A 56,921-nucleotide genomic window follows, 5' to 3' on the forward strand; every position below is an offset into this window, starting at 1 on the left:
TTCGCTGATACCCATTGGCTGCACACCGTTGGAGACCATTACCTCCGGCACGCCGGATAAATGCTGGTAGAAACGGGCAAACCACAGCTCGAGGTTAAGCCCGTTCGAGAGAATAAGCTGTGCGCCTTGCGCCCGCTTGATATCGCCCGGCGTGGGTTGATATTCATGAATTTCTGCCCCAGGTTTGGTGATGGAACTGACGTCCGCGGCGTCACCTGCCACGTTACTCGCCATATCCGCAATCACCGTAAAGGTGGTTATCACTTTGAACTTTTCTTGCGCCCAGGCAGGTGACAACGTCAGCGCCGTTAACGCGCCAGCAAGGAGAAATGACTTCAGATGGGGCAGCTGCGGCATAGTATCCCTCACAACAAAGTGGTTAATTTATCAACGAATATAGCCTTTGCTATGTTATATAGCACAAGGCATAAATAAATGAAAATAATTCTTATTTGCGTAGGGTGCTAAGGAATTGGTGGGGGATAATGCATTTCACGCCGACAGAATTGCCGGCGTGTCGGTGATGAATAACCTGATGATTATGACTTCTGGAACTCAGTGACGGTTTCCCATGCAACCTGTTGTAACGCTTTGGCGGTGGCAGGGGTCATGTCCGTATCGACCGGAAGTGCGCCGCCGACCGGAGACTGGTTATACAAGGTAGCGAAAAATACGCAGGCTGCGAGATACGTTCCAGAAATCGAAGGGTGTACACCATCATGATAATACAGGTTTATTTCCGGATGGGTTTTGCGCGCTTTCTCGAAAGCCAGACCTACCGGAGCGACATACCCCCCTGTTTTTTGCGCAATGGAGATATAAGCATCCGCCAGTTTTTGGCTATCTTCGGGTTTAGCTTTCTTCGCCCAGGTCATGAAATAGACGACTTTTGCACCGGCTTTATGTGCCATTTCGGCCATTTGGGTTGCCGAGTCAACGAAGTTTTGTCGGGTACTTTCTTTCTTTGAGATCGTTTCTGTGGAGTTCCCCTGCAATACCACCACATCCCATTTCTGTAGCGTGTTCTGGTAGCGCATATTCTCAATTTGCCAGCCTAAATGACCGCTGGAAATCGTTATCCCCCGATACTTATAGCCTTTGGCATGGTCCGGCAGTAAAGACTGCGTCAAATCCCGTAATCGGGTGTTGATATTATTGTTATAGAACGTGAATGAGTTACCATAAAGCGCGACGATTTTATTCTCGCCATCCATTTTGGCATGAGCGGAAGGCGCTAATAACGTATCCGCATGAGCGCAGACACTGCTCAGTGCAAGGGCCATTGCAGCGGTAAGCAAAGTTATCTTTTTCATTGGTTATCTCTTAGAAATCATAACGGAGTCCAACGATGAGCGCATCATCATTGGTTTTTTTGTTCTTACTGGCGAATTCTTTATCGTAAGTAAATGATAACCACGTATCCTCAGCCAATGTTAATTGCGCTTCAGCACGCCAGTCTTCTTTTTCAGCGATATCTTTACCATCTTCATTTAAAAAACTGTATCCAGTGAGAACCTTGACGGTGCCAAAGTTGTAGGAAATAAGTGAGTCCATTCCTTTATAATTATTATCACTTTTGTTATCGCGGGAAATAGATGTGCGTAACGCGGTTACCGCAACTTCATAGGCTTTATAGTTGAGTTGTAACCCTCCCATAATTTGATCGTTTTGATTACGTCCATCGGTGGTCACAACACCATCCTGTCGCTTATAACGACTGGCCGCAATCGCCGGTGTAATTCTAAAATCGCCAAATTTGAAAGACTTACGATAGCTGGCCATCGCGCCATAATCGAGGGCTTCGTTATCGCTGTTGCCATTACCGGAGACCCATGCCAGCTGAATTTCGTTACCAGCAAATTTGGCGTTCCACTGTACGGTGCCGTCCTGGCGGTTGAACTGGTACGAATCATCAATGGTTGTAATGCCATAGCTGTAGATATTGGGCGTAAAGTTTTTGTATTTATCGGTCATTTTCATAACCTGGTACAACGGGTTTTTGGTTCTCCCGGTGATCAATTCACCCCATGTTTTATTCGACAGACCGACATAGGAATAGCGGGCTTCCATATCGCTTTCACCGGTATTGTTATCATTTTTTTCGGTACGCACCTGCCATTCCAGGCGACCCACGATTTTGGTATCTGGCAGCAGATCCAGATCTCGGGTGAGATAAATACCTACACGTCCACCCAAATCGCTTCGGCTTTCACTGCCGGCAAATGAATTCTGACCACTCGCAATTTTACCCTCAACACGTCCATAGATATCCAGAGTATTTCCATCTTTATTATAGACGTTTAAGGCGAACGCCGAGGAACTCATACCCATTAGTAATATTAGTGAATAATTTTTTAGCTTCATGTCATCCCTCAAAACAGCATTAATTTCCTGACCATAAAAAGAAAGTTCACAGCGGGATAATTGTTTGTGAAAAAGGAAGGACAGCGGTATGGGAAACATTTTTTCTCGTAATGAAATGTGATTATTCACGCATAAATATATCTGATTGCGCTATTGCATTAATGGTTCTTATATTTAATGAACGTTTTTATTGAAATGTTGTGACTGTTTAAACTGTAATGCAGGAATTACTGTGAAGTACATCCCATTTCTAACGGGAGCAAAAACTGAAAATGGGAATAGTGCATTCTCATAGCCGGTTTTGGGGTGGGAATACTATTTTCCCCTGTAATTTGCAGAACAGATCCCGCAAAATTGATTAATCACATTTTCGATTATAACGCATCATTGGCCGGAGAGGCGCTGTATGTTCGGTAAGCAAACAACGGTATTTGATTCTGATCTTTATTCATCATTGTTCACCCACGAGCGGATGCGGGAAATATGGTCTGACGACAATCTGCTGCGTTGTTGGCTGCGATTTGAGGTCACTGTTGCACGCATTCAAAGTGAGTTAGGGATTATCCCCGAGCAGGCGGCATCTGAAATTGCGCATGCCTGCCAGGAAATACAAATAGACTGGCCTACTCTGGCAAAGGAAACACAAACGGTTGGTATGGCAATAAAACCGCTAATCGATCAGATCTCCGCCTTCGGTACGCCGTTGGTAGGCCAGTTTCTGCATTGGGGATGCACCACTCAAGACCTGCTGGATTCAGGTATGGCGATGAGATTGCAGCAAACGCTGCAATTGCTGCGCGAGCAATTGCTTGATGTAGGTGAAGTTATAACAGCAATGGCAATACGACACACCCGCACGGTAATGGTCGCGCGCACCAATTCGGTAGATGCCTCCGCCACAACATGGGGGCTCCATGTGTGCAGTTATCTGACAGAGATTAACCGCCACCTGGCAAGACTCCAGCAGTTGTATCCACGCGCGGTGACCGGACTCTTTGGTGGTGCGGTAGGCAATCTGGCTTCCGTGGGCGAGCAGGGTATGGAAACCCGTGAACGACTGATGCTGGCGCTGGGTCTTAACGTGCCCTGCGGTATTAATAATGCCAGTCAGGATGCGGTCGTTGAAGTTGTGCAGTTTTTTGCGCTTGTCCATGGCACGCTGTGTCGACTGGCTAACGATGTCGAAACCATGGGGCGCACGCCGATCGCTGAAGTGTTTGAAGGCGAAGGCGGTGGAGGATCAAGCACAATGCCGCACAAAGTCAATCCGCGCGCCAGTAACATGATACAAACGCTGGCCAGAATGGGCTGGATGTATGCTTCCGGCGCGCCGGCCATGTTGGATCAACAGGATGTGCGAGCCGCTTCTATGAGGGTTCTGAACTGGACGATCCTTCCGGAGGCATCGAATGCCTTATCGACCAGCCTGACACGTGCAAAAAATCTGCTTTCGCATCTCGTTATTAATGAAGAGAAGATGCGCGCTAATTTTGACTGCTCGAAACACTTTATTATGTCGGAATCGCTGACGATGAAACTTGCCGCCAAAATTGGCAGAGAGTCAGCCTATAACTTATTGAAAAAACTTCTGAAGAATGCAACTGGTGAGCAGAACTTCATGGAGGTTGTGCTGGCCAGCCCGGAAATCTGCGCATCACTGTCTGTGGCGGAAATTACCGCCGCCTGCGAGCCGCTATCATATATCGGGGCTAATGATGCGCTAATTGCTGAAACGATAGCTGAATTCGAACGCGTAAAAACGGTAGAGATTGCCTGATTTGCCATGCTGCCGGGAGGAGGCACTCTCCTGGCGGCGCTAAGTGTTGTGGGCTGATGCCGAAAAAGTTTCAAAAAAGACGAATAATTCCTCCAGTTGGGCAAAATTCCCCTCGTTATCGCCTTTCTCATAAGCCAGATGCAAAATGAGTTCGATAAAAAAGAAGCCGAGTATACGGCTTTGAAAAATGGACTGTACGTCGCTGGGAAGAACAAACTGCAGATCGCAGAATTTACCGTAAGGGTTCGCTTCTGAGTTGGTAACCAGTACCACGACGGCATTCTTTTTTCTGAACCACTTTGCAATATTGAGGGCAACCCGATTGAATCGATAGTAGGAGAAGACAATCAGTACGTCCTTCTCCTCAATATTGATAAGACATTTGGGAAGTTCGCTGATGTCTGTCGGTAACAGTGTTATATCGCTGCGAAAGTATTTTAGCAGGGTACAAAAATGTGTCGCCATGGCATGAGAAGATGAAGGGCCGACAACATAAATATGACGTTGATTGTTCAGTACCAGATCGATAAAAGCATTCAGGCTTTCAATATCGATATTATTTTTAAATTGATTAAATAATTCTGATACTTTACATGTGAAATCAGTAACGATACTTTCTGTGGTAATGCTGGGGTTGTTACGTAGTTTGGTGTTTTTCTCAAAAGGCGCAGAAATTTTATTTTTTGACAACGTAATGTCTAATGCTTTGCGGAAAGCTGCATAACCTGTAAAGCCAATTTTATTTAAGAACCGGCCAATGGTCGCTTTGCTTACCATCGCATTTTGTGAAAGATCCACAATGCCATGATAGGGGAGTTCATTAAAGTGTTTATTAATGTACTCATTAAGTCGGCACTCAGATTCAGTTAGATCACCCATATTAAGAGTGAGTGAGTTATACTCATCCAGACTTAATGTGTTTTTCTTGTACATGGATAACACCCGATGGCTGTTGTATATCAACGTTGTTATAGGATAATACGCTTTCGACGTCAATCATAGAATGAATATGTTGGACACCCACATCCAGTCTTTTCTTGGGAAGGCGGACGCATTCAGATGAGTTGCGATCTTACTCACAAAAAGGGGTGGGAAAACACCTTTCCCGTATTTTACAACCACACAACCCATTACAATTAAAACTCAATGTTTGAGTATGTAATACGATAATTTTATGTACATATTATAGCTGCTTATATATAGGGGTGATTCTTTACTATCCTACATAAGTTATGATGATGTGACAGGTAACCCTACCCGATTTATATGGCATAGGAATTGTTATTATGACGGCGTTTATTATAGCAATAGTGATAACAGTTATTGCTGCATGGTTAATTGTGAAAAATTATCAGCCGCAAACTGTTTTATTACTCGCTGGACTGGCATTATTGACCATTACCGTACTGTTTTATCCAGAAAACAGTATTCTGTATGATAAAGCAAAATCCACGGGGTCAACCTGGCTGGATATCTTTAGCTTTGCAAAAGAATCGCTTACCACACAAATTGCAGGTATTGGTCTTATCATTATGGCTGCGGGTGGATTCGCCAGCTATATGGATCATATTAAAGCGTCGAATGCGATGGTCAATATGTGTATTCGGCCGCTGCAGGTGATTAAAGCGCCTTACTTAATCCTTGCGTTGGGGTATATCTGTGCGCAGCTTCTGCATGTGGCAATTTCAAGTGCGGCAGGCCTGGCGATGCTGCTGCTGGTGACATTCTTCCCGGTCCTGGTTCGCCTTGGGGTGAGTAAAGCCTCCGCGGCCGCGATGATTGGTTTGTGCGCGTTTATGGACTTAGGACCTGCGGTAGGTACGGCCAATCTGGCGGCGAAGCATGCCGGTATGGAAAGTGCTATCTACTTTGCCCATTATCAGATGCCGGTAGCGGTGGTGGTGATGCTGGCTGTGGCGGTGGTGATTTACTTTACCGCGAAGTATTTCGACAAAAAAGATGGCTTCGTACCCGGCGCGCAAAGCGTGGTTGAGGCTGAAGAAGAAGGGCGTAAAGTTCCTGCTATTTACGCGCTGTTGCCGGTTCTGCCGGTGGTACTGGTGTTGGTCTTTAGCCCGCTGGTGATCAAATCTATCAAAATCGATGTGGTGACTGCGATGATTCTTGGCGCAGTTGTCGCCTTTTTCTTCGAGCTGGCGACCACGCGTGATTTCAAAAGCTGCTGTAAAGGGATACAGGTCTTTTTCAAAGGCATGGGCAGTATGTTTACCAGCATCGTTTCTTTGCTGGTATGTGCGGATATTTATGCTCAGGGACTGCAGAAAATTGGTGCTGTAGATTATCTGTTGCAGTCCGTACAAAACGCCGGTCTGGGCTTTACCAGCATGACGCTGGTGATGACCGCCCTGGTGGGGATCACCGCTGTGCTGACCGGATCTGGCGTTGCAGCCTTTTTCTCTTTCTCCGGACTGGCTCCTTCAATTGCGGCAAAATTTGGTGAAAGCGCCGTCAATATGATCCTCCCTATGCAGCTGATGGCGGGTATGGGGCGCTCGATGTCTCCAGTGGCTGGCATCATTATTGCGGTGAGTAAAGCGGGTGAATGTTCACCATTTATGATTGTCAGAAGAACCCTGCTTCCTGCGCTTGCAGGTATCGCAGCGATGCTGATAGCCAACTATGTCCTGATTTGAATACCGAGAGCCTGGTAACACAGGCTCTTATTTTTTATCTGGTTGCAATTTATGGATGACAACGTGACAAACGATGTTTTATACGTCCCGTTTACGGGAAAGTTACTGCTTGAGTCTCCGTTATTAAACAAGGGCAGCAGCTTCACGCAGCAAGAAAGGCATGACTTTAACCTTGGCGGTTTACTGCCATGCGCCATTGAAAATATTGATGAACAAGCCGAGCGAGCTTATCAACAGTATATCGAAGCAGAATCCCATAACGCACGGCATATTTATCTGCGTAATATTCAGGATACCAACGAAACGTTATTTTATTACCTGCTGAAAAAGTATCTGCCAGAGATGCTGCCAATTGTTTATACCCCAGTGGTTGGGGCCGCCTGTGAAAAATTCTCCTGGATATATCGTCGTGCGCGTGGCGTCTTTATTTCCTGGCCCGATCGCGAACGTATTGACGATATATTGCATGATATTCCACGTCACGATATCAAGGTCATCGTCGTCACCGATGGCGAGCGTATTCTGGGATTGGGCGACCAGGGTGTTGGCGGTATGGGAATTCCTATCGGAAAACTTTCGCTCTATACCGTGTGTGGCGGGGTTAATCCGGCCAATACGTTACCCATTCTACTGGATGTCGGCACGAACAATACGCGACTGCTGGACGATCCGCGCTATATCGGCTGGCGTCATCCGCGCGTAACCGGTGAAGATTACTTCGCGTTTATTGGAATGTTTATTGCTGCCGTAAAACGGCGCTGGCCTAATGTTCTACTGCAGTTTGAAGATTTCGCCCAGCATACGGCCGTGCCTTTGCTTGAACGTTATCGCGATGAACTGTGCTGTTTTAATGATGATATCCAGGGCACGGCATCGGTGGCTCTGGCAACCATACTCGCAGCCTGCCGTGGCAGCGGCCGGGACTTTCATCAGCAATCCATCGTGATTGTTGGGGCGGGGGCTGCGGGATGTGGGATCGCCCGGCATATTGTTGCTTGTCGTATGTCAGAAGGCATGGGGCAGGCCGAAGCCCGACGGACCATTTTTATGGTCGACCGCGACGGTCTGGTAATGACCAGCAATAATGCCTTAGCTGATTTCCAGCAACCGCTGGCGCAGTCACCCGAGGAAATTTCTGACTGGCAGTATGAGGGGCTGGCGCCGTCACTTCTGGAAGTGATCCGTAATGCCAAACCCGCGGTAATGTTGGGGGTTTCGGGTCAGGCTGGATTGTTCTCGCAGGAGGTGATTCGCACGATGTACCAATACTGCGATCGCCCTGTCGTGATGCCATTGTCGAATCCCACCTCAAAAATGGAAGCACGGCCAGAAGATATTCTTCACTGGACCGAGGGACAGGCCATTATCGCAACCGGTAGCCCATGCGAGCCGGTAGAGATGTATGGACGTGTCATTCCTGTTTCACAGTGTAATAACGTGTATGTTTTCCCGGCGATCGGTCTGGGGGCTATTGCCAGCGGCGCGACGCGGATAACAGAGGCTATGTTGATGGCGGCAAGCCGTGCGCTGGCGGAAGCTTCTCCGCTGGTGCATGACGGTGAAGGCGCGCTGTTACCAGAGATTGGCACAATATGCGATGTGACTCGCAATATTGCGTTTGAGGTCGGCAAGGCGGCGCAGCAGTCAGGTGTGGCGGAAAAAATGAGCGACGATGCCTTGTTGCGGAGCATTAAAGATAACTTTTGGCTACCGCACTACCGTCCTTATAAACGCAGGGCAATTTAACTATTCTCCCAGGGAATTGTTCGCAGGTCATGGTTGCCTTCACTATTAAGGTGTATTATTTATGCAACTTAATAGGGGAGGCACCATGTCCGGCAAACGTATTGCACGAGAAAAAATGACGATCCAGAGAATGATCTCGCTGTACGAGAGCCAGTGTCCGCAGGCTGTAGACGAGCCGGGACATTACGATGCATTGTTTGCCTATGCGCAAAAGCGCCTCGATAAATGCGTATTTGGTGAGGAAAAACCGGCCTGCAAACAGTGCCCGGTACACTGTTATCAACCCGCCAAACGTGAAGAGATGAAGCAGATTATGCGTTGGGCTGGGCCAAGAATGCTCTGGCGTCATCCGATCCTGACCGTACGTCATCTGATTGATGACAAACGTCCCGTCCCGGAATTGCCCGAGAAGTACCAGCGGAAGAAGTAAGTAACAATTCTATGCCGGATGGCGGCTTTGCTTATCCGGCCTACAAATACACCTGTGGGTAGACCCGATAAGCAAAGCGCTATCGGGTGAACCGTTAAACCAGCGCATCCTTATCAATACCCAGGCGCTTCATGCGTGACAGTAACGTCGTGCGCTTCAGCCCCAGTCGTTGCGCCGCGCCTTTGGGACCGGCAACAACGCCGTTAGTCTCTTTCAGCACGCGCATGATCAGCTGGTATTCATCTTCACCATCTTGTGCGACTTCGGTCGCCACCGGCGGCGTGGAAGGCGACAAAGCGACGACATCCGGCAGAGACAGTTGCAGTACATTGCCTCTTGTGAGCAGTACTGCGCGTTCTACCACATTTTCCAGTTCACGCACGTTACCCGGCCATTCCATACTGCTCAGCGTACGCAGTGCTTCGGCGGGTATACTGTCGATATTGCGCCCCATCCGGCGGGCAATTTTAAAGGTGAAGGCTTTTACCAGCAGCGGAATATCTTCCGGGCGTTCACGCAGCGGCGGCAGATGGATCGGGAAGACGTTCAGCCGATAGTACAGATCGTTGCGAAACTCGCGATCGGCGACCATCTTTTTCAGATCGCGGTTGGTGGCGGCGATCAAACGGACATCGGTCTGGATCAGCTTATTGCTGCCCAGACGCTCAAACTCCTGTTCCTGTAAAACGCGCAATAGCTTCGGCTGAAGCTCAAGCGGCATATCGCCCACTTCATCAAGGAACAGTGAGCTTTTGTCCGCCAGTTCGAAACGCCCAATACGTTGCGTGCTGGCCCCGGTAAACGCGCCGCGCTCATGACCAAACAGATCGCTCTCCAGCAATCCGGCAGGCATTGCCGCGCAGTTCATTTTTACCATCCGGCGGGCGTTACGGCCACTCAGGTTATGAATTGCTCTGGCGATCAGCTCCTTGCCTGTTCCGGTCTCGCCGAGAATCAATACGGTGCTGTCGCTTTGCGCCACCATCTCGACCTGTTTGAGCACACTGTACATTGCTTCGCTGCGGCCAATGATTTCGCCGAACTCACTGTCAACGTTGTTGAGCTGCTCGGTCAGCGCCAGGTTTTCATCGACCAGACGTTCTTTCAGACGGTGAATTTCCTGGTAGGCGAGGGCGTTATCCACGGCAATCGCCACGCGTTCGGCAATCTGGCGCAACAGTTTGAGGTTGGCGGTGGTGAAGACTTTCTCTTCGCACTGCGCCAGCTTTAGTACGCCAAGCATGTTATTACCGGACATTAACGGCAGCAGGCACAGAGTTTGTAGCTGGTTGCCCCAGGTCTCGAACAGCATCCGTTCATAAGGAGCAAGGGCGTCGCGTTCGCTCAGGTTAATCAGCAGCATCTCTTTGCTTTTGAAGACCCGCTCAGAGAGCGTGCCTGCTTCGTCCACTTCGCTCTGTTCATGCGCCGGGTGATGTTCATCCAGATAGTGGGTGGAGTAGATGCTCAGCTTATTTTTGCGACTGCTGCGTAACACGATGCTGATAGCATCGATGTCGAAATAATGGTGGATCTCTTTAGCGACTTCGCTGACCAGTTCGTCTATGTCCAGTCGGGAAAGCACCGCATTGGTGATGGCGACCAGAATGCGAAAGTTGTCACGCTCACGGCACAGCAGATCGTAATCGACGTTATTGCTGACTCTGCTTTGAATTTGTTCAGCCACGACACCGACAATCTGGGTGAAGGTCTGCAGCCGATTGTACTCTTTTTCGCTCCATGGCCGGTCTTCATTGCGAATGAATTCGCAACCGCCAAAGATGCGCCCATCCGCCGCCAGCGGCAGCAGACAGTAGTGACCAAATTCAGAATATAATCCGCCGGATGCCAGCTGCGGCCAGGTTTCCGTGAACTCATGATAGTTGCAGTGCAGCGCGTCGGGGCGCGACAGAATACGGCGTACCGGCCCATGCGCCAGCACCGTTTCGTCTTCATAATCGATAGGTTTACTATTTTCGCGCGTCGCAAAATAACGCGCACGTTGCGTTTGTGCCTGCCATAAGACAATAGCCGCGCAGTCGGCCAGTCCGGAACGCTTGGCCAGCTGTGTAAGCGCCTCGCTGAGAGACTGAAGATCGGGCTGCTGTAATAATGTACGAGTAATATCGAACAGTCCTTGCTGTCCGAGGTCACTCATCGGTGTATACGACATATTGCTTTTCCAGGGAAAGCACCGCAAAACGGTGCGAAAACGGTAAATGAATTATAGGTATAAGTCGTAAATTATTGCCGGATGGCTGACCGCAAACTCGCTGGTCACGCAATCCGTAGGCCTGATAAGCAAAGCGCCATCAGGCGATAATGCAGCGTTAATGCCGGATAGTGACGCAAATGCGTCTTCTCCGGCCTACAGTATGCTGCCAACTGGCTGCTAGCATATACGAGGTAATGGTTCAGCGTGTGGTAAATCGAGGGTTCGTTTCACGCCATACAGTCCGGCAAGACGTACGCCTTTACGTTCAACCACTTCACCAATCATTGCCGCATCGCGTCCTAACGGATGCGCGTGCAGCGCGGCAAGCACGCTTTCAGCAGCCTGACGCTCAACGGCAATCACCAGTTTGCCTTCGTTGGCAAAGTTGAGCGCATCGAGGCCCAACAGCTCGCAAACGCCACGCACCGCAGGCTTCACAGGCAGGGCCGCTTCAGACAGCTCAATACCAAATCCGCATGATGCGGCAAACTCATGCGTCACCGCATTCACGCCGCCACGCGTGGCGTCACGCAGCGCCTTCACGCCGGGTATATCACGTATCGTCTGAATGAGCGGCGTTAACACCGCACAGTCGCTGACCAGTTCGCCATCAAGACCCAATTGCTCGCGCAGATTAAGAATGGTTGCGCCATGATCGCCAAGCGTACCGCTAACCAGCAATACATCGCCAGGGCCGAGAGTTTGCGCGCCCCAGTGAATGTTGGCGGGGATCGCCCCCATACCGGCGGTGTTGATAAACAACTTATCTGCGGCGCCACGCTGCACGACTTTGGTATCACCGGTCACGATGGCGATGCCCGCTTCGCGTGCGGTTGCCGCCATGCTGGTGACGACGGTTTTCAGCGTCTCCATCGGCAGACCTTCTTCAAGGATAAACCCGCAGGAGAGATAACGCGGAATAGCGCCGCTGACGGCGACATCGTTCGCCGTACCGCAGATAGCCAGCTTGCCGATATTGCCGCCGGGGAAGAACAACGGGTCGATAACGTAGCTGTCGGTAGAGAACGCCAGGCGGTCGCCCTCTGCAACCAGTTGCGCCAGCTCCAGACGCGCCTGATCTTCCTGTTCCGCCAGCCAAGGATTAGCAAAAGCTTCCATAAACAGACTGTTGATCAACTGCTGCATAGCCTGACCGCCGCTACCGTGGGCGAGTTGTACGCTGTTCATGCTTCACACTCCTGCTGACGATACTGATACCAGGCGGCACATGCGCCTTCTGAGGAGACCATCAGTGCGCCAAACGCGGTCTCCGGGTTACAGGTTTTGCCAAATAATGGACACTGATGCGGTTTACATCTGCCGGTCAACACCTCTCCACAACGCGCGCGTGGATCGTCATATACCTGCTGTGGCGCTGGCTGAAAATGCGCTTCGGCATCAAAACGTTGATAGTCCGGCGTCAGGTGAACGCCAGACGATTCGATCACGCCCAGACCACGCCATTCGCTGTCGCCGTTGACGCAAAATACCTCAGCGATGGCCTGTTGCGCTAAGGTGTTACCGGCATCCGGTACTACGCGGCGGTACTGGTTTTCGACCTGACTATGGGCGGCGATTTTCTGTTCAACCAGCATCACCACGCCTTGCAGCAGGTCGAGCGGCTCAAAGCCGGCGACCACTAACGGGCGATGGAAATCTGAGGCAATGAAATTATAGGCGTCGGTGCCAATCACCATGCTGACATGCCCCGGTGCTAAAAAGGCATCGATGCCGTTGTCCGGCTGTTCCAGCAGGCTGCGCAGCGTGGGGATAAGCGTAATGTGCTGACAGAAAAAGTAAAAGTTCTGCACATCGCGTTGTTTGGCCTGCTGCAGGGTAATGGCGGTGGTTGGCATTGTGGTTTCAAAACCCAGGCCAAAGAACACAACCTTACGTGTCGGGTTTTCCTGTGCCAGCTTCAGCGCATCCATCGGTGAATAGACGATGCGGATATCCGCGCCGCGCGCTTTGGCCTGTAGTAGTGAGCCTTGTTTTCCCGGCACGCGCATGGCGTCGCCAAAGGTGCAGAAAATCACTTCCGGATGGCTGGCGATTTCAACACAGCTGTCGATCCTGCCCATCGGCAGAACGCAAACCGGGCAGCCAGGACCGTGAATGAACTCCACGTTTTCGGGCAGCAACTGGTCGAGCCCGAATTTGAAAATAGCGTGGGTATGACCACCACAAACTTCCATGATGCGCAGCGGTCGTTCGGCGGTGTAGGGGAGGAGAGCGGCACGTTCACGCAGGTGCTCTATCAACTGCATCACCTGTTCTGGTGCGCGGTATTCGTCAACAAAACGCATTTATTTTTCCTCGCCGTACAGCAACGCGCCGACATCCGGCTCAACGTCAAACATGTTTTGCAGTGCGTCGAGCGTGTCGCGCGCTTCTGCTTCATTAATGATGCTCATCGCAAAGCCGACGTGGACCAGTACCCACTGACCCAGACGCGGCTGACCATTTTCATCACAGCTACCGACCAGCGTCAGGTCGACGTCGCGCTGAATACCGCAAACGTCGACTTTGGCCTGGTTGCCATCAATGGTGCGGATTTGACCCGGAACACCTATGCACATCGCTGTGTCTCCAGCCAGGAGAGCCATTGGTCCATCCCTTCGCCGCTGGTGGCGGAAATCAGGATGATCTCAATGTCCGGGTTCACTTCCCGGGCGCTGGCGATGCACTTTTCAACATCAAAATTGAGGTACGGCAGCAGATCCACTTTATTGAGCAGCATCAGCGATGCGGCGGCAAACATATGCGGATATTTTAGCGGCTTATCTTCGCCTTCGGTGACGGACAGCACCGCCACTTTATGACGTTCGCCGAGGTCGAAGCTGGCTGGGCAGACCAGGTTACCGACGTTTTCAATAAACAGAATGCCGTTGTCATCAAGCGGCAAACGCGGCGCGGCGTCAGCAATCATTTGCGCGTCAAGGTGGCAACCTTTACCAGTGTTGACCTGGATGGCTGGGGTGCCGGTGGCGCGAATACGGGCGGCATCGTTGACCGTCTGTTGGTCGCCTTCAATCACGGCGCACGGTACGCTGTCTTTCAGCTTGATCAGCGTTTCGGTCAGCAGCGTCGTTTTACCAGAGCCCGGGCTTGATACGAGGTTTAATACCAGATGCTGACGAGCGGCAAAACGGGCGCGGTTACGTTCGGCCAGACGGTTATTTTTGTCCAGCACGTCAATTTCGACTTCCAGCATACGGCGCTGGCTCATGCCTGGCGCATGGGTACCCGCCTCGCCATGACCGTAGTGAAGGTCGCCTTCTGCGGTCTGGCTCGGTGCGAAATTAGAGGTTTTCACACCGGTAATATTCAGCGCCGGGCGAGCCGCCGGGGCAAATGGCGCGCTGCGAAACGCCGAGTGGGGATTATGCTCATCACCCTCTATATAAAGGTTGCCTTCAGCGCAACCACATGTCGTACACATCGCTCACTCCTGATCTCTATCTTGCGGTAAATCTGTTGCCGGATGGCGGCTTCGCCTTATCCGGCCTACAACTCAGGCTATTCCTGTAGGCCGGATAAGACGCTTAAGCGTCGCCATCCGGCGCAGAATTACTGTCTATTTCAATTCGTCGAATCTGTAGACCGTCATCGGCCACAATTCTCAGCGTATCGCTGTTGCATTGCGGGCACCGAAGCACGCGTTGCGTCAGTAACGTGACATATTGCTGACAAGATTCGCACCAACATTCCGCTTCTTGTTCTTCGAGGTGGAGTTTACAACCTTCTGCAAGGGTCCCACGGCATACCAGATCAAAACAAAAGGCGAGAGCGCTGGTTTCTACGCAAGAAAATGCGCCAATTTTGAGCCAGACCCCAGTTACTCGCTTTGCTCCGTGTTGCGTGGCCTGTTGTTCAATCAATTCCAGTGCCCGTTGGCAGAGGGTTATTTCGTGCATACCGCCTCCTGTGAAGTTGTCGTATTAAAAGCAATAAACATGCCAGGTTGAATTTTTTCATTCGTGACAATGACGACGATGACGAAATGACACATCGTCACCCGCCTTTGATTTCTTATGTTTATGAAAATAAAGAAAATTAATTTTGGCATGAAATGTGCTTAAGGCTGTTCATCTCTGCTAAACGGGTAACCTGACATGACTATTTGGGAAATAAGCGAAAAAGCCGATTACATCGCTGAACGGCATCGTCGCCTACAGGACCAGTGGCGTATTTACTGCAACTCGCTGGTTCAGGGGATCACCTTGTCGAAAGCGCGTTTGCATCATGCGATGAGCTGTGCGCCGGACAAAGATCTGTGCTTTGTCCTTTTTGAACACTTCGTTATCTATGTCACGCTGGCGGATGGCTTTAACAGTCACACCATCGAGTATTACGTCGAAACGAAAGAGGGTGATGATAAACAACTGATTGCACAGGCACAGTTGACCATCGACGGTAAAGTTGATGAGCGTATCAGCAACCGCGATCGCGATCAGGTGCTGGAGCACTATCTCGAAAAAATCGCCAGCGTCTATGACAGCCTGTATACGGCGGTTGAAAACAATATGCCGGTGAATTTAAGCCAGCTGGTTGAGGGACATAGCCCGGCTTAAGCCTCGGGTGCTGCCCACGTTTGTCATGATGCGGCTTTACTTCTGCGTCACGACAGTTTAGGGAATGGGCATGTCGAAAATGTCGAAATGACATTTGCCTGACATGTTTTCGTCAAAAATGACTATCACCTGAGGAATGCCTGGTGAATCGTTTTGTAATTGCTGACTCCACTCTTTGTATCGGCTGCCACACCTGTGAAGCCGCCTGCTCAGAGACACATCGCCAGCATGGCCTGCAGTCAATGCCGCGCCTGAAAGTGATGTTAAATGAAAAAGAATCCGCGCCGCAGCTTTGCCACCAGTGTGAAGATGCGCCATGCGCTACCGTTTGTCCGGTTAATGCGATTAATCGCGTTGATGGTGCCGTACAGCTGAATGAAAGCCTGTGCGTAAGCTGCAAACTGTGCGGGATCGCCTGTCCGTTCGGTGCTATTGAGTTTTCCGGTAGCCGTCCGCTGCATATCCCGGCAAACGCCAATACATCAAAAGCGCCTCCGGCTCCGCCAGCTCCAGCTCGCGTAAGCACGCTGCTGGACTGGGTTCCGGGCGTTCGTGCCATCGCGGTGAAATGCGATCTGTGTAGTTTTGACGAGCAAGGTCCGGCCTGCGTACGCATGTGCCCGACCAAAGCCCTGCATCTGGTGAGCAACATGGATATCGCCCGCGCCAGCAAACGTAAACGTGAGCTGACTTTCAATACCGACTTCGGCGATCTCACCTTGTTTCAGCAGGCTCAAAGTGGAGATGCAAAATGAGCGCAATTTCACTGATTAACAGCGGCGTGGCCTGGTTTACAGCGGCTGCTGTTCTGGCATTTCTGTTTTCATTTCATAAACCACTGAGCGGCTGGATTGCAGGGGTTGGCGGTGCGGTTGGCAGTTTGTGTACGGCTGGCGCGGGTTTTATGGTGCTGACCAACGCGCTGGCGGTAAGCGGTGTGATGCCGTTTATTGGTCACAGCCTGCAAATTACCCCGTTGAACGCTATCTGGCTGATTACCCTGGGCCTGTGTGGTCTGTTTGTCAGCCTGTACAACATTGACTGGCATCGCCATCCACAGGTGAAAGCCAACGGCCTGCTGGTGAATCTGCTGATGGCCGCAGCGGTATGTGCGGTAGTTGCCAGCAACCTCGGTACGCTGGTGGTGATGGCGGAAATCATGGCACTGTGCGCGGTGTTCCTGACCGGTTGCAGTAAAGAGGGCAAACTGTGGTTTGCGCTGGGGCGCATCGGTACGCTGCTGTTGGCGATTGCCTGCTACCTGGTGTGGCAGCGCTACGGTACGCTGGAACTGCGTCTGCTCGATCTGCGCACCCAGGAGCTGCCGCTTGGGTCTGACATCTGGCTGCTGGGCGTGGCGGGTTTTGGCCTGCTGGCCGGGATTATCCCCCTGCACGGTTGGGTGCCACAGGCACATGCCAACGCCAGCGCGCCGGCTGCGGCACTGTTTTCTACCGTGGTCATGAAGGTCGGTCTGCTGGGTATTCTTTCCTTGTCCCTGCTGGGCGGTAACGCGCCGCTGTGGTGGGGCATTACGCTGTTGGTGCTGGGCATGATCACCGCATTTGTCGGCGGTCTGTATGCGTTAATGGAACATAACATCCAGCGTCTGCTGGCGTACCACACGCTGGAAAATATCGGCATTATTCTGCTGGGTCTGGGCGCTGGCGTAACCGGGATTGCGCTGAATCAACCGGCGCTGATTGCGTTGGGTTTGACCGGTGGTCTGTATCATCTGGTCAACCACAGCCTGTTCAAAAGCGTTCTGTTCCTCGGTGCTGGCAGCATCTGGTTCCGTACCGGTCATCGTGATATCGAGAAGTTGGGTGGTATCGGTAAACGTATGCCGGTTATCTCTCTGGCGATGCTGGTTGGCCTGATGGCGATGGCCGCACTGCCGCCGCTGAACGGTTTTGCCGGTGAGTGGGTCATCTATCAGTCCTTCTTTAAACTGGGTAACAGCGGCGCGTTTGTCGGTCGTCTGTTAGGGCCGTTGCTGGCGGTAGGACTGGCGATTACTGGCGCGCTGGCGGTGATGTGTATGGCGAAAGTGTATGGCGTTACGTTCCTTGGCGCGCCGCGCACGAAGGAAGCTGAAAATGCCTGCTGCGCGCCAATCCTGATGGGCGTGAGCGTGGTTGCGCTGGCTATCTGCTGCGTGATTGGCGGCGTTGCTGCGCCGTGGCTGCTGCCGATGATTTCCTCTGCCGTTCCATTGCCGCTGGAAACGGCGAACACCACCGTTTCTCAGCCGATGATCACGCTGCTGCTGATCGCGTGTCCGCTGCTGCCGTTCATCATCATGGCAATTTTCAAAGGCAACCGTCTGCCGTCGCGTTCACGCGGTGCGGCATGGGTGTGTGGTTACGATCACGAGCAGTCAATGGTTATTACCGCACACGGTTTTGCCATGCCGGTGAAAGAAGCCTTTGCCCCGGTACTCAAACTGCGTAAATGGCTGAACCCGGTATCACTGGTTCCGGGCTGGCAGAATGCGGCCGCCCCGGTACTGTTTCGTCGCCTGGCGTTGATTGAGCTGGCGGTGCTGGTGGTGATTGTGGTTTCACGAGGAGCCTGAAAATGAGTGTTTTATATCCGTTAATTCAGGCGCTGGTGCTGTTTGCCGTTGCGCCGCTGCTGTCCGGTGTGACCCGCGTGGCGCGTGCGCGTTTGCACAATCGCCGCGGTCCGGGCGTTTTGCAGGAATACCGCGACATTATCAAACTGCTGGGCCGTCAGAGCATTGCGCCTGCGGATTCCAGCTGGGTTTTCCGCCTGACGCCGTTTGTGATGGTGGGCGTGATGCTGACTATTGCCACCGCGTTACCGGTCGTGACTGTTGGTTCACCGCTGCCGCAATTGGGCGATCTGATCACCTTAATTTACCTGTTCGCCATCGCCCGTTTCTTTTTCTCTATCGCGGGTCTGGATACCGGTAGTCCGTTTACCGCTATTGGCGCCAGCCGTGAAGCGATGCTCGGCGTGCTGGTTGAACCTATCCTGCTGCTGGGTCTGTGGGTAGCGGCGCAGGTTGCGGGTTCAACGCATATCAGCAATATCGCCGATACCGTTTATCACTGGCCTGCTGCGCGCAGCATCCCGCTGATTCTGGCGCTGTGCGCCTGTGCTTTCGCCACCTTTATCGAAATGGGCAAACTGCCGTTCGATCTGGCGGAAGCAGAGCAGGAGTTGCAGGAAGGTCCATTGACCGAATACAGCGGCAGCGGTTTTGCGGTGCTGAAGTGGGGCATTAGCCTCAAACAATTGGTCGTTCTGCAAATGTTCGTCGGCGTGTTCCTGCCGTGGGGACAGATGGAAACCTTCACCGCGGGTGGGTTGCTGCTGGCGCTGGTGATTGCCGTCGTCAAGCTGGTCCTCGGCGTGCTGGTCATCGCCTTGTTCGAAAACAGCATGGCGCGTCTGCGTTTTTGCGCCACTTCACGCGTGACCTGGGCCGGTTTTGGGTTTGCGTTTTTAGCGTTCGTCTCCTTGCTGGTGGCGTGATTTAAGAGAGTTTGAGCATGTCTGAAGAAAAATTAGGTCAACACTATCTCGCCGCTCTGCACCAGGCCTTTCCGGGCGTGGTGCTGGATGAAGCCTGGCAGACTAAAGATCAGCTGACTATCACCGTCAAGGTGAACTACTTGCCGGAAGTGGTTGAGTTCCTGTACTACAAACAGGGCGGCTGGTTGTCCGTGCTGTTTGGTAACGACGAACGTCAGCTGTGCGGCCATTACGCCGTTTATTACGTGATGTCGATGGAGCAGGGCACCAAGTGCTGGATCACCGTCCGCGTTGAAGTGGATGCCAATAAGCTGGAATTCCCATCCGTGACGCCACGCGTTCCGGCTGCCGTCTGGGGCGAGCGTGAAGTGCGCGACATGTACGGTTTGATCCCGGTCGGTTTGCCGGATGAACGTCGTCTGGTGCTGCCGGATGATTGGCCGGACGAGCTGTATCCGCTGCGTAAAGACAGTATGGATTATCGTCAGCGCCCGGCGCCGACCACCGATGCTGAAACCTACGAGTTCATCAATGAACTGGGCGACAAGAAAAATAACGTGGTGCCGATTGGCCCGCTGCACGTGACCTCCGATGAACCCGGTCACTTCCGTCTGTTTGTTGACGGCGAGAACATCATCGACGCCGACTATCGTCTGTTCTATGTCCACCGCGGCATGGAGAAACTGGCGGAAACCCGTATGGGTTACAACGAAGTGACGTTCCTGTCGGACCGCGTGTGCGGCATCTGCGGTTTTGCCCACAGCACCGCCTATACCACCTCCGTAGAGAATGCGATGGGTATCGTGGTGCCGGAACGCGCGCAGATGATCCGCGCCATTCTGCTGGAAGTGGAACGCTTGCACTCGCATCTGCTGAACCTCGGCCTGGCCTGTCACTTCACCGGTTTTGACTCCGGCTTTATGCAGTTCTTCCGCGTGCGTGAAACGTCGATGAAGATGGCGGAGATCCTCACCGGGGCGCGTAAAACTTACGGTATGAACCTGATCGGCGGTATCCGTCGTGACCTGCTGAAAGACGATATGATCCAGACCCGTCAACTGGCGCAGCAGATGCGTCGTGAGGTGCAGGAACTAGTCGATATGCTGCTCAGCACGCCGAACATGGAACAGCGTACCGTGGGTATTGGCCGTCTGGATCCGGAGATCGCCCGCGACTTTAGTAACGTCGGTCCGATGGTTCGCGCCAGCGGTCACGCGCGTGATACCCGTGCCGATCACCCGTTTGTCGGTTATGGCCTGCTGCCGATGGAAGTGCACAGCGAGCAGGGTTGCGATGTTATTTCTCGTCTTAAAGTCCGTATCAATGAAGTCTATACCGCACTGAACATGATCGACTTTGGTCTGGACAACCTGCCGGGCGGCCCGCTGGCGGTGGAAGGCTTTACCTATATTCCTCACCGCTTCGCGCTGGGCTTTGCCGAAGCGCCGCGCGGGGATGACATCCACTGGAGCATGACCGGCGATAACCAGAAACTGTATCGCTGGCGCTGCCGTGCGGCAACCTACGCCAACTGGCCAACGCTGCGTTACATGCTGCGTGGCAACACTGTTTCCGATGCCCCGCTGATTATCGGTAGCCTCGATCCTTGCTACTCCTGTACCGACCGTATGACCGTGGTCGATGTGCGTAAGAAGAAGAGCAAAGTCGTGCCGTACAAAGAACTTGAGCGCTACAGCATCGAGCGTAAAAACTCGCCGCTGAAATAAGGAATCGCCATGTTTACCTTTATCAAAAAAGTCATCAAAACTGGGGCGCCGACGTCGTCGTATCCGCTGGAGCCGATTGCGGTCGATAAAAACTTCCGCGGCAAACCAGAGCACAATCCGCAGCAGTGCATTGGCTGCGCGGCCTGCGTTAATGCGTGTCCGTCTAACGCGCTGACGGTCGAAACCGATCTGGCTACCAATGAGCTGGCCTGGCAGTTCAACCTCGGTCGCTGCATCTTCTGCGCCCGCTGCGAAGAAGTTTGCCCGACGGCGGCGATCAAGCTGTCGCAGGAATATGAGCTGGCGGTATGGAAGAAAGAAGATTTCCTGCAGCAGTCTCGTTTTTCGCTGTGTAACTGCCGCGTCTGTAACCGCCCGTTCGCGGTACAAAAAGAGATTGATTACGCCATTGCGCTGCTCAAGCACAACGGTGACAGCCGCGCGGAAAACCACCGTGAAAGCTTTGAGACCTGCCCGGATTGTAAGCGCCAGAAATGTCTGGTGCCGTCTGACCGTATTGAACTGACTCGCCATATGAAAGAGGCCAGCTGATGAGCAATTTATTAGGCCCACGTGACGCCAACGGTATTCCGGTACCGATGACGGTGGATGAATCCATTGCCAGCATGAAAGCATCGCTGCTGAAAAGCATCAAGCGTTCAGCATATGTTTATCGTGTGGACTGCGGCGGCTGCAACGGCTGCGAAATCGAAATTTTCGCCACGCTCTCTCCGCTGTTTGATGCCGAACGCTTTGGTATCAAAGTGGTACCGTCGCCGCGTCATGCGGATATCCTGCTGTTTACCGGCGCGGTAACCCGCGCGATGCGTTCTCCGGCGCTGCGCGCCTGGCAGTCTGCGCCGGATCCGAAAATTTGTATCTCTTACGGCGCCTGCGGTAACAGCGGCGGTATCTTCCACGACTTATACTGCGTATGGGGCGGCACGGATAAAATCGTACCGGTGGACGTGTATATTCCTGGCTGTCCGCCGACGCCTGCGGCAACGCTGTACGGTTTTGCGATGGCGCTGGGTCTGCTGGAACAGAAAATTCATGCGCGTGCGCCAGGTGAACTGGACGAACAGCCCGCTGAAATTCTGCATCCGGATATGGTTCAACCGCTGCGTGTGAAGGTGGACCGTGAAGCTCGCCGTTTGGCGGGTTATCGCTACGGTCGCCAGATTGCTGATGACTATATGACGCAGTTAGGGCAGGGTGAACATCAGGTGGCGCGCTGGCTGGAAGCGGAAAACGATCCGCGTCTGACCGAAATCGTCACGCATCTTAACCATGTAGTCGAAGAGGCGCGTATCCGATGAGTGAAACGGTGGTGTTCAGTCAACTGAGCCGTAAGTTTATTGATGAGAACGATGCGACGCCCGCAGAGGCGCAGCAGGTTGTCTATTACAGCCTGGCGATTGGTCACCACCTTGGGATCATCGATTGCCTGGAAGCGGCGTTAACCTGTCCGTGGGATGAATATCTGGCATGGATTGCCACGCTTGCCGAAGGAAGCGAAGCCCGCCGGAAAATGGAAGGCGTGCCGAAGTATGGCGAGATCGTCATCGATTTCAACCATGTGCAAATGCTGGCTCGCGCGTTTGATGATGCGCGCGCCGTGCAGACTCCTCAGCAGCAGGAGTGGAGCAAGCTGATGCTCAGCATGCTGCATGATATTCACCAGGAAAGCGCCATCTATCTGATGGTGAGGAGACACCGTGACTGACGTTTTACTTTGTGTCGGCAACAGCATGATGGGCGATGACGGCGCGGGTCCGCTACTGGCGGAAATGTGCGCTGCCAGTCCTCAGGGCAACTGGGTTGTCATCGACGGCGGCAGCGCGCCGGAAAACGATATCGTCGCGATCCGTGAATTGCGCCCGCAGCGTCTGTTGATTGTGGATGCCACCGACATGGGGTTAAACCCTGGTGAAATCCGCATTATCGACCCTGATGATATTGCCGAAATGTTCATGATGACCACCCACAACATGCCGCTGAACTATCTGGTCGATCAGCTAAAAGAGGATGTTGGCGAGGTGATCTTCCTCGGCATTCAGCCGGATATTGTCGGTTTTTATTACCCGATGACGCAGCCAATCAAAGATGCGGTCGAGACAGTCTATCAACGATTAGCCGGGTGGGAAGGCCACGGTGGATTTTCCGAGTTAGAAGCGCCAGAAGACTAACCTTACCAGCGCCGGATGCCCGTGGCATCCGGCCTGTTTTGAGCCTCACACTCTCTGTTCTTCCGTTGCCTGCTCAATAATTAATTTCCCCTGCATCACCGAAACATTCACTGCCGTCCCGGTAGGGAATCCCGCTTGTTCCAGCCAGTCGCCGTTCAGCGTTAGCGAGGCATGCCGACTGATACGGAGCGTGAAACCCGTGTTACGATCTTCATGGCGTTTTCTGACATAACCCACTTTCAAACGACGTACGGGTTTGCTGATAGCCACTGCTGTTGTGCCATTTTCATCAGACATGAACGCTTCCTTGTGGTGAACGGATAAGAGCAAAAACTACTGAATAAAATGCCAGTAAAAATGCGCAAGGGCAAACCGGAAACTGGAAGGAAGATTCCACATTTTGAATGCAATTCATGAAATGAAAATAAGCGATTCAGCCGGAGGATTACAGACTCCTCCGGCTGAGCGATTACGCCAGATCGGCCCCGTTACTGGCGATCACTTTTTTGTACCACCAGAATGATTTTTTGCGGGTACGCGCCAGCGTGCCTTGGCCCGCATCGTCCCGGTCCACATACACAAAACCATAACGCTTGCTCATCTCGCCGGTTGAGGCGGAAACCAGATCGATACAGCCCCAGGTGGTGTAACCCATTAGCTGCACACCATCCTCAATGGCATCAGCCATGGCGCGGATGTGTTCGCGTAGATAGCGAATGCGATAGTCGTCATTGATCTCGCCGTTGGCATCGATTTCATCTTTCGCCCCCAGTCCGTTTTCCACCAGAAACAGCGGCTTCTGATAACGGTCATACATCATATTCATGGTGATGCGCAGGCCAAGCGGATCGATACCCCAGCCCCATTCGCTGGCGGCAATGTACGGATTACGCAGTGATTTCACTACGTTGGCAGCGCTGGTGTTGCCAGTGTTCATGTCAGCGGAGGCGCAGCGTGATGCGTAATAGCTAAACGAGACGAAATCGACGGTGTTCTTCAGGATGTCGTCATCTTCCGCGGCTTTTTCTATCGCTACGCCTTTTTCGCGAAACACGCGGGCAGAGTAAGCCGGGTAGGCCCCGCGCGCCTGCACATCAATAAAGAACAGGTTTTCGCGGTCTTTTTCCAGCGCGGTCCACACATCTTCCGGCTTACACGAATAAGGATAAAAATTACCGCCAGCCAGCATACAACCGACCTGGTTTTGCGGATTAATTTCATGGGCTATTTTAGTCGCCAGGGCGCTGGCTATCAGTTCGTGGTGAGCGGACTGATATTTCACCTGGTCCTGATTTTCACCTTCTTCAAATACCAGCCCGGCGCCTGAAAAGGGGCTGTGCAGCATAATGTTGATTTCGTTGAACGTCAGCCAGTACTTCACCAGACCGTCAAAGGCCTCGAAGCAGGTACGGGCGTAGCGGGTAAAGAACTCCACCATTTTGCGGTTACGCCAGGAGCCGTACTCGGTGACAAGATGCATAGGCACATCGAAGTGACACAGCGTGACTAATGGCTCAATACCGTATTTTTTACACTCGGCAAACACGGCCCGATAAAACGCGATTCCGTCTTCATTCGGTGCTATCTCGTCGCCGTTGGGGTAGAGGCGGCTCCAGGCAATGGAAGTACGAAAAACCGTAAACCCCATTTCCGCCATCAGCGCGATATCTTCTTTATAGCGATGATAAAAGTCGATCGCCTGATGGCTGGGATAAAATTCGTCATCCCGCAGCGCAAAGCGCTTCTCCTGACCCAGTTTGACGGGCATACGGTGTGTGCCGTGGGGGATCATATCGACGGTAGTCAGCCCTTTGCCCCCTTCCCGGTATGCCCCTTCAGACTGGTTGGCGGCCAATGCGCCGCCCCATAAAAATCCTTGCGGAAAAACAGACATAATTAACCTCAGTTCATACCAGTCAAATGCTGGCTCCATTGATATTGCCCGGTTGTGCGGCCTGGTTTTTTCTGGCCTGCGCGGCTGCATCTTCGACAGGAATATCTTCAAAGCCGAGAATCAGTGTTAATACAAAGGAAAGCACTACCGCCAGCGCCATCACGCCAAATACCCAAACAATGGTCATCGGATTGGCCGGATCGAAAAATTGTACGCTGGTGAACAGGCCCGGAGCCGCCATGGAATGGCTTGCAAGCCCGGCCATTCCGGCAACAGCACCGCAGATAAAACCGCTGATAAGGCTCGCAATCAGCGGACGTTTCAGGCGAATTGCCACGCCATACAGCGCGGGTTCAGAAATGCCCGCCATGATGGCTGAGGCGGCTGCCGCTATCGCCGTCTGGCGCAGCTCCGGGTTTTTGGTTTTCCATGCCACTGCCAGCGATGAACCACCTAACGACAAATTGGCGCCGATTTCCGACGGCATCACCATGCCTTCTTTACCGGTTTCGGCAATGGTCTGGATAATGGTGGGCGTAAACACGCGGTGCATACCCGTCATCACCAACAGCGGCCACAATGCGCCCATAATGGCGACCGACAGCCAGCCGAGATAGCCGTGAATGGTATAGACCAGCGCTGAAATTGCGCTACCGATCCAGATACCAATCGGACCGATTAAAACGATCGCGAGCGGGGCGGCGATCAGCACGATCAGCATCGGTTTGAGGAAGTTTTTTGTCACTGCCGGAGTGATACGATCCACCCAACGTTCGATGTATGACAGACACCAGGTCATGACCAGTGCCGGGATCACTGTGTAGGTATATTTCACCGCCGTCACCGGGATCAGGGCGAACTCAACGTGCTCACCCTGCGCGGCTTTTGCCATAAGATCGATAAAGCTGGGATGGACCAGCACACCCGCAATAGCAATTGCCAGCGACATGTTGGTTTTGAATTTAATGGCTGCCGAAGCGGCGACCATCAGCGGCAGGAAGAAAAATGCGCCGTCGCCGATAACGGTCAGAATGGTGAGGGTGGACGATCCTTTCACCAGCACGCCGGTCATTTCCAGAACCATTGCCAGCAGCTTGAGCATTGATCCACCGATAATTGCCGGGATCAGCGGTGACATCGTGCCGATCAGCGCATCGAGGATCCCCGCGCCAATCCGTTTCAGCGTCAGCCGGGGTTTGGTTTGCGGCTCAGCAGGCTGCATGTTGGCAGGTAGCAGGCTGACAACTTCGCGATACGCCTGCGAAACGGTGTTGCCGATGATCACCTGACACTGATTATCGTTACGTACTACGCCCAGCACGCCAGGAAGCGTTTTCAGTGTCGCGCTATCGACCTGCGCATCATCTTTGATAACGAAACGCAAACGGGTCATACAGTGGGTCACTGCTGTGATGTTGTCGACGCCTCCCAGAGCCGTCACAACGGAGCGCGCCAGCGCTGCATAATTCTTGGACATCGGATTTAATCCTGTTTTATCAGTAGGGTACGTTATGTTTTTATCCGTTTGCGCAGGTCGCGTTTCTGAGTTGATGAAACTCAAATGGGAAACCGGTTCCACAAAAGAATGTTTAATTTATAATTTTTAAACAAGATTTAATTTTTATTATTTTTATAATTGTGATGATGATCACCAGATGTCAGGCGCCGCGTTTTAGCAGCAAGGACAGCGGCGAAACGGTGCAGTACACTGCGTCACATTAAGAGAAAAGGGATGAGTACTATGACCACGATGCTGGAAGTGGCGAAGCGGGCCGGGGTGTCGAAAGCGACGGTTTCCCGGGTGCTTTCCGGGAACGGTTACGTCAGCCAGGAAACCAAAGACCGTGTGTTTCAGGCCATTGAAGAGAGTGGTTACCGCCCTAATTTACTGGCGCGCAGTCTGGCAGCGAAGACCACGCAAACGCTGGGTCTGGTGGTGACCAACACTCTTTATCATGGCGTCTATTTCAGCGAGCTGCTGTTTCACACCGCGCGGATGGCGGAGGATAAGGGGCGCCAGTTGTTGCTGGCTGATGGTAAGCATAGCGCAGAGGAAGAGCGTCAGGCGATCCAGTACTTACTCGACCTGCGCTGTGACGCGATTATGATTTATCCGCGTTTTCTCAGCGTAGATGAAATAGACGAGATCATTGACGCGCACGCCCAGCCGATTATGGTGCTTAACCGACGGCTGCGTAAAAACAGTAGCCACAGCGTCTGGTGCGATCAAAAACAAACCAGCTTTAACGCCGTTGCGCAGTTGATTGCCGCCGGGCACCAGGAGATTGGTTTTATTACCGGCTCGATGGATTCACCTACCGGCGTGGAACGACTCTCAGGCTATAAAGACGCGCTGACTGCGCATGGCATTCCGCTAAATAATGATTTGATTGTCAAAGGAAAATGGACGCCAGCCTGCGGAGCGGCGGGTGTTGATACCTTGCTTGCACGCAAGGTCAATTTTACCGCGCTGGTGGCCAGCAATGATGATATGGCGATAGGTGCGATGAAGCAGTTGCATGAGCAGGGTGTCCGCGTGCCTGCACAGGTGTCGGTGATTGGTTTCGATGATATCGCCCTCGCGTCATACACTATTCCGGCGCTTTCCAGCGTCAAAATTCCGGTGACGGAAATGATCCAGGAAACGATCGGCCGCCTGATATTTATGCTGGGCGATGGAGTATTTACACCGCCAAAAATCTTCATCGGGGAACTCATTCAGCGCGACTCTGTTGCGCCGTATGTTTCGCGCTGACGGCTGTCATTTGTCATCGTCACTAGTGACGATGACACACCATTCTCACATCCATCAAAATAAAAACCCTTTAATAACAGTGCATTAAAATTTGGCACGATTCGTGAATGCTTCGGCAGATAATCTGTCATTGCTGGAGAAATTGATGAACCGTTTCATCATTGCAGACGCCAATAAATGCATTGGTTGCCGTACCTGTGAAGTGGCCTGCGTGGTATCCCATCAGGATAACCAGGACTGCGCATCGCTGACCCCTGAAACCTTTTTACCCCGCATTCACGTCATCAAAGGCGTTAACGTCTCCACGGCAACGCTGTGTCGCCAGTGTGAAGACGCGCCGTGCGCTAACGTCTGTCCGAACGGAGCAATCAGCCGTGATAAAGGCTTTGTCCACGTGATGCAGGAACGCTGCATTGGCTGTAAAACCTGCGTGGTGGCGTGTCCTTATGGGGCAATGGAAGTTGTCGTGCGTCCGGTTGTGCGTAACAGCGGCGCGGGTCTGAACGTTCGTGCAGAAAAAGCCGAAGCCAACAAGTGCGACCTGTGCCACCACCGTGAAGCGGGTCCTGCCTGTATGGAAGTCTGCCCGACTCACGCGCTGATTTATGTGGATCGCAATAAGCTTGAGCAACTGAGCGCTGAAAAACGCCGTCGCGCGGCGCTGGACTCCACCGCATCTTTGCTGTTCTGATCGCTAAAAATCCGCGTAAAATACGTGCCTGATGGCGCGCTGCTTTAAGGCCTACACGGGAGTCATGTAGGCCGGATAAGGCGCAGCCGCCATCCGGCAAACCGGGATAGATGACTGCGGGAAGGACATAATGACAATCAACAACCACTCCGGCGTACAACTGCGTATTCGCGGTAAGGTACAGGGCGTCGGCTTTCGCCCCTTCGTCTGGCAACTGGCGCAGCGCCTGCAACTGCATGGCGACGTGTGCAACGACGGTGACGGTGTGGTGGTGCGCTTACAGGAAGATCCGGCGGAGTTTATTGCGCAATTGCATCAACATTGTCCGCCGCTGGCGCGCATTGATAGCATTGAGAGCGAACCATTCGCCTGGACGCAGCAGCCTGCCGATTTCTCGATTCGCCAAAGTGCAGGCGGCACGATGAATACGCAAATTGTCCCGGACGCCGCGACTTGTCCCGAATGCCTTGTTGAAATGAACACTCCCGGCGAACGTCGCTATCGCTACCCCTTCATCAACTGTACCCATTGTGGTCCGCGTTTTACGATTATCCGCGCCATGCCGTACGACCGTCCGTTTACCGTGATGGCGTCCTTCCCTCTCTGTTCGCAATGCGATACAGAGTATCGCGATCCCTACGACCGTCGCTTTCACGCCCAACCCGTTGCCTGCCCGCAATGCGGTCCACATCTTGAGTGGCTAAGCGCGGGTGAGAGAGCGGAAAAAGAAGAGGCGCTGCAGGCGGCGGTGGCGTTGCTAAAAGCGGGCGGCATTGTCGCTGTGAAAGGCATTGGTGGATTTCATCTGGTTTGCGATGCGCGAAATGATAACGCCGTAGCGCTACTCAGGCTGCGCAAACACCGTCCGGCAAAACCTCTGGCAGTGATGCTGCCTGGCGATGACGGGCTACCTGAAGCCGCACGTCGTCTGTTAACCGCCCCTGCCGCGCCGATCGTGCTGGTGCAGAAACGCTGTGTAGCGGCACTGAGCGAGGGAATTGCGCCAGGGTTAACGGAAGTTGGCGTCATGTTGCCAGCGAATCCGTTGCAGCATCTCCTGTTACAAGAGATGAATTGCCCGCTGGTAATGACCTCCGGCAACCTCAGCGGCAGGCCGCCAGCCATTACCAACGCGCAGGCGCTGGAAGATTTACGCGAGATTGCCGACGGTTTCCTGCTGCATAACCGCGAAATTGTGCAGCGTATGGATGACTCCGTGGTGCGTGAAAGCGGGGAAATGCTGCGCCGTTCGCGGGGTTACGTGCCGGATGCGATAGCACTGCCGCCGGGATTTCGCGACGTGCCGCCGATGCTGTGCTTAGGCGCGGATCTAAAAAATACCTTCTGTCTGGTGCGCGGCGAACAGGCGGTTATCAGTCAGCATTTGGGCGATCTCAGTGATGACGGCATCCAGCAGCAGTGGCGTGATGCGCTGCACCTGATCCAGAACATTTATGACTTTACGCCACAGCGTATTGTGCATGACGCCCATCCCGGCTATGTTTCCAGCCAGTGGGCCAGTGAGATGAATCTGCCGACCGAAACGGTGCTGCATCACCATGCGCATGCCGCTGCGAGCCTTGCCGAGCACGGTTGGCCGCTGGACGGTGGCGACGTGATTGCTCTGACGGTAGACGGTATCGGCATGGGGGCAAACGGCGCGCTGTGGGGCGGAGAGTGTTTGCGGGTCAACTATCGTGAATGCGAACACTTGGGTGGCTTACCCGCGGTCGCGCTGGCGGGCGGCGATCTGGCGGCAAAGCAGCCGTGGCGTAACCTGCTCGCGCAGTGTCTGCGTTTTGTCCCTGACTGGCAGCGTTACCCGGAAACATCGGCGCTGCAACAGCAAAACTGGAACGTGCTGGCACGCGCCATTGAGCGGGGGATCAATGCCCCGCCGGCGTCATCGTGCGGACGGCTGTTTGATGCCGTTGCCGCCGCGCTCCAGTGCGCTCCGACTTCATTGAGTTATGAAGGCGAGGCCGCCTGCGCGCTGGAGGCGTTGGCCTCGCAATGTGATGGTGTTGAGCATCCGGTAACCATCCCGTTGCAAGGTAATGAACTTGACCTGGCTGTGTTTTGGCAGCAATGGCTGAACTGGCAGGGGGCGTCTGCAGCAAGGGCGTGGGCGTTTCATGATGCGCTGGCGTGTGGGTTTGCCACGCTGATGCGTGAGCAGGCCGAAGCGCGTGGCGTGAAGACGTTAGTATTCAGCGGTGGCGTGATGCATAACCGTTTGTTGTCATCGCGGCTGGCATTTTATCTGGCTGATTTCACCTTACTGTTTCCGCAGCGTTTACCGGCGGGGGATGGGGGATTATCTCTGGGGCAGGGCGTGATTGCCGCGGCGCGGGCGTTCGCGGAAGGGTAAGATGCCGGATGGCGGCTGCGCCTTATCCGGCCTACAAATAGATGCTTGCTCGTAGGCCGGATAAGGCGCGAAGCGCCGCCATCCGGCATCACAAACTTACATGGGCAATGTTTTCAGCAGCGCAAAGGCTTCTTTCATCCGGTCTTCACTGACCACAAACGCACATAGCTGGCCTTCTTCGTTCATTCCTCTGGCCACCATACCTTGCGCTTCAGCGGCAATATGCCAGTTCAGATCGCGACGCTGGGTTTCCCCTGCCAGATGTAATGGCAGTTCCGGCGTTTTAACTTTTACCAGCATGGCAGGCAGCTTCAATGGCGCATTGCCGCCGAGCAGGTTTTTCGCCAGATACATGGCGCTCAGTTGAATCGGCTGCAGGAACGGCAGCACCTGACCGTTAATTTCCGCACAGTCGCCGAGCGCATAAATATCCGGGTGGCTGGTTTGCAGATAGCTGTCGACGCAGACGCCACGATTGATGTTCAATCCCGCGCGACGGGCCAGCGCCGTTTCCGGGCGCAGACCGGTGGCGGCGATCACCGCATCGACTTCTACGCTGCGGCTACGATCGAGCGTGGCGCGAATACCCGATTCAGTTTTTTCCAGACCCTGAAGCTGTGATTTCAGCAGCAGATGCACACCCATATCGGTCAGACGATGCTGTAAGCGACTGCTGACTTCCGGCGGCATCAGCGAAGCCAGAATGCTGGCGGCGTTGTCGATAAGCGTCACCGCTTTACCGGCACGACAAAAATCCATCGCCAGTTCACTGCCAATCAAGCCACCGCCGACAATCAGTACCCGCTGGGCATCACGCAGTTGCGTTTCACAGGCGCGGTATTCTTGCTGGCTGTTCAGTGTGAGCATTAACTCACGTCCGGTAACTGGAGGCACAAAGGCTGAAGCTCCCGTCGCCAGAACCAGCTTGTCATACTGCCACTGTTGGTCCTGACTTTTCACGATGTGGGCATCGGCGTCGATGTCGGTCACCCAGGTGTATGGGAACAGGCGCAAGTTAAACTGTTCGGCAAACTCCCCCGCCGACTGGCGGGTGAGGTCGTCTGCATGCTGTGCCTGACTGATAACGTGGCTGAGATCCGGCTTGTTGTACTCATCCATGCTGTCAGCGGCAATCAGGGTCAACGGAACAGTTGCATCCTGTTTACGGATATTTTTGACTAACTGGCGGGCGGCGAAGCCCGAACCAATAATGACAATTTCGCGGCTCATTTTGCCTCCGTTGCCAATACGTCGAAGACGTCTTTACCTAATGAACATTCTGGACACAGGAAATTATCCGGCACGTCGCTCCACGGTGTACCTGGCGCGACATCCTGCAACGGTTCACCTTTTGCTGGATCGTAAATCCACTGACACACGCTGCACTGCATGCTTGGGCCAAGGTCAGCGGCAGCCGCAGCTGCACAGGCGCACTCTTCTTCTTTGGTTGCCGCTTTGACGGTCGTTTCCGGCAGCGGAGCAAGCGCCCACTGACGTGCAATTTCACGACCGTGCTGACGACACAGTTCCAGTGCATCCAGATCCGGACGCCATTTCGCCTTCAGGCTAAGCGACATCTCAAAACCTGCATCCTGTAAACGGGTGGACAGGCGGTCAACTGCGCCGCCGCTCCAGCCGTGAGAACCAAAGGCGCTGGCGCGTTTGTTACGAAAACGCAGGCCGGTCATCTCTTCCACCAGTCCGGCGATTTTCGGCATCATCACGTTGTTCATGGTGGAAGTACCGACCAGCACGCCTTTAGAGCGGAAGACGTTGGTCAGGACTTCGTTTTTGTCGCTACGTGCGACGTTAAAGATTTTCACCGCCACGTTCGGGTCAACTTCGTTGATGCCCTGGGCTATGGCGTCCGCCATCATGCGGGTGTTGTTGGACATGGTGTCGTAGAAGATGGTGATGCGGTCTTCCTGATAATCGGCCGCCCATTTCAGGTACAGCTCAACGATCTGCGTTGGGTTTTCGCGCCATACCACACCGTGAGAAGTCGCAATCATATCCACCGGCAGGTTGAAGCCGAGGATTTCAGTGATTTTCGGTGTCACCAGACGGCTGAACGGGGTCAGGATGTTGGCGTAGTAGCGTTGGCATTGTTCGAACAGTTCGGTCTGGTCAACTTCGTCGTTGAACAGGCGTTCGTCGCAGTAATGCTGGCCGAAGGCGTCGTTACTGAACAGTACCGCATCGCCGGTCATGTAGGTCATCATGCTGTCAGGCCAGTGCAGCATCGGCGTTTCAACAAAGATCAGCTGTTTGCCGTTGCCGATGTCCAGAGAATCACCGGTTTTCACCACGTTGAAGTTCCACTCCGGATGATGGTGGTGGCCGGTGATGGAATCAATTGCGTTAGCGGTGCAGTAAATTGGCGTGTCCGGGATGCAGGACATCAGTTCGGTCAGCGCTCCGGCGTGGTCTTCTTCTGCGTGGTTAATGATGATGTAGTCGATATCCGCGAGGTCAATTTCACTGCGCAGGTTCTGCACGAATTCACGGCTAAACTTATGGTCTACTGTATCGATCAGCACGTTTTTTTCTTCACGGATGAGATAGCTGTTGTAGCTGCTGCCGCGCAGCGTTTTGTATTCAGTGCCGTGGAAATCACGCACTTCCCAGTCACGTTGGCCAACCCAATGAATGTTATTTTTAACCAGAATAGACATAGCAACCTCAATTAATTCAGCGTTTTTCTAAAAAGATATTTTGTTAATTGCAGGTTGCGTGCCAACTTTTTAATTGTTTGATTTTTAATAATTTATTATTTGCTTCCTATAAATTGGTAGTCAAAATGACTGTTTATTTCATTGTCGATATGACAATATGAATTGTCAAAATGACAATGAGGTTGCCATGAGCTTTTCAGTAGATGTGCTGGCGGGTATCGCCATTGAATTACAAAGCGGTATCGGACATCAGGACCGTTTTCAGCGCCTGATCACGACCTTACGCCAGGTGCTGGAGTGCGACGCATCGGCACTGCTGCGCTACGAGTCACGACAGTTTATCCCGCTGGCTATCGATGGCCTGGCGCAGGATGTTCTGGGCCGCCGCTTCACGCTGGAGGGACATCCGCGGCTGGAGGCGATTGCCCGCGCCGGGGACGTGGTACGTTTTCCTGCCGACAGCGATCTGCCCGATCCTTATGACGGGTTAATCCCGGGTCAGGAGAGCCTGAAGGTCCATGCCTGCATTGGGTTGCCGTTGTTTGCCGGACAAAATCTGATTGGTGCGTTAACGCTGGATGGCATGGAGCCCGATCAGTTCGATGTCTTCAGCGATGAAGAGCTGAGGCTGATTGCCGCCCTGGCGGCGGGGGCGCTGAGTAATGCGTTGCTGATTGAACAACTGGAAAGCCAGAATATGCTGCCGGGTTCGTCGACGGCTTTCGAGCAGGTGACGGAAACCCAGATGATTGGCCTGTCGCCCAATATGATGCAGTTGAAAAAAGAGATTGAGATTGTTGCAGGGTCCGATCTCAACGTATTGATCAGCGGCGAAACCGGGACCGGGAAGGAGCTGGTAGCCAAAGCTATCCATGAAGGTTCGCCGCGTGCGGTGAATCCGCTGGTGTATCTCAACTGCGCGGCGTTGCCCGAAAGCGTGGCGGAAAGTGAACTTTTTGGTCACGTAAAAGGGGCTTTTACCGGGGCTATCAGTAATCGTAGCGGTAAGTTTGAAATGGCGGATAACGGCACGCTGTTTCTCGACGAAATTGGCGAACTCTCGCTGGCGTTGCAGGCCAAGCTGCTGCGCGTATTACAGTATGGCGATATTCAGCGTGTGGGGGACGATCGCAGCCTGCGCGTTGACGTGCGCGTACTGGCGGCGACCAATCGTGATTTACGCGAAGAGGTGCTGGCGGGGAATTTTCGCGCAGATCTGTTTCATCGCCTGAGCGTTTTTCCCCTTTCCGTGCCGCCACTGCGTGAGCGCGGCGAAGATGTAGTGCTGCTGGCGGGCTATTTTTGCGAGCAATGTCGGCTGCGGCTGGGACTTTCCCGCGTGGTGTTAAGCCCCGGCGCGCGTAATCATCTGCTGAGTTACGGCTGGCCCGGAAACGTGCGCGAGCTGGAACATGCCATTCATCGGGCGGTTGTGCTGGCAAGGGCTACCCGGGCAGGGGATGAGGTGGTGCTGGAGGCACAGCATTTTGCCTTGCAGGATGAAAGCCCTGTACCGCAGCCGGACGTCGTGGCAGAGATCCCGCAGCATCACAATTTGCGTGAGGCAACGGAGTCATTTCAGCGCGAGATGATCCGCCGGGCCTTGGCGCAAAATAATCACAATTGGGCGGCAAGCGCGCGGGCGCTGGAAACAGACGTCGCCAACCTGCACCGGCTGGCGAAACGCCTGGGGCTGAAGGATTAGATAATACCGGCCTGATAGAAATCCTGCAGGTTGATAGCACCGGTGAGTTTCCCGTTTTCATCTATCACCGGTGCGGCAGTGATTTTGCGTTTCATCAGGATCTCTTTGGCGTCAATCGCGCGGCTCTGCGCCTGCAGCGTAATGCCATTATGGGTCATTGCTTCGCTAACCTGCGTGGTGAGCGCGCCGCCGCCAACCAGCCAGCGGCGCAGGTCGCCGTCGGTAAAGACGCCTTTCACCAGCGACGCATCGTCACAAACAGCCACCAGACCAAGGCCCGTGCGGCTCAGCTCCAGCATCGCGTCCATGACGCTGGTGGTCAGAGTCACCTGCGGAATGGCATCGTCACGGCGCATCAGATGATGCACTTTATTTAACAGACGAGCGCCCAGCGCGCCAGCCGGATGCGAGCGGGCAAAATCTTCTTCGTTAAAGCCGCGCGCCTGCATCACGGCGATTGCGAGCGCGTCGCCCATCATCAGCGTGTTCACGGTGCTGGAGGTCGGCGCCAGGCGCATCGGGCAGGCTTCACGTTCAACAGAAATATCCAGCACGGCTTTGGCCGCCAGGCCCAGCGGCGAAGTCGGTTTTCCGGTCATTGCCAGCAGGGCGACGGATTTGTCTTCCAGGCGCGGGATGATGAGATCCAGCTCTTTCGCACCGCCGGAGTAGGAGATAAACAGCATGACATCACGGCTTTCGATCATCCCTAAGTCGCCGTGCAGGGCTTCAGCGGGATGCACAAAAAAGGCTGGGGTGCCGGTACTGGCGAGGGTCGCAGCAATTTTTTTGCCAATATGGCCTGATTTGCCAATCCCGGAGACAATGACTTTGCCTTCACAGTGGATGATCGTATTGGCGGCGCGGACAAAATCATCGCCCAGCCGCTCTGGCAGTCGGCTGGCTTCCTGTAGTTCCAGCATTAACGTCTGACGGCCCGCGTTCAGTAGTGCATCACTCATTGGTTTCTCCGGTTATGATTACTTCAATCCCTTTTGCTTCCAGCGCCTGACGAAATGCAGGGTCGATACCCGCATCGGTAATCAGCTTGTCGACGCTTTCCAGACTGCACACAACATTAGGGCTTTTACGCCCAAATTTTGAGGAGTCGGCCATCAGAATCACTTCGCGAGCGGCATTGCACATCGCTTTACTGACGCTAAACACCTCATTAAAGGTGGTCACGCCGGCATTGAGATCAATGCCGTCGGTACCCATGAAGAGTTTATCAAAGCTGAATTGCTCAAAGGCGTTTTCTGCCAGCTGACCGTGAAATGACGCAGATTTTTTGCGAAAGGTCCCGCCGGGCATCAGGATGGTTTGCTCGTTGTCCAACTCCGAAAGGGCGTTAACAATGTGCAGACTGTTGGTCATGACGGTGATGTTGCTAAAGCGGGTAAGCATCGGCACCATCTGCAATACGGTGCTGCCCGCATCCAGAATGATGGAATCGCCATCATGGATATAATGGACGGCAGCTTCGGCAATCTGCTCTTTTTTGTGCGTGTTGATTAGCGTTTTGTGATCGATAGGCGGATCGGATTCGTCTTTATTTAACACCACGCCGCCATAGGTACGAATGACGGTTCCGGCATTTTCCAGAATGACCAGGTCTTTGCGAATGGTTGTGCCGGTCGTGTCAAAGTAGTGGGCCAGTTCTTCAACCGAGCATTTTCCCTGCTTTTGCAGGTGCTCCAGTATGGCAGCCTGACGCTGACGAGGTTTCATAGGCGTGATTACCCTGACTTAATAAGTTGCAAAATGATAATTTCGCAAGCTATTAGCATTCACAACGAAATTACCCATGTTTCAGTTTAAGCGCCAATGATAGTGCATTCTGTGATAACGGATCATGGGGAAAGATCACATCAGGCTGTAAATCATCAAGATGTTTGCCCATTATCGTGGCAATTTTTCCGGGTCTGGCGAATACCGTCAGACCTTTCATAAATAACGTATCGGTAACCCGCTGCTGCTCATCAAGCGCAATGGCGACGACCACGCGCGGTTTAAACCGTCCGCCGGAACGACCTACACCAACCCGGCCCTGCTGGCAGAGTTTGTCAAACGCCTGGTTAAAGCGGGATATTTGCCAGCCGCCGAGCGCCAGTTGCAGGCACCAGGCGATAGCGGCGACGGTAATCAGTGCGGAAACCATTATGTACTCCTTTGATTTTGCCGGATAAGCGCAGCAGCCATCCGGCAATTCAACATTAAAACATCACCTGACCGCCGGTCACGTTGATGGACTGCCCGGTGCAGTAAGAGGCTTTTGGACTGGCGTAAAACAGCAGCATGTTCAGTACGTCCTGATAATCGCAGCCGCGTTTAAGCGGAACCTTATCAATGTAGTACTGCTCCACCTCATCTGGCTTAAGGCCCAGCTTGGTCGCATATTGCGGTAATAACGACTGAAACATTGGTGATTTCAACAGGTTGCCGAGCATCAGCGAATGGACGGTAATACCGTATTCCGCCAGATCCAGCGCCAGCGATTGGGTTAAACCCACGCCGCCGAATTTTGCCGCGCTGTAGCCCGAATTGTGTTTACTGCCTACTTTCCCTGATTTGGAGTTGATCTGGATAATGCGTCCCTGAACGCCATCGCGGATCATCAGGCGTGAGAATTCACGGGCGCAGAGGAAGTAACCGACCAAATTCACCTGCAGCGAGCGGTCGAAATCCCCAAGCTGAAAATCGCTGATAAACGCGGCTTTAGCGATACCCGCGCTGTAAACCAGCAGGTCGACGCGACCGAATATTTCATCCACTCCGCGTGACAGTGCCAGCACGCTCTGTTCGCTGGTGGCATCAGCGCCAAAACCGTACGCTGTGCCTTCGCCAAACTCGGCGTTAATCTCCTGCGCGACGTTGGCGGCTTTATCACTTTGAATATCCACCACCGCGACGCGGTATCCTTCTGTCGCAAGCCCACGGCAAAGGAATGCCCCCAGGGTCTGGCCTCCACCAATGACAACGGCAACCTGATTCATCTTTTTCTCCTTCAATCTTAAGCAACAAACTTCAAAATACAGCCCGGCGCGATATCGTCCGGTACAGGGCCCGCCACATGTACGGTGCCTGGGAATTCCGCTTCACTGAGCCCGTCAAAACGTAGGGTGATATGCCCCAGTTCACGTAAGTTCTGTTCCGCCACGCTGCCAACGGCGGTGACCGGGTAGTGATGCTGGCCTAGCTCAAACTGGAGCCCAGCTCGCAAAGCGCCATTCAGCTCTCCGTGGCAATGGATGAAGCAAAACTCTTCGATATCCGCTGGCGCACCTTCACGAAAGGTGATCAACATCTGGTCGCAAAGTGCGTCCGGGGCGCTCTGTCCGATACGGGTGATGGTGGTTTGATAAATCACGGTCATTTTTGAGTGCCTCTTATTGGTAAATAAAGCCGGATACAAACCAGGCGATGAGAACGGTAGGCGCGCCGGTCAGGAAGCGGCTTACCAGGACGGATGGCACACCGACGCGGACCGTGTCCTGACGCGCTTCGGCCAGCGATAATCCCACCGGAATAAAATCGCATGCCGCTTGCGCATTAATGGCAAACAGGGCCGGTAGCGCCAGATGGGGAGGGATGTTCCCCAGGCCAATCTGTACGCCGATCAGCACCCCGATAACCTGGGCGATGACCGCACCAGGGCCGAGGAAAGGCGACAACAGCGGGAAAGAGCAAATCAGCGCCAGCGTCACCAGTCCCAGCGGGTGGCTGGCGAGCGGTGCGAGACCGTGGGCTATCCAGTCTCCCAGACCAGAAGCCATGATGATGCCGATCAGCGCCGAGACGAACGCCATAAACGGTAGAATGGTTTTCAGAACGGTATCAATAGTGTCGCGACCGGCCTGGAACAGGACAGCAACGGCTGACCCCATGCCCATACCGACTTTTGCCAACAGACCATCGCTTTGTTCAGTAATCTTTTTACTGGTGTCGTAATCGCGACCGATAGTGCTGCTTGCAGGCTGTGGCGCAGCGGATGCTTCCCCGACAACCGTGATGTTTTCTTCTTTCACGCCAGAGACATAGATATCTTCAACAATGTACTGGGCCAGCGGACCGGATTTCCCCGTGGCGTGAATATTTATCGTGGGTATGCGACGTTTGGGATAGATCCCACAGCGTAGCGTGCCGCCGCAATCGATGATCGCCACAGCAATTTCATTCTCCGGCGGTTCGCCCTCTTTGAAACCATCAACGGCCTGCCAACCGGTCAGGTTCGCCAGTTTGTCGACAATCGCAGGGCGAGTCCCGGCAGTGATATAGACAATTTTCTTGCCCGGCACAGCATCCAGTTCAAGTGGGCCGCCCCAGCCGCCGGTGCCTTTTTCAATACGAATACGCGTCATGATGTTGCTCCCGCCAGATGAACTTTCTGCTCAAGTTGAATGCCCATTTTTTTCTCGAAAATGGCGGTGGTGAAATCGGTCACCCAGCCGCGGAAGAAGTTGGTCACCAGGCCGACCAGCAAATAGCTCACCGCCAGCGGGCCAAGAGGAAGCCCCAGCGTCGTCAGGCCGCTGGCGATACCCAGATAGACAAACAGCTCGCCGGGGTTGATGTGCGGGAATAAGCCGTTCATGGAATGGCAGCTATAAGAGGCCGCAGCGTAGTAGCTGGGTTTGTACTTTTCTGGCATAAAACGGCCCAGGCTCAACGTCATCGGATTACAAAACACAAATGTGCCGATGCACGGCAGTAGCAGATAGCGGGATAGTGGGTTTCCGGCGCAGCGCTGGGCAAAACGTTCAATACGCTGCTGGCCGATAAAGTTAATCAGCGCATTCATGATGACCAGCAGGCTAATCAGCAGGGGAAGGATACCGGTCACCATGCCGGTAAACACCTCTCCGCCTTTCTGGAACAGCCCGATAAACCACTCAGCACCGAGTGTGATGGTGTCGATCATTATTCTCTCCTGTAGGGTATTTTAGTTATCTTGCCAAACGGAAACTAATTTTAATCAGATCGAAAGATTTAAAAGTGTTATTTTGATCTCAAAATGAAAGATAAATATTTTAATGTGAAAGTTATTGTGTAAGCGCTCGCAAATATGACGGTCGGAAGTGTAAGAGGGGGAAAATTCTGTGAAGCAGAGCGACTACTGCTTCCTTGTATGGCGGAGGATGCTTTACCATACTTCTCCCAGGCTGAATTTGTTTAATGGATGTCTCATGTTCAAGCGTCGTTATGTAGCGTTACTTCCCCTTTTCGTATTGCTTGCTGCCTGTAGCAGCAAACCTAAACCTTCAGAGACTCAAACGACTACGGGTACGCCATCCGGCGGTTTCCTGCTTGAGCCACAGCATAATGTCATGCTAACGGGCGGCGATTTTGCCAATAACCCGAACGCGCAACAGTTCATCGAGAAAATGGTGAACAAGCACGGCTTTGACCGTCAGCAGTTGCAGGAGATCCTGTCGCAGGCCAAGCGCCTGGATTCGGTATTACGTTTAATGGACCGTCAGGCGCCGACGACGCAACCGCCAGCCGGACCTAACGGCGCATGGCTGCGTTATCGCAAACAATTCATCACCCCGGACAACGTACAAAACGGCGTAGCCTTCTGGAATCAATATGAAGATGCCCTGAACCGCGCGTGGCAGGTCTACGGCGTTCCTCCGGAAATTATCGTCGGTATTATTGGCGTGGAGACGCGCTGGGGCCGCGTGATGGGCAAAACGCGAATTCTCGATGCGCTGGCGACGCTGTCCTTTAACTATCCTCGTCGTGCGGAGTACTTCTCCGGCGAACTGGAAACTTTCCTGTTGATGGCGCGGGATGAAAGCGACGATCCGCTCGATTTGAAAGGTTCCTTCGCCGGTGCGATGGGCTACGGCCAGTTTATGCCGTCTTCCTATAAACAATATGCCGTTGATTTCAATGGCGATGGACACATTAACCTGTGGGATCCGGTAGATGCCATCGGTAGCGTGGCGAACTATTTTAAAGGCCATGGCTGGGTGAAAGGCGATATGGTCGCGGTGCCGGCGAATGGCCAGGCCCCCGGGCTGGCGAACGGTTTTAAAACTCAGTACAGCATTTCACAGCTTGCCGCCGCGGGACTGACGCCGCAGCAGTCGTTGGGGAATCATCAGCAGGCCAGCCTGCTGCGCCTGGACATTGGCACCGGTTATCAGTACTGGTACGGACTGCCGAACTTCTACACGATCACCCGCTACAACCACAGTACGCACTACGCGATGGCCGTGTGGCAATTGGGTCAGGCGGTAGCGCTGGCGCGCGTACAGTAATCGCGTCAACCGGCCTACCGGAAGATATCGCTGGTAGGCCGGATAAGATGCTCTGACATCGCCATCCGGCAGGTCTTATTTATGCAACGGATCAATTTTTGGAATCCCCCTCGTAAAACGTTCTCCCCATCCCCACATTGGTTGTGAAAGTGCTATCTTGTCCGGCATATTTTTTTAACTCACAGAGGCTGAAATGACCGACAGTGAACTGATGCAGTTAAGCGAGCAGGTTGGCCTGGCGCTGCAAGCGCGCGGGGCGACCGTTACGACGGCAGAATCCTGCACCGGCGGCTGGGTGGCCAAAGCCATTACGGATATTGCTGGCAGCTCCGCCTGGTTTGAACGCGGGTTTGTGACCTACAGCAACGAAGCCAAAGCGCAGATGATCGGCGTGCGCGAAGAGACGCTGGCCCAGCATGGCGCGGTGAGTGAGCCTGTTGTCGTGGAAATGGCGATTGGCGCGCTAAAAGCGGCCCGCGCGCATTTCGCGGTCTCGATCAGCGGCATTGCGGGGCCGGATGGCGGCAGTGAGGAAAAGCCTGTAGGTACGGTGTGGTTTGCCTTTGCCAGCGCAAGCGGCGAGGGCGTGACGCGCAGGGAATGCTTCAGCGGCGATCGCGATGCGGTACGTCGGCAGGCGACTGCCTATGCGTTACAAACCCTGTGGCAACAATTTCTACAAAATACTTGATACTGTATGAGCATACAGTATAATTGCCTCAACAGAACATTATCTTTCACGTTTCGCGGTTTACCCCGAAAGCGGCATGACAGGAGTAATTAATGGCTATCGACGAAAACAAACAGAAAGCGTTGGCGGCAGCGCTGGGTCAGATCGAAAAGCAATTCGGTAAAGGCTCCATCATGCGCCTGGGTGAAGACCGTTCCATGGATGTGGAAACTATCTCCACCGGTTCGCTTTCTCTGGATATCGCATTGGGCGCGGGCGGTTTGCCAATGGGCCGTATCGTCGAAATCTACGGGCCTGAATCCTCCGGTAAAACGACGCTGACTCTGCAGGTTATCGCCGCCGCACAGCGCGAAGGTAAAACCTGTGCGTTCATCGATGCGGAACACGCGTTGGATCCCGTCTATGCCCGTAAGCTTGGCGTTGATATCGACAACCTGCTGTGTTCCCAGCCGGATACCGGTGAACAAGCGCTGGAAATCTGTGATGCGCTGGCGCGTTCCGGCGCGGTTGACGTTATCGTTGTCGACTCCGTGGCGGCGCTGACGCCGAAAGCGGAAATCGAAGGCGAGATTGGCGACTCTCACATGGGCCTTGCGGCGCGTATGATGAGCCAGGCGATGCGTAAGCTGGCCGGTAACCTGAAGCAGTCCAACACGTTGCTGATTTTCATCAACCAGATCCGTATGAAAATTGGCGTGATGTTCGGTAACCCGGAAACCACTACCGGTGGTAACGCGCTGAAATTCTACGCCTCCGTTCGCCTGGACATTCGTCGTATCGGCGCAGTGAAAGAGGGCGACAACGTGGTCGGTAGCGAAACCCGCGTTAAGGTCGTGAAGAATAAAATTGCCGCGCCGTTTAAACAGGCTGAATTCCAGATTCTGTACGGTGAAGGTATCAACTTCTATGGCGAACTGGTTGACCTGGGCGTGAAAGAGAAGCTGATTGAAAAAGCCGGTGCATGGTACAGCTATAACGGTGAGAAAATCGGTCAGGGTAAAGCGAATGCGACCAACTGGCTGAAAGAAAACCCGGCAACCGCAAAAGAGATTGAGAAGAAATTGCGCGAGTTACTGCTCAATAACCAGGATTCAACGCCAGATTTCTCCGTTGATGACGGTGGTGCAGACGTAGCAGAAACGAACGAAGATTTCTGATAATCTGTTTTACATCGCATAATAGTAAAGGGCTGCATATCATGCAGCCCTTTTGCATTTCTGAAGGTTCACTATGACAGATGCAACTTCCCGCCGATCCGCTTATTCCCGACTGCTCGACCGCGCCGTGCGTATTCTGGCAATGCGCGATCACAGCGAGCAGGAACTACGGCGTAAACTGGCCGCGCCGGTGATGGGTAAACATGGACCGGAAGACATTGATGCTTCTGCGGAAGATTACGACAAGGTCATTGCCTGGTGCATTGAAAGTCGTTATCTGGATGATGACCGCTTCGTTCAGCAGTTTATCGCCAGCCGTAGCCGTAAAGGCTATGGGCCTGCGCGAGTGCGGCAGGAACTCAGCCAGAAAGGGATCTCGCGTGAGGCTATCGAGCGCGCCATGCGCGAGTGTGAAATTGACTGGGCAGTACTTGCGCGCGAGCAGGCAATCCGGAAATACGGTGAACCTTTACCAGTGGATTTTTCAGATAAGGTAAAGGTCCAGCGTTTTTTGCTCTATCGCGGCTATCTGATGGAAGATATTCAGGCAATATGGCGAAATTTTGACGATTGAGCGCATACGGGATTTTACTTCCCAGTAAAGAAAACTTATCTTATTCCCACTTTTCGATTGCCAGAGGCGCAGTTTACGTGTCGATGCTGGTAATGACATTTCGTTAGCTTGATTTCTTCAGGATAATTATGAGCAAGAGCACCGCTGAGATCCGTCAGGCGTTTCTCGATTTTTTCCATAGTAAAGGACATCAGGTAGTTGCCAGCAGCTCCCTGGTACCGAACAATGACCCTACTTTGTTGTTTACCAACGCCGGGATGAACCAGTTCAAGGATGTTTTCCTTGGCCTCGACAAGCGTAATTATTCCCGCGCAACTACCTCGCAGCGTTGCGTACGTGCGGGCGGTAAGCACAACGACCTGGAAAACGTCGGTTACACTGCACGTCACCACACCTTCTTCGAAATGCTGGGCAACTTCAGCTTCGGCGATTATTTCAAACACGACGCCATTCAATTCGCATGGGAACTGCTGACCGGTGAAAACTGGTTTGCCCTGCCAAAAGAGCGTCTGTGGGTTACCGTCTATGAAACTGACGATGAAGCCTATGAAATCTGGGAAAAAGAAGTCGGTATTCCGCGCGAACGTATCATCCGCATCGGTGATAACAAAGGCGCGGCCTATGCATCCGATAACTTCTGGCAGATGGGTGATACCGGTCCTTGCGGTCCGTGTACCGAAATTTTCTACGATCACGGCGACCACATTTGGGGCGGCCCTCCGGGAAGCGCAGAAGAAGATGGCGATCGCTACATTGAGATCTGGAACATCGTCTTTATGCAGTTCAACCGTCAGGCTGACGGCACCATGGAACCGCTGCCGAAGCCGTCCGTGGATACCGGTATGGGTCTGGAGCGTATTGCGGCCGTGCTACAACACGTTAACTCCAACTATGAAATTGACCTGTTCCGCTCACTGATTGAATCCGTAGCGAAAGTTACCGGTGCGACCGATCTGAGCAATAAATCGCTGCGCGTCATCGCCGACCATATCCGTTCCTGTGCATTCCTGATTGCCGATGGCGTTGTCCCATCGAATGAAAACCGTGGCTATGTGCTGCGCCGTATCATTCGCCGCGCGGTACGTCATGGCAACATGCTGGGCGCGAAGGATACCTTCTTCTACAAGCTGGTTGGTCCGCTGGTGGAAGTCATGGGGTCAGCAGGTGAAGAACTGCAGCGTCAACAGGCTATGGTTGAGCAGGTTCTGAAAACCGAAGAAGAGCAGTTTGCGCGTACGCTGGAGCGTGGTCTGGCGCTGCTGGACGAAGAACTGGCAAAACTGTCTGGCGATACGCTGGATGGTGAAACCGCATTCCGTCTGTATGACACCTACGGTTTCCCGGTTGACCTGACGGCAGACGTTTGCCGCGAGCGTAACATCAAGGTTGACGAAGCGGGCTTTGAAGCTGCAATGGAAGAACAGCGCCGTCGTGCGCGTGAAGCCAGCGGTTTTGGCGCAGACTACAATGCAATGATTCGCGTTGATGGTGCCTCAGAATTTAAAGGCTACGAGCACCTGGAACTGAACGGCAAAGTGACTGCGCTGTTTGTTGATGGTAAAGCGGTAGACGCAATAAATGCGGGTCAGGATGCCGTTGTCGTACTGGATCAGACTCCGTTCTATGCGGAATCTGGTGGTCAGGTTGGCGACAAGGGCGAACTGAAAGGTGCGGGCTTTGCGTTTGCCGTGAGCGACACGCAAAAATATGGCCAGGCGATTGGTCATATCGGCAAACTGTCTGCGGGTTCTCTGAAAATTGGCGATGCAGTGCAGGCTGATGTGGATGAAGCTCGTCGTGCGCGTATCCGTTTGAATCACTCCGCAACGCACCTGATGCACGCGGCGCTGCGCCAGGTATTGGGCACCCATGTGGCACAGAAAGGCTCGCTGGTTAACGATAAAGTGCTGCGTTTCGACTTCTCTCATACCGAAGCCATGAAGCCTGCTGAAATTCGTGCCGTTGAAGATCTGGTGAATGCGCAAATTCGTCGCAACCTGCCGATTGAAACGAACATCATGGATCTGGAAGCGGCGAAAGCCAAAGGCGCAATGGCGCTGTTTGGCGAGAAATATGATGACCACGTGCGCGTTCTGAGTATGGGCGATTTCTCCACCGAACTGTGTGGCGGTACTCACGCCAGCCGTACGGGGGATATCGGTCTGTTCCGCATTGTGTCTGAGTCAGGCACGGCGGCGGGCGTTCGTCGTATCGAAGCCGTAACCGGTGAAGGCGCTATCCAAACCGTGCATGCTGAGAGCGACCGCTTAAGCGATATCGCGCAGCTGCTGAAAGGCGATAGCCAGAATATCGGTGATAAAGTGCGTTCTGTACTGGAACGTACGCGTCAACTCGAAAAAGAATTGCAGCAATTGAAGGAACAGGCTGCGGCGCAGGAGAGTGCAAATCTCTCCAGCAAAGCGGTTGATATCAACGGCGTGAAGCTGCTGGTCAGTGAACTCGCGGACGTTGAGCCGAAAATGTTGCGTACCATGGTTGATGATCTGAAAAATCAACTGGGGTCTACCGTTATCGTTCTGGCAACGGTAGTTGAAGGTAAGGTTTCTCTGATTGCTGGTGTGTCTAAGGATGTGACAGACCGTGTGAAAGCAGGGGAGCTGGTTGGTATGGTCGCTCAGCAGGTAGGCGGTAAGGGTGGCGGTCGTCCGGACATGGCGCAAGCCGGTGGTACGGATGCAGCGGCTCTGCCTGCAGCGTTAGCCAGTGTGAAAGGCTGGGTCAGCGCAAAACTGTAATAACTATAAGCGTAAGTCGACGCTGCGGGCTTCAATCCGCAGCGTTTGCATCAACGCTATCGACAACGATAAAGTCAGGTTGAAGTTGTGTATATCGGCTAAACTTAGGTTTAACAGAATGTGATGCCGTGACTGCTTACACTTAGGTGTTTGTCATCGCTTACTTTTTGGCGTTATATGATGGATAATGCCGGGATACAGAGAGACCCGACTCTTTTAATCTTTCAAGGAGCAAAGAATGCTGATTCTGACTCGTCGAGTTGGTGAGACCCTCATGATAGGCGATGAGGTCACCGTGACAGTTTTAGGGGTGAAGGGCAACCAGGTACGCATTGGCGTAAACGCCCCGAAAGAAGTTTCTGTCCATCGTGAAGAGATCTACCAGCGTATCCAGGCTGAAAAATCCCAGCAGTCCAGTTACTAAGGTTTTCGCGTCTCACCTTTCTGGTGAGGCGCAACCTGATTGAGTTGTCCTCTTTCTTCGCTTTTCTGCTTCATTCCCTCGTTTTCTCGTTTCCCATACGCATATTGTCGTTCCCGGCGAATTTTCTGTTTGTACATTGCCGGCAGGAAACTGCCAATTTATCTGTTGATAAAACACTCTTTTTGCCGTTTTTGCAGACTAATTGCGCGTGAAATGTGCAAACGATAAAAGCTCTGGAAAAATTGTTTGACTTATAAGTCCCAGAAAGTAATATGTGCGCCACGCAGCGACGATGAGCAGAGACAAGTTCTTCGAAGCACTCGCAAGAGGCGTGTTGGTGAGGTGGCCGAGAGGCTGAAGGCGCTCCCCTGCTAAGGGAGTATGCGGTCAAAAGCTGCATCCGGGGTTCGAATCCCCGCCTCACCGCCATTTGCATCCGTAGCTCAGCTGGATAGAGTACTCGGCTACGAACCGAGCGGTCGGAGGTTCGAATCCTCCCGGATGCACCATATTACTTGATAGCGCTTTAGTAGCGGTATCAATGTCGGCAGTAAAGCAAGTTTCACCGATGCATCCGTAGCTCAGCTGGATAGAGTACTCGGCTACGAACCGAGCGGTCGGAGGTTCGAATCCTCCCGGATGCACCATCTCTTGTTTTCTCCAATCTAGTTTCACCGATGCATCCGTAGCTCAGCTGGATAGAGTACTCGGCTACGAACCGAGCGGTCGGAGGTTCGAATCCTCCCGGATGCACCATCTTCTCCTAAATAATAGTGAAACTGTTATTTCACGGTCTGCGAGATAATCGCCAGCACCAGGGAGGATAACGTTGCTTCAGCAACGGCCCGTAGGGCGAACACTAGTGAGTAATCCTCCTGGATGCACCATCTCCCACTTGAATTATTTCCACATACTCTCTGAACATCCCTCAATTCGCTGTCAGCGACAAAATCAATCAATTACGATAAAATAACGTCTGGTCATTCGGCTTGTGAGAAGACGATGTACGAACGTTATGCGGGTTTGATTTTTGATATGGATGGCACCATCCTGGATACCGAACCTACGCACCGTAAGGCGTGGCATGAGGTATTGGGCCATTATGGGCTAAGGTTTGATGAACAAGCCATGGTCGCCCTCAATGGTTCCCCAACGTGGCGTATTGCCCAGTCGGTTATTGAATTGAATCATGCCGATCTTGACCCTCATGTTTTGGCACGAGAAAAAACGGACAAGGTAAAAAGCATGCTGCTGGATAGCGTCCAGCCTTTACCGTTGGTTGAAGTGGTGAAAGACTGGCATGGTCGCCGTCCTATGTCGGTAGGGACGGGGAGTGAAAGCGCAATTGCAGAGGCTCTGCTCGCTCACCTTGGTCTGCGTCGCTATTTTGATGCTGTGGTTGCTGCCGATCACGTACAACGCCATAAGCCTGCTCCTGATACGTTCTTGCTCTGTGCTGAGCGAATGGGGGTTGTTCCGGCGCGCTGCGTCGTGTTTGAAGATGCCGATTTTGGACTGCAGGCGGCGAACGCAGCGGGGATGGACGCCGTGGATGTTCGGTTATTGTGAGTGATGGACTATCGCTCCTGTCACTGTTTGCCAGCAGTTTTCTCAGCGCCACGCTATTACCCGGCAATTCTGAAGTTGTTCTGGTTGCCTTGCTGGTTTCTGGGGCCAGTCATCCCTGGGTCTTAGTCTTAACAGCAACAATGGGTAATAGCCTTGGAGGGTTAACTAACGTTATCCTTGGGCGTTTCTTTCCATTGCGTAAAACATCGCGCTGGCAAGAGAAAGCCACTGGTTGGCTGCGGCGCTATGGCGCTGTCACACTATTATTAAGCTGGATGCCGGTTGTGGGTGATTTACTGTGCCTGTTAGCTGGATGGATGCGCATCTCGTGGGGCCCAGTTCTCTTTTTCTTATGCCTTGGCAAGGCGTTGCGCTATGTTGTTGTCGCAGCGGTTACGACGCAAGGCATTATGTGGTGGCACTAATTGTGTTGTGAGATAGCCTTCAGGGTAACCAATACCATTATGCTAATTAAAACGATTTTGACAGGCGGGAGGTCAATTTGATCCCGAACGTATCACAGGCACTGGCCTGGCTGGAAAACCATCCTCAGGCGTTAAAGGGGATTCAACGTGGGCTGGAGCGTGAAACGCTGCGCGTTAATGCTGATGGGTCATTGGCAACGACAGGCCATCCTGAGGTGTTAGGCTCAGCGCTAACACATAAGTGGATAACCACGGACTTTGCCGAAGCGCTGCTGGAGTTTATTACTCCACCTGGCGACGATATTCATAAAATGCTGACGTTCATGCGCGACCTGCATCGTTATACCGCCAGAAACCTGGGTGACGAGCGTATGTGGCCGTTGAGTATGCCTTGCTATATTGCCGAAGGTCAGGATATTGAGTTGGCTCAGTACGGTACGTCGAATACCGGTCGTTTGAAAACGCTTTATCGTGAAGGCCTCAAAAACCGTTACGGCGCGTTGATGCAGACCATCTCCGGCGTACATTACAACTTCTCGCTGCCGATGGCTTTCTGGCAGGCGAAATGCGGCGTAACGGACGGTGAAGATGCTAAAGAGAAGATCTCTGCGGGTTACTTCCGTCTGATCCGTAACTATTACCGTTTTGGCTGGGTCATCCCGTATCTGTTTGGCGCTTCTCCGGCCATTTGTTCCTCCTTCCTGCAAGGAAAACCGACCACCCTGCCGTTTGAAAAAACCGACTGTGGGATGTATTACCTGCCGTACGCGACGTCGCTACGTTTGAGTGATTTGGGCTATACCAATAAGTCGCAAAGCAATCTCGGAATTACGTTTAACGATTTGCATGAGTATGTGGCAGGATTAAAGCGCGCGATCAAAACCCCTTCCGAGGAGTACGCGGCGATCGGTCTGGAGAAGGACGGTAAGCGTCTGCAAATTAACAGCAACGTTTTGCAGATTGAAAATGAACTGTATGCGCCTATTCGTCCAAAACGCGTTACTCGTCGTGGTGAAACGCCTTCTGACGCCCTTCTGCGTGGCGGTATTGAGTACATCGAAGTACGTTCACTGGATATTAACCCGTTCTCACCAATCGGCGTAGACGAGCAACAGGTGCGCTTCCTCGATCTGTTTATGGTCTGGTGCGCATTGGCCGATGCGCCGGAAATGAGTAGCGATGAGCTGTTATGTACGCGTACTAACTGGAATCGGGTTATTCTGGAAGGGCGTAAGCCTGGCCTGACCTTAGGCATTGGCTGTGAGACAGCGCAGTTCCCACTGCCTAAAGTGGGTAAAGATTTGTTCCGCGACCTGAAACGCGTAGCACAAACGCTGGACAGCATCCACGGGGGAGAGGAGTATCAAAAGGTATGCGACGAGTTGATTGCCTGCTTTGATAATCCTGAACTGACTTTCTCCGCCCGGATCCTACGGTCTATGATTGATGAAGGTATTGGCGGTACGGGGAAAGCGTTGGGTGAAGCTTACCGCAATCTGCTGCGCGAAGAGCCGTTGGAGATATTGCAGGAAGAAGAGTTTATTGCTGAAACCGAAGCTTCAAAGCGTCGTCAGCAGGAGATCGAAGCGGCTGATACCGAGCCGTTTAGCGTGTGGCTGGAAAAGCACGCTTGATACAAAAGAAAAAGGCCACTCGGGAGTGGCCAAAATTTCATCTCTGAAAACAGGGATGATGATAACAAATGCGCGTCTTTCATATACTCAGACTCGCCCCGGAACAAAGAGTTCAGATTATTTTTAAAAAATTTATCGGAGGTGGCTAAATGCCGTTGTTAGATAGTTTTACTGTCGATCACACCCGGATGGAAGCTCCCGCGGTCCGGGTTGCAAAAACGATGAACACCCCGCATGGCGACGCAATCACCGTGTTCGATCTGCGTTTCTGCATTCCGAACAAAGAAGTGATGCCTGAGAAAGGTATCCACACGCTGGAACACCTGTTTGCAGGTTTTATGCGTAACCACCTCAACGGTAACGGCATTGAGATTATTGATATCTCTCCGATGGGATGCCGCACCGGCTTCTACATGAGTCTGATTGGTACCCCGGACGAGCAGCGTGTTGCCGACGCGTGGAAAGCGGCGATGGCGGACGTACTGAAAGTGCAGGATCAAAACCAGATCCCAGAACTGAACATTTACCAGTGCGGCACGTATCAGATGCACTCGCTCAGTGAAGCGCAGGACATTGCCCGTCATATCCTTGAGCACGATGTTCGTGTGAATAGCAATGAAGAGCTGGCGCTACCGAAAGAGAAACTGCAGGAACTGCATATTTAGCAGCGTCACCCGGTATAAAAAAAGCCAGTTCATTTGAACTGGCTTTTTTGATCAATGCGCGCCGCCGCCACCGCCGCCTGCACCAAACGGTGGTTTAGCGAACCAGACAAGACCAAGCAGCACCAGGAAGATCCCCGCCGACATCCAGAAGATTTCGTTGGCGGAAATGATCAGCCCTTGATTGGTTATCTGCTGGGCCAGCCAACCAGAGGCTTGTTCCTTGCTCATCCCCAATCCCTGCAGCTGGTCATACATAGCCTGCGCATTGGGGTTGTAGGGGTTAACGGACTCCGTTAGCTGTGCATGGTGTAGCGACTCACGGTTAGTCCACATTGTCGTGGTAATGGAAGTCCCGATAGAACCTGCCAGCGTTCGCGTAAAGTTAGACAAGCTGGACGCCGCAGCCAGACGTTCAGGCGGTAAACCGGACAGCGTAATGGTTGTCAGCGGCATAAAGAAGCAGGCTACTGCGAAACCCTGAATAAACTGCGGCCAGGCCGATGCGCCAAAGTCCATACCCGGTTCGAACGTCCACGCGCGCCAGTAGAAACAGACGGCGTACATAATAAAACTGAACGTGACCAGCCGACGCATATCCAGCTTATGCGCGAAGCGACCGATTATCGGTGACAGGATCACCGGGATCACCCCAACCGGCGCGGAGGCCAGACCGGCCCAGGTTGCCGTATATCCGTAAACCTCCTGCAATAGCTGCGGCAGCAGGACGATTGCACCGAAGTAGAGCATATAGGCCAGACTGATACACAAACAGCCGATGGTAAAGTTTCGCGACTTAAACAGCGAGAGGTCGACAATCGGATGCTCGTCGGTAAGCTCCCAGACGATCAGGAAGCTGATAGCGACAACGGCAACCACCGTCAGGATGATAATCTCCTGTGAGGCAAACCAGTCCAGCTCTTTGCCGCGGTCGAGCATAATCTGCAAGCTACCGATACCAATGACCAGCAATGCCAGACCAATGGCGTCAATGCGTCGCTGCTCGGTTTTGGTTTCTCGCCCGCGTAGAGTTTGCAGGGTCATCAATACCACCGCCGCGCCGATTGGCACGTTGATGAAGAATATCCAACCCCAGTGATAGTTGTCGCTAATATAGCCCCCAAGAATCGGGCCGCATATTGGGGCGACAATCACCGTCATCGACCATAGCGCGAGGGCGATGGAACGCTTGGCGGGAGGATAATTATTCAGCAACAGGCTTTGCGAAAGCGGAATTAATGGACCGGCGACAATCCCTTGTACCACGCGGAAGAAAATCAGCATGTTCAGGCTGTTGGACATACCGCACGCCCACGACGCAATGGCGAAAGCGATAGTCGACCACATAAATAGCTTCACTTCGCCAACGCGCTTTGCCAGCCAGCCGGTGATCGGAATAGAGATAGCGTTCGCCACCCCAAAAGAGGTGATCACCCAGGTCCCCTGGCTCAGCGAAGAGCCCAGGTTCCCGGCGATAGTGGGGATCGCCACGTTAGCAATGGTGGAGTCCAGCACCTGCATGAATGTCGCCATAGACAGCGCGATCGTCATAATGACGAGCTGCGCGCCTTCCAGCGGTTTTTGCTGTTGCATCACACGCACCTTTGAATTAGCCCGCGTTGGCCCGCACGATCTCTTCGATCATCTTATTGACCGGATCAAGGTTGATTTCACGTGCATTACTTTCTGATACCGGTGTGGTACGGACCTGGCTTGCCAGAATTTGTCCGTCGCGATTTGAGGTATCCACCGTAACCAGCGTGGACAAACCGATCCGCAGAGGATGCTGCGCCAGTTGCTGCGCATCCAGTTCGATACGTACCGGCAGACGCTGGACGACTTTGATCCAGTTACCGGTTGCGTTTTGCGCAGGCAGGAGAGAAAAGGCGCTGCCCGTACCCATATCCAGGCCAACAATTTTACCGGTGTATTTCACGTCATCGCCGTAAATATCACTGATAACTGTCGCAGGCTGGCCGATACGCATGTGCGCAAGCTGCGTTTCTTTAAAGTTGGCATCGACCCACAGGTTGGTGGCCGGAACAACCGCCATCAGCGGCGTGGTTGGGCTGATTTGCGCGCCAGGCTGGACGGAACGACGGGAAACATAGCCGGTCATTGGACTGACGATTCTGGTACGTTCCAGCGCCAGCCAGGCGTTGCGCACTTCGGTGGCGGCCTGTTGCACGGCAGGCTGATCTTCCAGCTTGCTGCCGAGAATCATCGCCTGGTTAGCATTATATTGTTGGATTGCGACATCAAGCTGCGCTTGAGCGCTGGCAACGGCATCACGCGCATGTTGCAGTTCTTCGCGGCCAATCAGGTTCGCATTGCCCAGCGGTACGCGACGATTAAAATCGCTTTGCGCCTGTGCCAGAGCGGTTTTCTGCACTTCAATGCTTGCCTGTAACTGCTTGCTGTTGATCATCAGCTGGTGCGTCTGGCGCACGCTGGAAGCCAATGCCGTTTTGGCTTTTTCAAATGCCTGCTTAGCATCCGTCTGATCGAGGGTAACCAGCACATCGCCTTGTTTAACAAAGTCAGTGTTATCAGCCCAGACTTTCGTCACGCTGCCTGATACCTGCGCCATGATTTGAACCTGGTTCCCTGCCACGTACGCATCGTCCGTCTCTTCGACATGACGCAGTACTAAAAACCAATAAATCCCAATAGCCCCGGCAATGATAATAAAGAGCAAGGTCAGAAGGAGCAGCGCATTTTTACGTTTGCCATTCTTCTTAACCGGTTGCTGCGGGGTTTGAGTCTCCGCATTTGCGCTCATGTTGTTCTCCACGATCTTATTTTTTTCACATCGGCTGAGCCGACCTGTTCATCAGAAAGGCCAGCAGTATGCGTGCTGGCCTGTCGGTTTTCATTTATAAATCTGGATTTCTGAGCGAGTCAGCGCGTTAGCGCAGCGCTTCTAATACCGTGCCATCCTGCTCCATCTGATCAAGACGGGTCAGAAGTTTACGGGTGATTTGCTCAAGCTGATCTTTTTCGGTGGTGCTGAGAGATGACCAGAGTTGATGCAGGCAGTTGTGCTGAGGTGGTAAAACCTCTTGCAAAAAAGCATGGCCTTTTTCGGTCAATTGCAGATGCAGACAGCGGCGATCGTTATCGCTTTCGCGACGTTCAATCCAGCCACGTTTTTCTAACTCATCCGCAATGCGGGTAGCGTTAGTCCGTGACGAGCCAAGCGCGCAACTCAGTTCAGAAGGCTGAATACTGTGGTTTTCCTGAGACTCCAGCGTAATCAACGCCATAAACAATGTCTCGTTAATCCCTTGAGCTTTCAGCATCTTATTGCGATTTTCCAGCAGCTTGCCTTGCATGTGCATGCAAAGACGAGTCAGAAGCACTTCCTGATAAGGGAACTCTTCGTAGCGGCTGGCGCGAAATTTTAGCATTTGTTCAATGGGCGTAAACGAACTATCCATTTGGGTATAACCTCATTAGTTTCAGCCGATATAGTAACGACAGTGACAAATAAAGTAAATGTATTATTTATTTAAAATGATTGTTTTTATCTATAAGCCAACCAGCATTTTCCAGGCTAATCCGTAGCCCAGAGCACTCAGTAAGGTCGGAATGATGATGCTGCGGGTCTTATAGAAGCTTGCGCCCAGTATGACAAACCCCACCAGCGTAGGCACGAACCGGCGAGCATCGTGCATCACTTCTGGCGCGGTAGACACCACCAACAGGGCGCAAATTGATGCAATGCCAATGGTGTCGAGTAATATGCCCGTCGCGCCGCGTCTTGTCGGGCGAACATTCCCCACCCCAAGACGGAGCGGTAAATAGCGAAAGCAGTAATTCACGCAGCCGACCAGCAGGCCGAGCAGTAAAACTTCATAGCTCATCCGGTCCTCCCTGCCAAAATGACTGGAGCAACGCGGTCAGGCATCCGCAGACGATGCCCAAAAGGATGGCGGCAGGGATAGAAAAGAGTATTACCCCGGCCAGCGCGCCAGCCAGTGCGGCAGTCACGCAGAGCGCCTGTTGACGCTGGAAAGAGGCGAGCAGGAAACTCATAAATAGCGCCGGAAGCATGAAGCCCAGTGCCGCTTCAACCGCGGGATAATCTTTGAGTAAACCACTACCGGAAAACGCGCCGACCACCGTGCCGAATACCCAGGAAGCCCAGGAACATAGCGCAATGCCAATCATCCAGTTTTCACTCCAGCGCCGATTATCCCGTACCAGTTTAGCCGTTGCAGCGGCAAAGACTTCATCGGTGAGGCCAAAGGCCCACAGCGCGCTTTTGGGCTTGTTCAGTCGCTGTGTGATACGGCTGCGCAGGGAGGGACCGTATAAAACATGGCGGACATCCATAGCCATAACGGTCAGTGCGGCGACCCACAAAGAACTGCCTGCAGCAAGCATGGTGGTAATGACAAACTGGCTGGCTCCCGCATAGATAATGCAGGAGAAAAAGAGGCTTTCGACCGGCGTAAAGCCAAGGCGAGTAGCATTGAGACCAAATGCAAAAGCGACCGGAATATAGCTGATAACTATCGGTAGACTGTCTTTGCATCCTTCCGTTAACGTCGCCGAACGGGATCCGGACTGGGGTATAGGGCTTTCCATAGGGTTATAGGTTTCATTACCGAAATTAATATAACTTGGTTCAATGAGTTATAACCTTAGCAGACTGATGGGCTCCTTAACACCCTGTGGAGCCCAATCAGCGGTAAACAAGCGCTATACGCTTAATTTACGGCTTCCTGACGGTGAAAACCTCGCCACCAGACCAACAGGTTGAGTACGGCAACGGTAGTACCCGCCAGACAAACGCCAGCCCAACCGGCATGCTGCCAGGCGGAAGCGGAAATCAACGAACCAGCGGCCCCGCCAATAAAATAGCTGGTCATGTAGCCGGCGGTCAGACGGTTACGTGCATCCGGATGAATGCGATAAATAACCGTCTGGTTAGTGATATGCACTCCCTGAACGGTGAGATCCAGAATCAGGATGCCGATAATCAGCATTGGCACCGAAGTATGCCCGAGCCAGATAGCCAGCCACGAGAGCAACAGTAACAACAGGCCGACGGTTGTGGTGAGATGTGATTTTCCTTTATCGGCAAAGCCACCCGCCGGGCGCGCGCCTAACGCACCAGCCGCCCCCGCCAGACCGAACAGACCGATCATCCCCTCTGAATAGTTAAACGGCGGCGCGGCGAGCAAAAATGCCATTGAGGTCCACAGAATGCTGAAGTTGGCAAAGGTCAGACAGCCCAGCATCGCGCGGGTACGCAGCAGTTTATCGTGGATAAACAGGCTGAATACGGAGCCTAACAGTTGCGGATAGTTAAGATGGGTATCTGATTTCATCTTCGGCAGACCGCGCCACAGCGCAATCGCCATCAACGCCATCAATATCGATGCCACCCAAAATACGGTGCGCCAACCGCCAAGGTTCGCCAGTAACCCCGCTACGGTGCGCGCCAGCAGAATACCCAGCAACAGGCCGCTCATAATCGTCCCGAC

The 56,921-nt window shown here is 53.1% G+C and carries 55 protein-coding genes and 4 tRNA genes (2 of these 59 running past the window's edge); 31 read left to right on the forward strand and 28 right to left on the reverse strand.

Going from position 1 to position 56,921, the window contains the following annotated elements; translation table 11 throughout:
* From FHD02_RS02875 to FHD02_RS02885, 3 genes are all read right to left on the reverse strand, one after another.
* Positions 1-357: the start of a metal ABC transporter substrate-binding protein gene (locus FHD02_RS02875; protein WP_042310613.1), read on the reverse strand. Its footprint begins 561 nt before the window's first position; 357 of the gene's 918 nt are visible here — the first part of the coding sequence; it begins with the start codon at positions 355-357; its stop codon lies beyond the left edge, outside the window.
* A 182-nt stretch (positions 358-539) separates the two neighbouring features.
* A complete protein-coding gene (locus tag FHD02_RS02880) occupies positions 540-1,313 on the reverse strand; it encodes a DUF4886 domain-containing protein (protein WP_042310610.1) in 774 nt (257 codons plus the stop codon).
* Between the two features lie 10 nt (positions 1,314-1,323).
* Positions 1,324-2,364, reverse strand: coding sequence for a porin (locus FHD02_RS02885; protein WP_079226082.1), 1,041 nt, complete (start codon positions 2,362-2,364; stop codon positions 1,324-1,326).
* Positions 2,365-2,770: 406 nt separating this feature from the next.
* Here FHD02_RS02885 and FHD02_RS02890 point away from each other — a divergent pair, with 406 nt between their 5' ends.
* Positions 2,771-4,141, forward strand: a complete 1,371-nt coding sequence (locus FHD02_RS02890; protein ID WP_137361214.1) for an adenylosuccinate lyase family protein — start codon at positions 2,771-2,773, stop codon at positions 4,139-4,141.
* A gap of 39 nt (positions 4,142-4,180) precedes the next feature.
* On the opposite strand, the gene FHD02_RS02895 is transcribed toward FHD02_RS02890, so the two are convergent.
* Complete coding sequence (locus tag FHD02_RS02895; protein WP_137371070.1) at positions 4,181-5,074, reverse strand: MurR/RpiR family transcriptional regulator; 894 nt, start codon at positions 5,072-5,074, stop codon at positions 4,181-4,183.
* Between the two features lie 353 nt (positions 5,075-5,427).
* On the opposite strand from FHD02_RS02895, the gene dcuC reads away from it, so the two are divergent.
* The 3 genes from dcuC (at position 5,428) to FHD02_RS02910 (ending at position 8,971) form a co-directional block, all read left to right on the forward strand.
* Positions 5,428-6,795 (forward strand): C4-dicarboxylate transporter DcuC, encoded by a 1,368-nt coding sequence (gene dcuC, locus FHD02_RS02900; protein WP_042310602.1) that lies wholly within the window; start codon positions 5,428-5,430, stop codon positions 6,793-6,795.
* Between the two features lie 51 nt (positions 6,796-6,846).
* The gene (locus tag FHD02_RS02905; RefSeq protein ID WP_137361211.1) at positions 6,847-8,541 is read left to right on the forward strand and encodes an NAD-dependent malic enzyme; all 1,695 of its coding nucleotides are present in this window, start codon (positions 6,847-6,849) and stop codon (positions 8,539-8,541) included.
* 85 nt (positions 8,542-8,626) lie between these two features.
* Positions 8,627-8,971, forward strand: coding sequence for a nitrous oxide-stimulated promoter family protein (locus FHD02_RS02910; protein WP_042311148.1), 345 nt, complete (start codon positions 8,627-8,629; stop codon positions 8,969-8,971).
* 94 nt (positions 8,972-9,065) lie between these two features.
* Here FHD02_RS02910 and flhA read toward each other — a convergent pair whose 3' ends face one another.
* From flhA to hypA, 6 genes are all read right to left on the reverse strand, one after another.
* Entirely contained in the window at positions 9,066-11,144 is a 2,079-nt protein-coding gene (gene flhA / locus FHD02_RS02915) for a formate hydrogenlyase transcriptional activator FlhA (RefSeq protein WP_061382334.1), read from the reverse strand.
* A gap of 219 nt (positions 11,145-11,363) precedes the next feature.
* Positions 11,364-12,374: a hydrogenase maturation carbamoyl dehydratase HypE gene (gene hypE, locus FHD02_RS02920; protein ID WP_061382333.1), complete on the reverse strand. Its 1,011-nt coding sequence runs from the start codon at positions 12,372-12,374 to the stop codon at positions 11,364-11,366.
* A complete protein-coding gene (hypD, locus tag FHD02_RS02925) occupies positions 12,371-13,492 on the reverse strand; it encodes a hydrogenase formation protein HypD (RefSeq protein ID WP_137371071.1) in 1,122 nt (373 codons plus the stop codon). Before hypD ends, hypE begins: the two co-directional genes overlap by 4 nt.
* Complete coding sequence (gene hypC / locus FHD02_RS02930; protein WP_038633103.1) at positions 13,493-13,765, reverse strand: hydrogenase 3 maturation protein HypC; 273 nt, start codon at positions 13,763-13,765, stop codon at positions 13,493-13,495.
* Positions 13,756-14,628 carry a hydrogenase nickel incorporation protein HypB gene (gene hypB / locus FHD02_RS02935; RefSeq protein ID WP_038633101.1) on the reverse strand — a complete coding sequence of 291 codons (873 nt, stop codon included), beginning with the start codon at positions 14,626-14,628 and terminating at the stop codon, positions 13,756-13,758. The genes hypC and hypB overlap by 10 nt, the downstream gene beginning before the upstream one ends.
* A 103-nt stretch (positions 14,629-14,731) precedes the next feature.
* Positions 14,732-15,103: a hydrogenase maturation nickel metallochaperone HypA gene (gene hypA / locus FHD02_RS02940; protein ID WP_220393550.1), complete on the reverse strand. Its 372-nt coding sequence runs from the start codon at positions 15,101-15,103 to the stop codon at positions 14,732-14,734.
* Between the two features lie 198 nt (positions 15,104-15,301).
* Here hypA and hycA point away from each other — a divergent pair, with 198 nt between their 5' ends.
* The 9 genes from hycA (at position 15,302) to hycI (ending at position 23,180) form a co-directional block, all read left to right on the forward strand.
* Entirely contained in the window at positions 15,302-15,760 is a 459-nt protein-coding gene (gene hycA / locus FHD02_RS02945; RefSeq protein ID WP_042310585.1) for a formate hydrogenlyase regulator HycA, read from the forward strand.
* A 143-nt stretch (positions 15,761-15,903) separates the two neighbouring features.
* A complete protein-coding gene (gene hycB, locus FHD02_RS02950; protein WP_032940517.1) occupies positions 15,904-16,515 on the forward strand; it encodes a formate hydrogenlyase subunit HycB in 612 nt (203 codons plus the stop codon).
* The gene (hycC, locus tag FHD02_RS02955) at positions 16,512-18,338 is read left to right on the forward strand and encodes a formate hydrogenlyase subunit 3 (RefSeq protein ID WP_137361209.1); all 1,827 of its coding nucleotides are present in this window, start codon (positions 16,512-16,514) and stop codon (positions 18,336-18,338) included. The genes hycB and hycC overlap by 4 nt, the downstream gene beginning before the upstream one ends.
* A gap of 2 nt (positions 18,339-18,340) precedes the next feature.
* Complete coding sequence (locus FHD02_RS02960; RefSeq protein ID WP_042310580.1) at positions 18,341-19,264, forward strand: respiratory chain complex I subunit 1 family protein; 924 nt, start codon at positions 18,341-18,343, stop codon at positions 19,262-19,264.
* A 17-nt stretch (positions 19,265-19,281) separates the two neighbouring features.
* Positions 19,282-20,991, forward strand: a complete 1,710-nt coding sequence (gene hycE / locus FHD02_RS02965; protein WP_006687169.1) for a formate hydrogenlyase subunit HycE — start codon at positions 19,282-19,284, stop codon at positions 20,989-20,991.
* Between the two features lie 9 nt (positions 20,992-21,000).
* Positions 21,001-21,543, forward strand: a complete 543-nt coding sequence (gene hycF, locus FHD02_RS02970) for a formate hydrogenlyase subunit HycF (protein ID WP_061382331.1) — start codon at positions 21,001-21,003, stop codon at positions 21,541-21,543.
* The gene (gene hycG, locus FHD02_RS02975) at positions 21,543-22,310 is read left to right on the forward strand and encodes a formate hydrogenlyase subunit HycG (protein ID WP_003037388.1); all 768 of its coding nucleotides are present in this window, start codon (positions 21,543-21,545) and stop codon (positions 22,308-22,310) included. Before hycF ends, hycG begins: the two co-directional genes overlap by 1 nt.
* Positions 22,307-22,717: a formate hydrogenlyase maturation HycH family protein gene (locus FHD02_RS02980; RefSeq protein ID WP_003037385.1), complete on the forward strand. Its 411-nt coding sequence runs from the start codon at positions 22,307-22,309 to the stop codon at positions 22,715-22,717. The genes hycG and FHD02_RS02980 overlap by 4 nt, the downstream gene beginning before the upstream one ends.
* Positions 22,710-23,180 carry a hydrogenase maturation peptidase HycI gene (gene hycI / locus FHD02_RS02985; protein WP_137349493.1) on the forward strand — a complete coding sequence of 157 codons (471 nt, stop codon included), beginning with the start codon at positions 22,710-22,712 and terminating at the stop codon, positions 23,178-23,180. Before FHD02_RS02980 ends, hycI begins: the two co-directional genes overlap by 8 nt.
* Positions 23,181-23,225: 45 nt before the next feature.
* Here hycI and FHD02_RS02990 read toward each other — a convergent pair whose 3' ends face one another.
* The 3 genes from FHD02_RS02990 to ascF form a co-directional block, all read right to left on the reverse strand.
* Positions 23,226-23,477: a SymE family type I addiction module toxin gene (locus tag FHD02_RS02990; protein WP_220393551.1), complete on the reverse strand. Its 252-nt coding sequence runs from the start codon at positions 23,475-23,477 to the stop codon at positions 23,226-23,228.
* Between the two features lie 172 nt (positions 23,478-23,649).
* The gene (locus FHD02_RS02995) at positions 23,650-25,074 is read right to left on the reverse strand and encodes a 6-phospho-beta-glucosidase (RefSeq protein WP_220393552.1); all 1,425 of its coding nucleotides are present in this window, start codon (positions 25,072-25,074) and stop codon (positions 23,650-23,652) included.
* Between the two features lie 22 nt (positions 25,075-25,096).
* Entirely contained in the window at positions 25,097-26,551 is a 1,455-nt protein-coding gene (gene ascF / locus FHD02_RS03000; protein WP_220393553.1) for a PTS cellobiose/arbutin/salicin transporter subunit IIBC, read from the reverse strand.
* Between the two features lie 264 nt (positions 26,552-26,815).
* On the opposite strand from ascF, the gene FHD02_RS03005 reads away from it, so the two are divergent.
* The 3 genes from FHD02_RS03005 (at position 26,816) to hypF (ending at position 30,891) form a co-directional block, all read left to right on the forward strand.
* Complete coding sequence (locus FHD02_RS03005; RefSeq protein WP_220393577.1) at positions 26,816-27,829, forward strand: LacI family DNA-binding transcriptional regulator; 1,014 nt, start codon at positions 26,816-26,818, stop codon at positions 27,827-27,829.
* 145 nt (positions 27,830-27,974) lie between these two features.
* Positions 27,975-28,520, forward strand: coding sequence for an electron transport protein HydN (gene hydN / locus FHD02_RS03010; RefSeq protein WP_003037366.1), 546 nt, complete (start codon positions 27,975-27,977; stop codon positions 28,518-28,520).
* 130 nt (positions 28,521-28,650) lie between these two features.
* Positions 28,651-30,891 carry a carbamoyltransferase HypF gene (hypF, locus tag FHD02_RS03015; RefSeq protein WP_220393554.1) on the forward strand — a complete coding sequence of 747 codons (2,241 nt, stop codon included), beginning with the start codon at positions 28,651-28,653 and terminating at the stop codon, positions 30,889-30,891.
* A gap of 96 nt (positions 30,892-30,987) precedes the next feature.
* Here the strand turns inward: hypF and norW are convergent, their stop codons facing one another.
* The gene (norW, locus tag FHD02_RS03020; protein ID WP_137361203.1) at positions 30,988-32,121 is read right to left on the reverse strand and encodes an NADH:flavorubredoxin reductase NorW; all 1,134 of its coding nucleotides are present in this window, start codon (positions 32,119-32,121) and stop codon (positions 30,988-30,990) included.
* Entirely contained in the window at positions 32,118-33,566 is a 1,449-nt protein-coding gene (gene norV / locus FHD02_RS03025; RefSeq protein WP_220393555.1) for an anaerobic nitric oxide reductase flavorubredoxin, read from the reverse strand. The genes norW and norV overlap by 4 nt, the downstream gene beginning before the upstream one ends.
* Before the next feature lie 187 nt (positions 33,567-33,753).
* Here norV and norR point away from each other — a divergent pair, with 187 nt between their 5' ends.
* Positions 33,754-35,271, forward strand: a complete 1,518-nt coding sequence (gene norR / locus FHD02_RS03030) for a nitric oxide reductase transcriptional regulator NorR (protein ID WP_085048872.1) — start codon at positions 33,754-33,756, stop codon at positions 35,269-35,271.
* Here norR and gutQ read toward each other — a convergent pair.
* From gutQ to srlA, 7 genes are all read right to left on the reverse strand, one after another.
* Positions 35,268-36,233, reverse strand: a complete 966-nt coding sequence (gene gutQ / locus FHD02_RS03035) for an arabinose-5-phosphate isomerase GutQ (RefSeq protein ID WP_137371075.1) — start codon at positions 36,231-36,233, stop codon at positions 35,268-35,270. The genes norR and gutQ overlap by 4 nt on opposite strands.
* Positions 36,226-36,999 (reverse strand): DNA-binding transcriptional repressor, encoded by a 774-nt coding sequence (locus FHD02_RS03040; protein WP_137361200.1) that lies wholly within the window; start codon positions 36,997-36,999, stop codon positions 36,226-36,228. The genes gutQ and FHD02_RS03040 overlap by 8 nt, the downstream gene beginning before the upstream one ends.
* A 70-nt stretch (positions 37,000-37,069) precedes the next feature.
* On the reverse strand, positions 37,070-37,429 hold the full coding sequence (gene gutM / locus FHD02_RS03045) for a transcriptional regulator GutM (protein WP_137361199.1): 360 nt from the start codon (positions 37,427-37,429) through the stop codon (positions 37,070-37,072).
* A gap of 55 nt (positions 37,430-37,484) precedes the next feature.
* Positions 37,485-38,264: a sorbitol-6-phosphate dehydrogenase gene (srlD, locus tag FHD02_RS03050; protein WP_003037345.1), complete on the reverse strand. Its 780-nt coding sequence runs from the start codon at positions 38,262-38,264 to the stop codon at positions 37,485-37,487.
* A 17-nt stretch (positions 38,265-38,281) separates the two neighbouring features.
* Positions 38,282-38,644, reverse strand: a complete 363-nt coding sequence (gene srlB, locus FHD02_RS03055; protein ID WP_137361198.1) for a PTS glucitol/sorbitol transporter subunit IIA — start codon at positions 38,642-38,644, stop codon at positions 38,282-38,284.
* Positions 38,645-38,657: 13 nt separating this feature from the next.
* Positions 38,658-39,629: a PTS glucitol/sorbitol transporter subunit IIB gene (locus tag FHD02_RS03060; RefSeq protein ID WP_042310556.1), complete on the reverse strand. Its 972-nt coding sequence runs from the start codon at positions 39,627-39,629 to the stop codon at positions 38,658-38,660.
* Positions 39,626-40,189 (reverse strand): PTS glucitol/sorbitol transporter subunit IIC, encoded by a 564-nt coding sequence (srlA, locus tag FHD02_RS03065; protein ID WP_003825953.1) that lies wholly within the window; start codon positions 40,187-40,189, stop codon positions 39,626-39,628. The genes FHD02_RS03060 and srlA overlap by 4 nt, the downstream gene beginning before the upstream one ends.
* Before the next feature lie 265 nt (positions 40,190-40,454).
* On the opposite strand from srlA, the gene mltB reads away from it, so the two are divergent.
* The 14 genes from mltB to luxS all read left to right on the forward strand — a co-directional run bounded on the left by mltB (position 40,455) and on the right by luxS (position 51,429).
* Positions 40,455-41,534, forward strand: a complete 1,080-nt coding sequence (gene mltB, locus FHD02_RS03070; protein ID WP_220393556.1) for a lytic murein transglycosylase B — start codon at positions 40,455-40,457, stop codon at positions 41,532-41,534.
* Between the two features lie 193 nt (positions 41,535-41,727).
* Positions 41,728-42,225: a nicotinamide-nucleotide amidase gene (pncC, locus tag FHD02_RS03075; protein WP_137361197.1), complete on the forward strand. Its 498-nt coding sequence runs from the start codon at positions 41,728-41,730 to the stop codon at positions 42,223-42,225.
* A gap of 92 nt (positions 42,226-42,317) precedes the next feature.
* Positions 42,318-43,382: a recombinase RecA gene (recA, locus tag FHD02_RS03080; RefSeq protein WP_042310549.1), complete on the forward strand. Its 1,065-nt coding sequence runs from the start codon at positions 42,318-42,320 to the stop codon at positions 43,380-43,382.
* Between the two features lie 73 nt (positions 43,383-43,455).
* Positions 43,456-43,956, forward strand: coding sequence for a recombination regulator RecX (recX, locus tag FHD02_RS03085; RefSeq protein ID WP_061382321.1), 501 nt, complete (start codon positions 43,456-43,458; stop codon positions 43,954-43,956).
* Between the two features lie 128 nt (positions 43,957-44,084).
* On the forward strand, positions 44,085-46,712 hold the full coding sequence (gene alaS, locus FHD02_RS03090; protein ID WP_220393557.1) for an alanine--tRNA ligase: 2,628 nt from the start codon (positions 44,085-44,087) through the stop codon (positions 46,710-46,712).
* 238 nt (positions 46,713-46,950) lie between these two features.
* Positions 46,951-47,136 (forward strand): carbon storage regulator CsrA, encoded by a 186-nt coding sequence (gene csrA / locus FHD02_RS03095; RefSeq protein WP_000906486.1) that lies wholly within the window; start codon positions 46,951-46,953, stop codon positions 47,134-47,136.
* A gap of 336 nt (positions 47,137-47,472) precedes the next feature.
* Positions 47,473-47,565 (forward strand) — tRNA-Ser (locus FHD02_RS03100).
* Between the two features lie 3 nt (positions 47,566-47,568).
* Positions 47,569-47,645 (forward strand) — tRNA-Arg (locus tag FHD02_RS03105).
* Positions 47,646-47,706: 61 nt separating this feature from the next.
* A tRNA-Arg gene (locus FHD02_RS03110) sits at positions 47,707-47,783 on the forward strand.
* Positions 47,784-47,815: 32 nt separating this feature from the next.
* Positions 47,816-47,892: transfer RNA gene (locus FHD02_RS03115), tRNA-Arg, on the forward strand.
* Between the two features lie 246 nt (positions 47,893-48,138).
* Positions 48,139-48,705 carry a fructose-1-phosphate/6-phosphogluconate phosphatase gene (gene yqaB, locus FHD02_RS03120; protein ID WP_137349501.1) on the forward strand — a complete coding sequence of 189 codons (567 nt, stop codon included), beginning with the start codon at positions 48,139-48,141 and terminating at the stop codon, positions 48,703-48,705.
* Positions 48,702-49,130, forward strand: a complete 429-nt coding sequence (locus FHD02_RS03125) for a YqaA family protein (RefSeq protein WP_042313100.1) — start codon at positions 48,702-48,704, stop codon at positions 49,128-49,130. Before yqaB ends, FHD02_RS03125 begins: the two co-directional genes overlap by 4 nt.
* Before the next feature lie 77 nt (positions 49,131-49,207).
* The gene (gene gshA / locus FHD02_RS03130; protein ID WP_220393558.1) at positions 49,208-50,764 is read left to right on the forward strand and encodes a glutamate--cysteine ligase; all 1,557 of its coding nucleotides are present in this window, start codon (positions 49,208-49,210) and stop codon (positions 50,762-50,764) included.
* A gap of 149 nt (positions 50,765-50,913) precedes the next feature.
* Positions 50,914-51,429, forward strand: coding sequence for an S-ribosylhomocysteine lyase (gene luxS, locus FHD02_RS03135; RefSeq protein WP_137361194.1), 516 nt, complete (start codon positions 50,914-50,916; stop codon positions 51,427-51,429).
* Between the two features lie 51 nt (positions 51,430-51,480).
* On the opposite strand, the gene emrB is transcribed toward luxS, so the two are convergent.
* From emrB to FHD02_RS03165, 6 genes are all read right to left on the reverse strand, one after another.
* Complete coding sequence (emrB, locus tag FHD02_RS03140; RefSeq protein ID WP_137361193.1) at positions 51,481-53,019, reverse strand: multidrug efflux MFS transporter permease subunit EmrB; 1,539 nt, start codon at positions 53,017-53,019, stop codon at positions 51,481-51,483.
* 16 nt (positions 53,020-53,035) lie between these two features.
* Positions 53,036-54,208: a multidrug efflux MFS transporter periplasmic adaptor subunit EmrA gene (gene emrA / locus FHD02_RS03145; RefSeq protein ID WP_137361192.1), complete on the reverse strand. Its 1,173-nt coding sequence runs from the start codon at positions 54,206-54,208 to the stop codon at positions 53,036-53,038.
* 127 nt (positions 54,209-54,335) lie between these two features.
* On the reverse strand, positions 54,336-54,866 hold the full coding sequence (gene emrR / locus FHD02_RS03150) for a multidrug efflux transporter EmrAB transcriptional repressor EmrR (protein WP_042313109.1): 531 nt from the start codon (positions 54,864-54,866) through the stop codon (positions 54,336-54,338).
* A gap of 90 nt (positions 54,867-54,956) precedes the next feature.
* Positions 54,957-55,292 (reverse strand): L-valine transporter subunit YgaH, encoded by a 336-nt coding sequence (gene ygaH / locus FHD02_RS03155; protein ID WP_042313111.1) that lies wholly within the window; start codon positions 55,290-55,292, stop codon positions 54,957-54,959.
* A complete protein-coding gene (locus FHD02_RS03160) occupies positions 55,282-56,019 on the reverse strand; it encodes an AzlC family ABC transporter permease (RefSeq protein ID WP_079226097.1) in 738 nt (245 codons plus the stop codon). Before FHD02_RS03160 ends, ygaH begins: the two co-directional genes overlap by 11 nt.
* A 122-nt stretch (positions 56,020-56,141) precedes the next feature.
* Positions 56,142-56,921, reverse strand: the 3' portion of a protein-coding gene (locus tag FHD02_RS03165) for an MFS transporter (protein WP_042313311.1). It continues 405 nt past the right edge of the window; 780 of the gene's 1,185 nt are visible here — the last part of the coding sequence; the start codon falls outside the window, past its right edge — the gene reads right to left on this strand; its stop codon occupies positions 56,142-56,144.

This window comes from Citrobacter sp. EC_71, from assembly GCF_019584005.1.
GTDB lineage: Bacteria > Pseudomonadota > Gammaproteobacteria > Enterobacterales > Enterobacteriaceae > Citrobacter > Citrobacter werkmanii.

Bases quoted from the DNA above. Each gene is read 5' to 3' on its own strand.
- FHD02_RS02880 (WP_042310610.1), bottom strand. From the start codon at position 1,313: ATGAAAAAGATAACTTTGCTTACCGCTGCAATGGCCCTTGCACTGAGC.
- FHD02_RS02885 (WP_079226082.1), bottom strand. From the start codon at position 2,364: ATGAAGCTAAAAAATTATTCACTAATATTACTAATGGGTATGAGTTCC.
- FHD02_RS02890 (WP_137361214.1), top strand. From the start codon at position 2,771: ATGTTCGGTAAGCAAACAACGGTATTTGATTCTGATCTTTATTCATCA.
- FHD02_RS02895 (WP_137371070.1), bottom strand. From the start codon at position 5,074: ATGTACAAGAAAAACACATTAAGTCTGGATGAGTATAACTCACTCACT.
- dcuC (WP_042310602.1), top strand. From the start codon at position 5,428: ATGACGGCGTTTATTATAGCAATAGTGATAACAGTTATTGCTGCATGG.
- FHD02_RS02905 (WP_137361211.1), top strand. From the start codon at position 6,847: ATGGATGACAACGTGACAAACGATGTTTTATACGTCCCGTTTACGGGA.
- FHD02_RS02910 (WP_042311148.1), top strand. From the start codon at position 8,627: ATGTCCGGCAAACGTATTGCACGAGAAAAAATGACGATCCAGAGAATG.
- flhA (WP_061382334.1), bottom strand. From the start codon at position 11,144: ATGTCGTATACACCGATGAGTGACCTCGGACAGCAAGGACTGTTCGAT.
- hypE (WP_061382333.1), bottom strand. From the start codon at position 12,374: ATGAACAGCGTACAACTCGCCCACGGTAGCGGCGGTCAGGCTATGCAG.
- hypD (WP_137371071.1), bottom strand. From the start codon at position 13,492: ATGCGTTTTGTTGACGAATACCGCGCACCAGAACAGGTGATGCAGTTG.
- hypC (WP_038633103.1), bottom strand. From the start codon at position 13,765: ATGTGCATAGGTGTTCCGGGTCAAATCCGCACCATTGATGGCAACCAG.
- hypB (WP_038633101.1), bottom strand. From the start codon at position 14,628: ATGTGTACGACATGTGGTTGCGCTGAAGGCAACCTTTATATAGAGGGT.
- hypA (WP_220393550.1), bottom strand. From the start codon at position 15,103: ATGCACGAAATAACCCTCTGCCAACGGGCACTGGAATTGATTGAACAA.
- hycA (WP_042310585.1), top strand. From the start codon at position 15,302: ATGACTATTTGGGAAATAAGCGAAAAAGCCGATTACATCGCTGAACGG.
- hycC (WP_137361209.1), top strand. From the start codon at position 16,512: ATGAGCGCAATTTCACTGATTAACAGCGGCGTGGCCTGGTTTACAGCG.
- FHD02_RS02960 (WP_042310580.1), top strand. From the start codon at position 18,341: ATGAGTGTTTTATATCCGTTAATTCAGGCGCTGGTGCTGTTTGCCGTT.
- hycE (WP_006687169.1), top strand. From the start codon at position 19,282: ATGTCTGAAGAAAAATTAGGTCAACACTATCTCGCCGCTCTGCACCAG.
- hycF (WP_061382331.1), top strand. From the start codon at position 21,001: ATGTTTACCTTTATCAAAAAAGTCATCAAAACTGGGGCGCCGACGTCG.
- hycG (WP_003037388.1), top strand. From the start codon at position 21,543: ATGAGCAATTTATTAGGCCCACGTGACGCCAACGGTATTCCGGTACCG.
- FHD02_RS02980 (WP_003037385.1), top strand. From the start codon at position 22,307: ATGAGTGAAACGGTGGTGTTCAGTCAACTGAGCCGTAAGTTTATTGAT.
- FHD02_RS02990 (WP_220393551.1), bottom strand. From the start codon at position 23,477: ATGTCTGATGAAAATGGCACAACAGCAGTGGCTATCAGCAAACCCGTA.
- FHD02_RS02995 (WP_220393552.1), bottom strand. From the start codon at position 25,074: ATGTCTGTTTTTCCGCAAGGATTTTTATGGGGCGGCGCATTGGCCGCC.
- ascF (WP_220393553.1), bottom strand. From the start codon at position 26,551: ATGTCCAAGAATTATGCAGCGCTGGCGCGCTCCGTTGTGACGGCTCTG.
- FHD02_RS03005 (WP_220393577.1), top strand. From the start codon at position 26,816: ATGACCACGATGCTGGAAGTGGCGAAGCGGGCCGGGGTGTCGAAAGCG.
- hydN (WP_003037366.1), top strand. From the start codon at position 27,975: ATGAACCGTTTCATCATTGCAGACGCCAATAAATGCATTGGTTGCCGT.
- hypF (WP_220393554.1), top strand. From the start codon at position 28,651: ATGACAATCAACAACCACTCCGGCGTACAACTGCGTATTCGCGGTAAG.
- norW (WP_137361203.1), bottom strand. From the start codon at position 32,121: ATGAGCCGCGAAATTGTCATTATTGGTTCGGGCTTCGCCGCCCGCCAG.
- norV (WP_220393555.1), bottom strand. From the start codon at position 33,566: ATGTCTATTCTGGTTAAAAATAACATTCATTGGGTTGGCCAACGTGAC.
- norR (WP_085048872.1), top strand. From the start codon at position 33,754: ATGAGCTTTTCAGTAGATGTGCTGGCGGGTATCGCCATTGAATTACAA.
- gutQ (WP_137371075.1), bottom strand. From the start codon at position 36,233: ATGAGTGATGCACTACTGAACGCGGGCCGTCAGACGTTAATGCTGGAA.
- FHD02_RS03040 (WP_137361200.1), bottom strand. From the start codon at position 36,999: ATGAAACCTCGTCAGCGTCAGGCTGCCATACTGGAGCACCTGCAAAAG.
- gutM (WP_137361199.1), bottom strand. From the start codon at position 37,429: ATGGTTTCCGCACTGATTACCGTCGCCGCTATCGCCTGGTGCCTGCAA.
- srlD (WP_003037345.1), bottom strand. From the start codon at position 38,264: ATGAATCAGGTTGCCGTTGTCATTGGTGGAGGCCAGACCCTGGGGGCA.
- srlB (WP_137361198.1), bottom strand. From the start codon at position 38,644: ATGACCGTGATTTATCAAACCACCATCACCCGTATCGGACAGAGCGCC.
- FHD02_RS03060 (WP_042310556.1), bottom strand. From the start codon at position 39,629: ATGACGCGTATTCGTATTGAAAAAGGCACCGGCGGCTGGGGCGGCCCA.
- srlA (WP_003825953.1), bottom strand. From the start codon at position 40,189: ATGATCGACACCATCACACTCGGTGCTGAGTGGTTTATCGGGCTGTTC.
- mltB (WP_220393556.1), top strand. From the start codon at position 40,455: ATGTTCAAGCGTCGTTATGTAGCGTTACTTCCCCTTTTCGTATTGCTT.
- pncC (WP_137361197.1), top strand. From the start codon at position 41,728: ATGACCGACAGTGAACTGATGCAGTTAAGCGAGCAGGTTGGCCTGGCG.
- recA (WP_042310549.1), top strand. From the start codon at position 42,318: ATGGCTATCGACGAAAACAAACAGAAAGCGTTGGCGGCAGCGCTGGGT.
- recX (WP_061382321.1), top strand. From the start codon at position 43,456: ATGACAGATGCAACTTCCCGCCGATCCGCTTATTCCCGACTGCTCGAC.
- alaS (WP_220393557.1), top strand. From the start codon at position 44,085: ATGAGCAAGAGCACCGCTGAGATCCGTCAGGCGTTTCTCGATTTTTTC.
- csrA (WP_000906486.1), top strand. From the start codon at position 46,951: ATGCTGATTCTGACTCGTCGAGTTGGTGAGACCCTCATGATAGGCGAT.
- yqaB (WP_137349501.1), top strand. From the start codon at position 48,139: ATGTACGAACGTTATGCGGGTTTGATTTTTGATATGGATGGCACCATC.
- luxS (WP_137361194.1), top strand. From the start codon at position 50,914: ATGCCGTTGTTAGATAGTTTTACTGTCGATCACACCCGGATGGAAGCT.
- emrB (WP_137361193.1), bottom strand. From the start codon at position 53,019: ATGCAACAGCAAAAACCGCTGGAAGGCGCGCAGCTCGTCATTATGACG.
- emrA (WP_137361192.1), bottom strand. From the start codon at position 54,208: ATGAGCGCAAATGCGGAGACTCAAACCCCGCAGCAACCGGTTAAGAAG.
- emrR (WP_042313109.1), bottom strand. From the start codon at position 54,866: ATGGATAGTTCGTTTACGCCCATTGAACAAATGCTAAAATTTCGCGCC.
- ygaH (WP_042313111.1), bottom strand. From the start codon at position 55,292: ATGAGCTATGAAGTTTTACTGCTCGGCCTGCTGGTCGGCTGCGTGAAT.
- FHD02_RS03160 (WP_079226097.1), bottom strand. From the start codon at position 56,019: ATGGAAAGCCCTATACCCCAGTCCGGATCCCGTTCGGCGACGTTAACG.